The 56,206-nt window shown below is 47.6% G+C and carries 51 protein-coding genes, 2 tRNA genes and 1 other annotated feature; of the genes, 20 read left to right on the top strand and 33 right to left on the bottom strand.

Going from position 1 to position 56,206, the window contains the following annotated elements; all coding sequences use genetic code 11:
- Positions 1-104 precede the first annotated feature (104 nt).
- The 7 genes from ACI4N7_RS06955 to ACI4N7_RS06925 all read left to right on the top strand — a co-directional run bounded on the left by ACI4N7_RS06955 (position 105) and on the right by ACI4N7_RS06925 (position 5,916).
- Positions 105-180: transfer RNA gene (locus tag ACI4N7_RS06955), tRNA-Trp, on the top strand.
- A gap of 4 nt (positions 181-184) precedes the next feature.
- Positions 185-261, top strand: a tRNA-Arg gene (locus ACI4N7_RS06950).
- 341 nt (positions 262-602) lie between these two features.
- The gene (gene lpxC, locus ACI4N7_RS06945; protein WP_439732627.1) at positions 603-1,430 is read left to right on the top strand and encodes a UDP-3-O-acyl-N-acetylglucosamine deacetylase; all 828 of its coding nucleotides are present in this window, start codon (positions 603-605) and stop codon (positions 1,428-1,430) included.
- 72 nt (positions 1,431-1,502) lie between these two features.
- Positions 1,503-1,982 (top strand): 3-hydroxyacyl-ACP dehydratase FabZ, encoded by a 480-nt coding sequence (gene fabZ / locus ACI4N7_RS06940; RefSeq protein WP_439732626.1) that lies wholly within the window; start codon positions 1,503-1,505, stop codon positions 1,980-1,982.
- Between the two features lie 203 nt (positions 1,983-2,185).
- Complete coding sequence (lpxA, locus tag ACI4N7_RS06935; RefSeq protein WP_439732625.1) at positions 2,186-2,998, top strand: acyl-ACP--UDP-N-acetylglucosamine O-acyltransferase; 813 nt, start codon at positions 2,186-2,188, stop codon at positions 2,996-2,998.
- Positions 2,999-3,713: 715 nt separating this feature from the next.
- Complete coding sequence (gene brnQ, locus ACI4N7_RS06930) at positions 3,714-5,042, top strand: branched-chain amino acid transport system II carrier protein (RefSeq protein ID WP_439732624.1); 1,329 nt, start codon at positions 3,714-3,716, stop codon at positions 5,040-5,042.
- A 154-nt stretch (positions 5,043-5,196) separates the two neighbouring features.
- Positions 5,197-5,916, top strand: coding sequence for an NAD(P)H-dependent oxidoreductase (locus tag ACI4N7_RS06925; RefSeq protein ID WP_439732623.1), 720 nt, complete (start codon positions 5,197-5,199; stop codon positions 5,914-5,916).
- A 197-nt stretch (positions 5,917-6,113) separates the two neighbouring features.
- Here the strand turns inward: ACI4N7_RS06925 and ACI4N7_RS06920 are convergent, their stop codons facing one another.
- The 3 genes from ACI4N7_RS06920 to ACI4N7_RS06910 all read right to left on the bottom strand — a co-directional run bounded on the left by ACI4N7_RS06920 (position 6,114) and on the right by ACI4N7_RS06910 (position 8,018).
- On the bottom strand, positions 6,114-7,013 hold the full coding sequence (locus ACI4N7_RS06920; RefSeq protein ID WP_439732691.1) for an ROK family protein: 900 nt from the start codon (positions 7,011-7,013) through the stop codon (positions 6,114-6,116).
- Positions 7,014-7,155: 142 nt separating this feature from the next.
- Positions 7,156-7,566: a DUF523 domain-containing protein gene (locus ACI4N7_RS06915; protein ID WP_439732622.1), complete on the bottom strand. Its 411-nt coding sequence runs from the start codon at positions 7,564-7,566 to the stop codon at positions 7,156-7,158.
- The gene (locus ACI4N7_RS06910) at positions 7,563-8,018 is read right to left on the bottom strand and encodes a hypothetical protein (protein WP_439732621.1); all 456 of its coding nucleotides are present in this window, start codon (positions 8,016-8,018) and stop codon (positions 7,563-7,565) included. Before ACI4N7_RS06910 ends, ACI4N7_RS06915 begins: the two co-directional genes overlap by 4 nt.
- A 169-nt stretch (positions 8,019-8,187) precedes the next feature.
- Here ACI4N7_RS06910 and ACI4N7_RS06905 point away from each other — a divergent pair, with 169 nt between their 5' ends.
- The 3 genes from ACI4N7_RS06905 (at position 8,188) to ACI4N7_RS06895 (ending at position 10,322) form a co-directional block, all read left to right on the top strand.
- The gene (locus ACI4N7_RS06905) at positions 8,188-8,679 is read left to right on the top strand and encodes a phage holin family protein (RefSeq protein WP_439732620.1); all 492 of its coding nucleotides are present in this window, start codon (positions 8,188-8,190) and stop codon (positions 8,677-8,679) included.
- Positions 8,676-9,281, top strand: coding sequence for a GH25 family lysozyme (locus tag ACI4N7_RS06900; protein WP_439732619.1), 606 nt, complete (start codon positions 8,676-8,678; stop codon positions 9,279-9,281). Before ACI4N7_RS06905 ends, ACI4N7_RS06900 begins: the two co-directional genes overlap by 4 nt.
- A 123-nt stretch (positions 9,282-9,404) precedes the next feature.
- Positions 9,405-10,322: an alpha/beta hydrolase gene (locus tag ACI4N7_RS06895; RefSeq protein WP_439732618.1), complete on the top strand. Its 918-nt coding sequence runs from the start codon at positions 9,405-9,407 to the stop codon at positions 10,320-10,322.
- Positions 10,323-10,584: 262 nt separating this feature from the next.
- Here ACI4N7_RS06895 and ACI4N7_RS06890 read toward each other — a convergent pair whose 3' ends face one another.
- Entirely contained in the window at positions 10,585-11,943 is a 1,359-nt protein-coding gene (locus ACI4N7_RS06890) for an aminotransferase class III-fold pyridoxal phosphate-dependent enzyme (RefSeq protein WP_439732617.1), read from the bottom strand.
- Between the two features lie 1,336 nt (positions 11,944-13,279).
- Between ACI4N7_RS06890 and ACI4N7_RS06885 the strand changes: the two genes are divergently transcribed.
- Positions 13,280-13,528 (top strand): hypothetical protein, encoded by a 249-nt coding sequence (locus ACI4N7_RS06885; RefSeq protein ID WP_439732616.1) that lies wholly within the window; start codon positions 13,280-13,282, stop codon positions 13,526-13,528.
- 339 nt (positions 13,529-13,867) lie between these two features.
- Here ACI4N7_RS06885 and ACI4N7_RS06880 read toward each other — a convergent pair whose 3' ends face one another.
- Both ACI4N7_RS06880 and ACI4N7_RS06875 read right to left on the bottom strand, forming a co-directional pair.
- On the bottom strand, positions 13,868-14,008 hold the full coding sequence (locus tag ACI4N7_RS06880) for a hypothetical protein (protein ID WP_439732615.1): 141 nt from the start codon (positions 14,006-14,008) through the stop codon (positions 13,868-13,870).
- 149 nt (positions 14,009-14,157) lie between these two features.
- Entirely contained in the window at positions 14,158-16,236 is a 2,079-nt protein-coding gene (locus ACI4N7_RS06875) for a transglycosylase domain-containing protein (protein WP_439732614.1), read from the bottom strand.
- A gap of 294 nt (positions 16,237-16,530) precedes the next feature.
- Here ACI4N7_RS06875 and ACI4N7_RS06870 point away from each other — a divergent pair, with 294 nt between their 5' ends.
- From ACI4N7_RS06870 to ACI4N7_RS06860, 3 genes are read left to right on the top strand one after another with little or no spacing between them, the layout of a single operon-like run.
- Positions 16,531-17,199, top strand: coding sequence for a metal ABC transporter ATP-binding protein (locus ACI4N7_RS06870; RefSeq protein ID WP_439732613.1), 669 nt, complete (start codon positions 16,531-16,533; stop codon positions 17,197-17,199).
- On the top strand, positions 17,186-17,974 hold the full coding sequence (locus tag ACI4N7_RS06865; protein ID WP_439732612.1) for a metal ABC transporter permease: 789 nt from the start codon (positions 17,186-17,188) through the stop codon (positions 17,972-17,974). Before ACI4N7_RS06870 ends, ACI4N7_RS06865 begins: the two co-directional genes overlap by 14 nt.
- 4 nt (positions 17,975-17,978) lie before the next feature.
- Positions 17,979-18,881: a metal ABC transporter solute-binding protein, Zn/Mn family gene (locus ACI4N7_RS06860; protein ID WP_439732611.1), complete on the top strand. Its 903-nt coding sequence runs from the start codon at positions 17,979-17,981 to the stop codon at positions 18,879-18,881.
- Between the two features lie 44 nt (positions 18,882-18,925).
- On the opposite strand, the gene ACI4N7_RS06855 is transcribed toward ACI4N7_RS06860, so the two are convergent.
- Entirely contained in the window at positions 18,926-19,333 is a 408-nt protein-coding gene (locus ACI4N7_RS06855) for a hypothetical protein (protein WP_439732610.1), read from the bottom strand.
- 95 nt (positions 19,334-19,428) lie between these two features.
- Positions 19,429-20,289, bottom strand: a complete 861-nt coding sequence (locus tag ACI4N7_RS06850; RefSeq protein WP_439732609.1) for a LysR family transcriptional regulator — start codon at positions 20,287-20,289, stop codon at positions 19,429-19,431.
- Positions 20,290-20,651: 362 nt separating this feature from the next.
- On the opposite strand from ACI4N7_RS06850, the gene ttdA reads away from it, so the two are divergent.
- Both ttdA and ttdB read left to right on the top strand, forming a co-directional pair.
- Positions 20,652-21,557, top strand: coding sequence for a L(+)-tartrate dehydratase subunit alpha (ttdA, locus tag ACI4N7_RS06845; protein WP_439732608.1), 906 nt, complete (start codon positions 20,652-20,654; stop codon positions 21,555-21,557).
- 96 nt (positions 21,558-21,653) lie between these two features.
- Positions 21,654-22,280 carry a L(+)-tartrate dehydratase subunit beta gene (gene ttdB / locus ACI4N7_RS06840; RefSeq protein WP_439732607.1) on the top strand — a complete coding sequence of 209 codons (627 nt, stop codon included), beginning with the start codon at positions 21,654-21,656 and terminating at the stop codon, positions 22,278-22,280.
- Positions 22,281-22,440: 160 nt separating this feature from the next.
- Here ttdB and ACI4N7_RS06835 read toward each other — a convergent pair whose 3' ends face one another.
- A complete protein-coding gene (locus tag ACI4N7_RS06835) occupies positions 22,441-23,802 on the bottom strand; it encodes a hypothetical protein (RefSeq protein ID WP_439732606.1) in 1,362 nt (453 codons plus the stop codon).
- A 235-nt stretch (positions 23,803-24,037) separates the two neighbouring features.
- Here ACI4N7_RS06835 and ACI4N7_RS06830 point away from each other — a divergent pair, with 235 nt between their 5' ends.
- The 3 genes from ACI4N7_RS06830 to ACI4N7_RS06820 are packed head-to-tail and all read left to right on the top strand — an operon-like array spanning position 24,038 to position 26,663.
- Positions 24,038-25,042 (top strand): alpha/beta hydrolase fold domain-containing protein, encoded by a 1,005-nt coding sequence (locus ACI4N7_RS06830; protein ID WP_439732605.1) that lies wholly within the window; start codon positions 24,038-24,040, stop codon positions 25,040-25,042.
- A gap of 53 nt (positions 25,043-25,095) precedes the next feature.
- Positions 25,096-25,512 (top strand): MarR family winged helix-turn-helix transcriptional regulator, encoded by a 417-nt coding sequence (locus ACI4N7_RS06825; RefSeq protein ID WP_439732604.1) that lies wholly within the window; start codon positions 25,096-25,098, stop codon positions 25,510-25,512.
- 50 nt (positions 25,513-25,562) lie between these two features.
- Entirely contained in the window at positions 25,563-26,663 is a 1,101-nt protein-coding gene (locus tag ACI4N7_RS06820) for a lactate oxidase (protein WP_439732603.1), read from the top strand.
- An 80-nt stretch (positions 26,664-26,743) separates the two neighbouring features.
- On the opposite strand, the gene ACI4N7_RS06815 is transcribed toward ACI4N7_RS06820, so the two are convergent.
- The 8 genes from ACI4N7_RS06815 to ACI4N7_RS06780 all read right to left on the bottom strand — a co-directional run bounded on the left by ACI4N7_RS06815 (position 26,744) and on the right by ACI4N7_RS06780 (position 33,721).
- Positions 26,744-27,931 carry an MFS transporter gene (locus ACI4N7_RS06815; RefSeq protein WP_439732602.1) on the bottom strand — a complete coding sequence of 396 codons (1,188 nt, stop codon included), beginning with the start codon at positions 27,929-27,931 and terminating at the stop codon, positions 26,744-26,746.
- 82 nt (positions 27,932-28,013) lie between these two features.
- A complete protein-coding gene (locus ACI4N7_RS06810; RefSeq protein ID WP_439732601.1) occupies positions 28,014-28,703 on the bottom strand; it encodes an alpha/beta hydrolase-fold protein in 690 nt (229 codons plus the stop codon).
- A 2-nt stretch (positions 28,704-28,705) separates the two neighbouring features.
- A complete protein-coding gene (locus ACI4N7_RS06805) occupies positions 28,706-29,503 on the bottom strand; it encodes an enoyl-CoA hydratase/isomerase family protein (RefSeq protein ID WP_439732600.1) in 798 nt (265 codons plus the stop codon).
- A gap of 112 nt (positions 29,504-29,615) precedes the next feature.
- The gene (locus ACI4N7_RS06800; RefSeq protein ID WP_439732599.1) at positions 29,616-29,984 is read right to left on the bottom strand and encodes a hypothetical protein; all 369 of its coding nucleotides are present in this window, start codon (positions 29,982-29,984) and stop codon (positions 29,616-29,618) included.
- A gap of 229 nt (positions 29,985-30,213) precedes the next feature.
- The gene (locus ACI4N7_RS06795) at positions 30,214-31,371 is read right to left on the bottom strand and encodes an ABC transporter substrate-binding protein (protein ID WP_439732598.1); all 1,158 of its coding nucleotides are present in this window, start codon (positions 31,369-31,371) and stop codon (positions 30,214-30,216) included.
- Positions 31,372-31,592: 221 nt separating this feature from the next.
- Positions 31,593-31,793 (bottom strand) — a binding site (T-box leader).
- A 192-nt stretch (positions 31,794-31,985) separates the two neighbouring features.
- Positions 31,986-32,165 (bottom strand): hypothetical protein, encoded by a 180-nt coding sequence (locus tag ACI4N7_RS06790; protein WP_439732597.1) that lies wholly within the window; start codon positions 32,163-32,165, stop codon positions 31,986-31,988.
- Between the two features lie 118 nt (positions 32,166-32,283).
- On the bottom strand, positions 32,284-32,940 hold the full coding sequence (locus ACI4N7_RS06785) for a trimeric intracellular cation channel family protein (RefSeq protein ID WP_439732596.1): 657 nt from the start codon (positions 32,938-32,940) through the stop codon (positions 32,284-32,286).
- 151 nt (positions 32,941-33,091) lie between these two features.
- Complete coding sequence (locus ACI4N7_RS06780) at positions 33,092-33,721, bottom strand: site-2 protease family protein (RefSeq protein ID WP_439732595.1); 630 nt, start codon at positions 33,719-33,721, stop codon at positions 33,092-33,094.
- Between the two features lie 235 nt (positions 33,722-33,956).
- Here ACI4N7_RS06780 and gltS point away from each other — a divergent pair, with 235 nt between their 5' ends.
- A complete protein-coding gene (gltS, locus tag ACI4N7_RS06775) occupies positions 33,957-35,186 on the top strand; it encodes a sodium/glutamate symporter (protein WP_439732594.1) in 1,230 nt (409 codons plus the stop codon).
- A 74-nt stretch (positions 35,187-35,260) separates the two neighbouring features.
- On the opposite strand, the gene ACI4N7_RS06770 is transcribed toward gltS, so the two are convergent.
- The 16 genes from ACI4N7_RS06770 to ACI4N7_RS06695 all read right to left on the bottom strand — a co-directional run.
- On the bottom strand, positions 35,261-37,081 hold the full coding sequence (locus ACI4N7_RS06770) for a subtype A tannase (protein WP_439732593.1): 1,821 nt from the start codon (positions 37,079-37,081) through the stop codon (positions 35,261-35,263).
- A gap of 225 nt (positions 37,082-37,306) precedes the next feature.
- On the bottom strand, positions 37,307-38,290 hold the full coding sequence (bioB, locus tag ACI4N7_RS06765) for a biotin synthase BioB (protein WP_439732592.1): 984 nt from the start codon (positions 38,288-38,290) through the stop codon (positions 37,307-37,309).
- A 415-nt stretch (positions 38,291-38,705) separates the two neighbouring features.
- Positions 38,706-39,707 carry a biotin synthase BioB gene (gene bioB, locus ACI4N7_RS06760; RefSeq protein WP_439732591.1) on the bottom strand — a complete coding sequence of 334 codons (1,002 nt, stop codon included), beginning with the start codon at positions 39,705-39,707 and terminating at the stop codon, positions 38,706-38,708.
- 150 nt (positions 39,708-39,857) lie between these two features.
- Positions 39,858-40,856 carry a biotin synthase BioB gene (bioB, locus tag ACI4N7_RS06755; RefSeq protein WP_439732590.1) on the bottom strand — a complete coding sequence of 333 codons (999 nt, stop codon included), beginning with the start codon at positions 40,854-40,856 and terminating at the stop codon, positions 39,858-39,860.
- Between the two features lie 441 nt (positions 40,857-41,297).
- A complete protein-coding gene (locus tag ACI4N7_RS06750; protein WP_439732589.1) occupies positions 41,298-41,726 on the bottom strand; it encodes an Hsp20/alpha crystallin family protein in 429 nt (142 codons plus the stop codon).
- 255 nt (positions 41,727-41,981) lie between these two features.
- Positions 41,982-42,623 carry a YigZ family protein gene (locus ACI4N7_RS06745; protein ID WP_439732588.1) on the bottom strand — a complete coding sequence of 214 codons (642 nt, stop codon included), beginning with the start codon at positions 42,621-42,623 and terminating at the stop codon, positions 41,982-41,984.
- Positions 42,624-43,502: 879 nt separating this feature from the next.
- Entirely contained in the window at positions 43,503-44,735 is a 1,233-nt protein-coding gene (locus ACI4N7_RS06740) for a nucleotide sugar dehydrogenase (RefSeq protein ID WP_439732587.1), read from the bottom strand.
- A gap of 106 nt (positions 44,736-44,841) precedes the next feature.
- The gene (locus ACI4N7_RS06735) at positions 44,842-46,017 is read right to left on the bottom strand and encodes a glycosyltransferase (protein WP_439732586.1); all 1,176 of its coding nucleotides are present in this window, start codon (positions 46,015-46,017) and stop codon (positions 44,842-44,844) included.
- 77 nt (positions 46,018-46,094) lie between these two features.
- Positions 46,095-47,171 (bottom strand): NAD-dependent epimerase/dehydratase family protein, encoded by a 1,077-nt coding sequence (locus ACI4N7_RS06730; protein WP_439732585.1) that lies wholly within the window; start codon positions 47,169-47,171, stop codon positions 46,095-46,097.
- A 14-nt stretch (positions 47,172-47,185) separates the two neighbouring features.
- The gene (locus tag ACI4N7_RS06725; protein ID WP_439732584.1) at positions 47,186-47,908 is read right to left on the bottom strand and encodes an IspD/TarI family cytidylyltransferase; all 723 of its coding nucleotides are present in this window, start codon (positions 47,906-47,908) and stop codon (positions 47,186-47,188) included.
- Positions 47,909-47,926: 18 nt separating this feature from the next.
- Positions 47,927-49,300 (bottom strand): CDP-glycerol glycerophosphotransferase family protein, encoded by a 1,374-nt coding sequence (locus ACI4N7_RS06720; RefSeq protein ID WP_439732583.1) that lies wholly within the window; start codon positions 49,298-49,300, stop codon positions 47,927-47,929.
- Between the two features lie 54 nt (positions 49,301-49,354).
- A complete protein-coding gene (locus tag ACI4N7_RS06715) occupies positions 49,355-51,025 on the bottom strand; it encodes a PIG-L family deacetylase (protein ID WP_439732582.1) in 1,671 nt (556 codons plus the stop codon).
- Between the two features lie 80 nt (positions 51,026-51,105).
- The gene (locus ACI4N7_RS06710; protein WP_439732581.1) at positions 51,106-52,305 is read right to left on the bottom strand and encodes a glycosyltransferase; all 1,200 of its coding nucleotides are present in this window, start codon (positions 52,303-52,305) and stop codon (positions 51,106-51,108) included.
- 77 nt (positions 52,306-52,382) lie between these two features.
- On the bottom strand, positions 52,383-53,612 hold the full coding sequence (locus tag ACI4N7_RS06705; protein ID WP_439732580.1) for an O-antigen ligase family protein: 1,230 nt from the start codon (positions 53,610-53,612) through the stop codon (positions 52,383-52,385).
- 61 nt (positions 53,613-53,673) lie between these two features.
- A complete protein-coding gene (locus tag ACI4N7_RS06700; RefSeq protein ID WP_439732579.1) occupies positions 53,674-54,807 on the bottom strand; it encodes a glycosyltransferase family 2 protein in 1,134 nt (377 codons plus the stop codon).
- A 37-nt stretch (positions 54,808-54,844) separates the two neighbouring features.
- Positions 54,845-56,206, bottom strand: a 1,362-nt coding sequence (locus ACI4N7_RS06695; RefSeq protein WP_439732578.1) for a phosphoethanolamine transferase, incomplete at its 5' end; no start/stop codon positions are given.

The following is a 56,206-nucleotide window of genomic DNA, read 5'->3' as shown; positions in this document are numbered from 1 at the left end:
CCTCCTGCCATAAGTGCCATATCAGTAAAAATATTTCCAAATTTCCCCTTGCAATTTCAAGGTCTATCTGTTATGATAATACAGTCGCAAGAAACATGCGGCCTAGGGGCATAGCGCAATTGATAGAGCAACGGTCTCCAAAACCGTAGGTTGGGGGTTTGAGTCCCTCTGCCCCTGCCAATCTGGCCCAATAGCTCAGCTGGATAGAGCACTTGACTACGAATCAAGGTGTCGGGGGTTCGAATCCCTCTTGGGTCACCACAAAGAAATCCGCTAAACAGCAGTTTAGCGGATTTTTTATTGTACTAAAAAAGGGAAATACGGCTGTGCCGCTGGTTGTGAAACGTAAAAATTTTCCTGAAATCGATGAGCCCATGGCCCGAACGTTCTCAGATTTGACAGCGCCACAGCAGCATTTGCTCCTTGAACGCAGGTGAACACCCCTTTTATGCAGCCTGCGCATAAGCGTCCCTTTCTCTTTTGGGAACACAACTGCCCGCCGCTGTTGACTTAACCTGCCCATAAACCTTGTGCTATCCATAAAAAAACGATATAATAAAATAATTGTAAAGGTGTAATTTAATAACGAAAGGTGTCTCATTGTGAAAAGAAAACAGCACACAATCAGAAAACCGGTTTCTTATAAAGGCAACGGCCTCCACTCCGGCATGCCGGTCACTATGACCATCCATCCCGCCCAGCCGGGAACCGGCATTCTCTTTCGCCGCAGCGACCTTCCGGGCGCTCCGGAAGTCCCCGCCCAGAGCCGGTATATTACAAACACTATGCGCGCCACCACTCTGGAAAAAGGCGCCGCCAAGGTTTTTACCGTAGAGCATCTGCTTTCCGCTCTCTATGCGCTGAAGATTGACAACTGCATCATTGACATGGATTCTCCCGAACCGCCGGTAGGCGACGGCAGTGCCAAAACCTTTGTGGACATGGTGGAAGAAGCGGGCATTCAGGAACAGGACGAGGACATTCCCGTGCTCACCCTGGATCGCAGCGTATCCATTTATGAAGGAAAGAAATTCATCGCAGCCCTTCCCTATGACGGGCTCCGTATTACCTTTACCTCCATCAATCCCCATCCTCTTCTGGGCACCCAGATGGTAGATATCGTCATTGACCACGATTCCTACATGAAGGAAATTGCCTCTGCCAGAACCATAGGATTCACCTGGGAGCTGGAAGCCATGAGGAAAATGGGACTCGGAAAAGGCGGCACCCTGGAGAACGCCGTGGTCTATTCCGAAACCGAATGCCTTTCGGTACCCCGTTTCAAAGATGAACTGGTCCGACACAAGATTCTGGATATCCTGGGCGACATTTCCCTGGTAGGCCCACTGCAGGCCCACATTATCGCCGTCCTGGGCAGCCACAAGCTGAATGCGGAACTTTCTGAAAAACTGCAGGCCCTGAAAAAATAAAAGAAAGCCTGTCATAACCATCATAGATTACGCCTGCAGAAGGCGAAACAAATAGGACAAGGAGGAACTGTTATGGAATTAAATGTTGAAGAAATTATGGAAATCCTGCCGCACCGTTATCCGATGCTCCTGGTAGACAAAATTATTGAAATGGTCCCCATGGACTATGCAGTCGGCATTAAGTGCGTCACCATGAACGAACCCTTTTTCCAGGGCCACTTCCCCGGTCATCCCGTAATGCCCGGCGCTCTCATCTGCGAAGCCATGGCTCAGGTAGGCGGCGTAGCCCTCCAGTACCCGGAAGAAAACAGAGGCCTCATCCCCATGTTCACCGGCATGGATCACGTCCGTTTCCGTTCTCCTGTCCTTCCCGGCGACCAGCTGGTGACCAAGGCTGTAATTAAAAAAATCATCGGACGCATGGGCAAGGTACACTGCGAATGCCATGTAGGCGATGTGCACAAGGCAGAGGCAGATTTCCTCTTCTACCTCATGGATCCCAATGAAACACCGGAAAAGAAAGAAAAGGAAAAAGAAGCACAGAAAAAATAAATTTCCTTAAACTCTATAAAAACAGTTATTAAACAGAGAAAATCCAAGAAAATCGGAGAAAAAATAAGATTCCCCTTATAAACGTCCCAAAATCGCTGTTTCAAATCAATAATAAATAAAGGACTTATGTATAAAGAGAATCATAAATCAAAAAATTGGCCGTTGGTCATAAAACGGCTGCGAACATAAAGGGGAATGGGACAATGGAATTAAAAGTCATTCAATCGGCAGAACCGAAAATTCATCCGACCGCCGTCATCGACTCCACGGCAGTCATTCATAAGAACGTAGTCATCGGACCCTATGCGATTATCGGTGAAAACTGCGAAATCGGCGAAGGCTCCATCATCGGCGCCCACGCCGTAATCGCCAAAAACGTGCGCATGGGAAGAGCCAATCACATTTATCCGCATGCCGTCATCGGAGAAGATCCCCAGGATCTGAAATTCCATGACGAATACAGCACCGTAGTCATCGGCGATCACAACCTGATCCGCGAATACGTGACCATTCACCGTGCTACCGGCGAAAACTGCGAAACCCGGGTAGGCTCCTACAACATGCTGCAGGCCTACACCCACGTAGCTCATAACTGCAACTTCGGCGATCACATCGTCATGTCCAGCTTCTCCGGCGTAGCAGGCCATGTCACCGTAGAAGACCATGCTGTCATCGGAGGCATGAGCGGCATTCACCAGTTCGTTAAGATCGGTGCCTGCGCCATGGTAGGCGGCATGTCCAAAATCGTGCAGGATGTATGTCCTTTCGTTATCGTAGACGGCAATCCTTCCAGAGTGGTAGGTCTCAACAGCGTAGGCCTTTCCCGCAACAACATCTCTCCGGAAGTGAAGAGCTACCTGAAAAAGGCTTACCGCCTTATTTTCCGCTCCGGCCTCAAACTGAACGATGCTATTCTGGAAATGGAACAGGAACTTCCCTCCACACCGGAAATCGAGCACCTGCTCCGCTTCCTCCGCAACTGCGACCGCGGACTCTGCCGCACCAGAGACAGATAACAAATTCTCCCCTTTATCTATTGACTCCCCGAAAGGGGAGTTTTTCTTTTGGCTTATGCGGCATCGGCAGAGGCTGTCCCGGGTGCAAAAGGTTCAAAAGGGAAGATTGGCCGGACCTTTAGCCCTGAAGGTTATGTCCATCTTTGGCAGCACGTACTTCACCCGATTTACACATCCTACGCAGTATGTGCACAAGAACAGAAGTTATTTCCCGCGTGCCGGCACGGTCACAAAGCGTTTCCATTCCGCTTCGCAGAATAATAAAACTGCGGCATAAGCCGATGCCATCACTCTCATGCCCTTCAGGGCATATCAAACTCCAGCCCTTCCGATAAAAAGTCTGTCAATCTTAAGAACCTTTTCCCTTCTTATTGGAAATACAATCTTCTGTGGGCAATGGTTCTATTTCCCTTGACTTACTAATTAACTCATGATAGAATAAATAAAACTTATAGCAAGGCAATGACCGGAATCAGGCTGAGGAGTCTTCTCAGAGAGGCAGTGGATGGTGAAAACTGCCGGAGCGAAACAGCCGCGTCACCCGGGAGTCCTTCTCCGAGTCTCTTTTCTGACCAGGAGTAAGCGGCGGCACCGTTACAGCCTAATCGAGTACGCAAGACAAGGTGGTACCTCACAAATCTGTGCCCTGTCGGATTTTTCCGACAGGGCTTTTTGCAGTCCTGTCGGCAGTAAAAAGAACAAAGGAGTGTATGTTATGAAGAAATCAGCCAATTCGCTCATCCCCATAGGGCTCATGCTCTTCGCCCTGTTTTTCGGTGCCGGCAACCTGATTTTCCCTGTATTCATGGGACAAAGCTCCGGTGTCAATACCATTCCTGCCACCATCGGATTCCTCGTCACCGGGGTGGGCCTTCCCATTCTGGGTGTAGCCGCCATCGGCTATTCCGGCAATGACCTGCAGGTCCTGGCTTCCCGGATCCATCCGAAATATGCCGTTTTCTTCACCGTAGCCCTGTATCTCACCATCGGGCCGGCCTTTGCTATTCCCCGTACCGCCACCACTTCCTTTGAAATTGCTGTGGCCCCCTTCTTCGGCAGTGCCATGAAATCTTCCGCCCTTTATGTTTTCTGCTTCCTTTTCTTCGCCGCTTCCTGGTGGCTTTCCGTCACACCTACCAAACTGGTAGATCGTATCGGAAAAGTGATTACACCGGTGCTTCTGCTTTTCCTGGCTATTCTCTTTATCGTTTCCACCATCTCCCCCATGGGACCCTGGCAGCCTGCCGCTGACAGCTACCGGGACGGCGTAAAAGCCCTGACCCAGGGATTCCTGGACGGCTATGGCACCATGGACGCCCTGGCTGCCTTCGTTTTCGGCATTATCGTAGTCAACTCCGTCCGTCAGTACGGTGCGGAAACCAATGAAGAAATCGCCCTGTCCACACTGAAGAGCGGCCTCATTGCCGGTGCCTGCCTGGGCATTATTTATCTTTTCCTCTGCTTCCTGGGTGCCAGCTCCGTAACGGAACTGGGTATGCAGGAAAACGGCGCCGGCGTACTGGTAGGCGCTGCCCGTCATTACTTCGGCTCCTACGGCCGCATCGTCATGGGCGTCATCGTCCTCCTTGCCTGCCTCACCACCAGCGTGGGCCTGATTACCGCCTGTGCCGAATACTTCTCCCGCCTTCTTCCTGCCCTTTCCTATACCATGTGGGTGTCCGCCTTTTCCATCGCATCCTTCTTTGTAGCCCTTTTCGGACTGACCACCATTATCAAAGCAGCCATTCCGGTGCTCATGTTCCTGTATCCCCTTACCATTTCCCTGGTTATCCTTACCTTCACCGATTCCATTTTCGGCGGATACCGGAGCGTATACCGCACAGTCACCTTATGCACGCTCCTTCCTTCTCTCTATGACGGACTGCATACAGCAGGCATCCCTCTGGGTTCCCTGGATACTTTCATGGCCTCCCTGCCCCTTGCCGGCTACGGCCTTTCCTGGGTATCCTTCTGCATAGCAGGCCTTGTCATCGGCATGATTCTCTCCCGGTTCCAGCCGGCTAAAGCTGTAGAGGAAGAATAAAAAAAAGAGCCCTTCGGGGCTCTTTTTCATTGGCACGCCTGCCTATCAGCAAAAGTCTGCAGGGAATCTCGCCCATTGACTTTATATAGAAAAAATGCTATATTTAAGTCATCTCTATATAGAGAAATATAAATATGTCTGAAAGGAGATTTCCATGAATCACGAATCCATCATCATCCCCACCAAAGATACCCCCAAGCCCCATAATGACAAAAACGTGCTGCTGGAAGCCATGAAATACCGCTATGCTGTCAAGAAATTTGATCCGGAAAAAATCATTTCCGATGAAGACTTTGAAACCATTCTGGAAGCGGCCCGCCTTTCTCCTACTTCCTTCGGCATGGAGCCCTGGAAGATCCTGGTCATTCAAAATAAGGAAATCCGTGAAGAAATGATTCCCTACGGCTGGGGCGCCAAAGCCGGCCTCACCGGTGCCAGCCATTTTGTAGTCTACCTGGCCAACAGGAGGAAGGACATTACCTTCGGTTCTCCCTACGCCGACCACATGCTGAAAGACATTCACCAGGTGCCGCCGGAAGTCTATGACTTCTACAGCAGAGTCTATACCCGCTTCGGAAAAGAAGAAATGAAAATCCTGGACTCTGAAAGAACCGCCCTGGACTGGACATCCAAGCAGGCCTATATTGTCATGGCCAACATGATGACCATGGCTGCCTACATGGGCATCGACTCCTGCCCCCTGGAAGGATACAATCCGGCAGACATGACCCGCATCCTGGGTGAGGAAAGAAAACTTTTTGATACGGAGCACTACGGCATTGCCGTTATGGCCGCATTCGGCTACCGTGCAGAAACGCCTCACCGTGATAAGAGCAGAAAGCCTCTGAGCGAATCGGTGGAATGGGTAAAATAAGGCCCTTCTCTTTCAAAATTCTATCCCATCAAAAAACTTCAGCCGCAGCGCTGAAATGTTTTTGATTACAATCATTGACGGAAAAAGGAGTGCTGAGTCTGTCCTGCCTGTGTCTCTCCCGTGGAAAGAAAAAGAGCGCCCTTCCGGACGCCCCTTTTCTTGAACAGCCTGCCATTTACTGACAGCAAAACTGCCCGTTACTGTTTATTTTCACTTTCCCAGGCTCTCTTTCCCAGTTCGATGGCACCGGTAAGTCCGGCGTGGTCGCCCAGGGCAGGAGGAACAATGTAATCCTCCAGAGAATCAGTCAGTTTATCGGAATGAATGTATCCGTTGATATTCTTCTTCACTTCTTCCCGTACCATCTGGAAGAGATTTTCCTGATGCATGACGCCGCCGCCGATAATGATCTTATCCGGGGAATAAAGAAGAACCAGGTTGGATACGCCCTGTCCCAGATAATAGGCTTCCATTTCCCACACTTCCTTCCGGTTGTGCAGGGTTTCTCCCGGAGCGCCCCAGCGCTTCTGGATGGCCGGCCCGCAGGCATAGCCTTCCAGGCAGCCGCCGGGCAGGAATGTGTCCTTATGGAAAGGACAGCTTCCTTCATATGTATCCTTCGGATGACGCTGGATAAGCATATGACCGGCTTCCGGATGCACCAGACCATGGAGCAGTTTTCCTTCGCAGTAAAGACCTACGCCGATACCGGTGCCCACCGTCATGTAGGATACCACCTGGCAGCCTCGGCCTGCGCCGTATACCGATTCACCCAGCGCTGCGCCGTTCACGTCCGTATCAAACTCGATCGGAATGGAAAGCGCACGGGCAAAAGGTCCCACGAAATCCACATCCTGCCAGCCCTTCTTGGGTGTGGCCTTGATATAGCCGTAAGTAGGAGACTCTTTCTTTAAATCCAGCGGACCAAAGCTGGCAATCCCCAGGGATTCGATGGAATACTGTTTGAACCAGTTAATGATTTCCGGCAGCACCTGGGCTGCGGTGGTGGTAGGAAATCTCATTTCCGAAAGGATACGGATCGTACCGTCCCTTACTTCCCCTACGCCGCAAATGATTTTGGTACCGCCTGCTTCTATACCGCCGATTAAAATTTTGAAACGCCTCCCTGTTATCTGCCCTCAGGGCAGGATGACTACGAAATATCACTCGTACCAGTTTATAACATAATTCCTTTTCTTGCAAGCAGACACAGGGCGCCGCCGGTGCGGCCGCCCGGTCTTACAGTTCCTTCTCATCGATGACCGGAATGCCTGCCTTTGCCAGTGCTTCCGCCAGGATGCCGCGGCCTTTGATTTTCCTTCCGCTGAAAGTGCCGTCATAAATTTCATGGACACCGCAGGTCGGACTGCCGGACTTCAAAATGGCAAGATCCACCGTTCCCATCTCTGCCATGACCCTGGCCACGCCCCGGCGGTATACCGCATCCAGATCCTTCCCGTCCCGGGACACGACCCGTCCCTGCCGTATTTCCACCGGTGGACGGGGCACCGGCATGCCAGCTTCCACCTCCGGGCATACCGGAATATATTCCTTCCCCTTCAAAAAAGAAAGGACCTTCTCATTCCTGTTATTTCCTCCGCTGTACTTGCAGTTTCTGCCCAGAAGGCAGGCGCTCACCAGTATCTTCATGATTTCACACCCTTGAAATGAATCCGCTCCAGCACTTTCTCCGCTGCTTCCGGCGGCAGATGGGTTGCCGCAAAGAGCCAGGTTTTCTCTCCTACGGGATACATGTAGTAGTTTACCATGCCATCGGGGCCGGCCATGCTGTAGGAGATATAGTTTTCGTCTTCTTTATGAATTTCAAAGGGCATGGTAATGATGGAGGCCCGCTGGGCCTTTTCCTGCTCCTCGCTGATGAAGGCACAGCGCATCATCACCTTCTTTTTCTGGTAGATCAGCAGGATGCCCGACGTCTGCTCCATGGAGAAATCATCGCCCCTGTTCAGGGATACCTGGATTTCTTCACCGGTATCGGCTTTCATAGTCATTTTTTCATCAGACAGCCCGCAGCCGGAAAGGCCCCAGGCCAGTCCCAGCACCAGAAGCAGGGCTGCTGTTCTGGTTCGTATATTCTTCAAAATCTCTGTTAATCCTCCTTCCCCTCTCCCATGTTCATCAAAGCGTATTGTACCACAGGGACAAAGGAAGAGAAAGAGACACTCCGGAACTGAGACAGTTTCTTCCTTTCCCCGACTGTATAGGCAGGAAATGCCGGAAGTTCTATCGTAACGGGAAAGGAGGCAAACCATGAATCACCTGATTGAAGGCGGGAAGGAGCTGTCCTGCCGGTTTCCGCTGAAAGCGGCCGCAGGCATGCTCTTTCTGGCCCTGCTCCACCATGCTCTCATGTTTCTTTGTTTTACCCTGCTCGTCCTGCTGGATCTCATCAGCCGCTGGCTCGCCATTGCCGCCGGGCTACTCCGGTCGGAAGGGCAGGAAAATCCATCCCTGCTGTCCATGGCAGGCGCCATTCCCCGGGCACGTCGCCTGGGCCTGATCAACAGCCGCCGCATGAAGGAACAGGGACTATCCAAACTGCTCCTCTATCATCTCTGCGTGCTGGCCGCCGCCTGCGCCGACTACCTGCTCTCCTCCTCCGGCCACCCCATCGGTCTGGTGTCTCTTTCCATCAGCTACCTGGCCGCTGCGGAAGCCCTGTCTGTCATTGAAAATCTGTCGGAAGCGGGATTTCATTCCATGACCCTCCTGCTGTCACGGCTGCGGAGGATAAAGAAATGAAATGGGGCATTGACGTATCGGAACATAATCCGCCTCTTCCCTGGCCGCTTTTGAAGAAGCAGGGAATGTCCTTTGCCATTGTTCGTCTGGGCTGGGGACGGGGACATCTGGACAGCCGCTTCTACGAATCGGTAAACGGCGTTCTGGCCGCAGGGCTGGAGCTTGGCATCTACTACTACAGCTATGCCCTCACAGAGATAGAAGCGGAAGAGGAAGCCCGTTTTACATCTTTCATCCTGAAAGACTGCGGACTGACGCCGGAAAAGCTGCCCCTGGGCTGCTGGTATGACATGGAAGACGCTGACAGCTATAAGGAAAGAAACGGAGTCACAAGCCCTGAGGAAATCACAGCCCTCTGCCGGGCCTATCTGGAGGAAATGGCCGCACAGGGCCTGCCCTGCGGCCTGTACAGCTGCTACTCCTGGCTCACCAGGAAAATCCGGATCCCTTCCCTGCCCCGGAATACGCCTCTCTGGTGCGCCCAATGGGGAAATGCCTGTGACCTTCCCGGCGCCTTCCTGTGGCAGTTCACCGATTCTCTCCTCCTGGAAGGACATCGGCTGGATGGAAATATCTGCTGGGAACAGGTTCATGATGAATGACGGTCTGTAAACCGTCATTCATCATTTTTTATATTTACACTTCTTTTCTCCATGCTATAATAATGCAATTGGAAGGTATTTTTCTTCCACCTGATGATATGTTGTATGTAAGGAGATCTTATATTGGGTAAAATTGCAAAAGCACTGGCCGCGCTGGCCCTGGGTGCTGTGACTGCGTATCTGGTTCCCCGCCGGAAGGCAGAATCCCTGCCGGCAGGCGAAAGTTCCTATTTTCTGGAAGACCCCAGCGGCACCTGCCGGGATCCCATTCCCGTATACTATTACAAGCCCGCCACCTGGACCGAAGACCAGCCTGTATTCATTGCTTTTCCCGGATATACCCGAAAAGCCGAACGCTTTGAAAAGCATCTGGAGGACCTGGCCGTCCGCTTCAATATGCTCATTGCATGCCCGGAATTTTCCTTCCGCAAATTCCCCGGCGCCCGCTGGTACCAGGAAGGAAATATATCCGATGCGGAAGGCGAGAAGGGGCAGATCCAGCCCCGGCGCCAGTGGACTTTTGACGCCATCGATCATGTCACTGCCGCCGTGCGCCGCCGGACAAAAGCCAAAGGCAAGGTCATTCTCTTCGGCCACTCCGCCGGAGGCCAGCTTATGCACCGCTACTCCCTCTTTGCCAGCCATCCCATGGCCGATGCCATTATCTGCGCCAATGCAGGCTGGTTCACCATGCCTGACGACAGCATATGCTATCCCTACGGCATCAAAGGCGTTCCCCTTTCCGACCGCGACCTGGCCCGCGCTTTCAGCCGTCCCGTGATCATGCTCATGGGAGGAAATGACATTTCCCGGAAAAAGCCCTTCCGTGATACGCCGGAAGCCGACGCCCAGGGCCAGAACCGCATGGAACGGTGCAACAACTATTTCCATTTCTGCGAAGCCAGAGCCAATGCGCTGGGCGTCCCCTTCCGCTGGCAGCTGAAAGTTGTAGACGGCGCCGCCCACGAAGGCGCTAAAATGGCAGAAGGCGCCATGAAGCTCTTCTGCCAGGAACCGCTGGACGAAACAGTAGGCATGTAAAGGCCCCCTTCAGCCCGGGTTCCGGGGAAAAGGTTATCGGACCGTCAATTCCCCAAACCCTCCCCCATTCTGATCAAAGCAGATACCGCCTGCCGCAAAGAGAACCAATAAAAAGGCTGTGAAGAAGTAACGGAGCCTCTATCAGACAAGCAGACCTCATAGTCATTTCAAAAACTTACGCTGAATATGAGCGTCATAAAAAAGGGACTGTGAAAAATGAGCAACATTTTTCACAGTCCCTTTTATTGTGCCAAAAGAAATATTACCATCCGTGGCGATATTCAAATACGCCGTCCGGAATTTCTCCCTTTTCCAGTTCCGTGAGGGATTCATCCAGAATGGTGAATGCCTTATGGAGATTTTCAGAGGAAATATTAAGCGGCGGCTGTACGCGGAGCAGATTTTCTCCCAGCGTGATAATAATCAGACCTTTTTCATAGGAGCGGAAACATACCTTGAAGGTACCGTCTCCGTCAGGCACCTGGTTTCCTTTCTCATCCTTCTTCACAATGCCGATGGCCCAGGACATGCCGCGGCCCCGATAGAAAGCCACACGATCCGGATGCTTCTGCTTCAGTGCTTCCATTTCTTTCCTGATCTGTGCGCAGTTTCTCTTATAAATCGTCTGGAACTCTTCGGACTGATAGTAGTCAAAGGCTGCATTGCCTGCCGCACAGGCAATCGCATTGCCGCCCAGCGTGAAAAGATGTGCCGGCGCCGGCAGGCAGTCCATGATTTCTGCCCTGGCCATGAAAGCACCCAGCGTCAGGCCTGCACCGATGGACTTCCCCATAATGATACCATCCGGAATAATGCCGGGATAGTTTTCAATGGCAAAGAAATGGCCGGCCCGCCAGAAACCCTGCTGCACCTCTTCATCAATAAAGAGAATACCATGCTTTTTGCAGAGATCATAGAGCTTTTTCATGAACAGCGGATGAGCCGGAAGAATCCCGGCATCCCCCTGGATGGATTCAATCACCACAGCCGCCACTTCCTCTGCAGGCATGTAGGTCTTAAAAGCGGTCTCAATATCCCTGGTGCCTTCCTTTTCCACCACTTCATCGGGCACATCATCTCCATAGAAGGGGAAATGATAGATTTCCGGAAGGAAAGGTCCCATCTTCGCATGCATCCGGGTGGTGCAGGTGGTCATGGATGAAGAGCCATAGGTATTTCCATGATAGCCGTTGATAAAAGTAATGATTTTCGTGCGTCCCGTATAGGCCCGGGCAAACTTGACAGCTGCATCATTTCCGTCAGAGCCGCAGTTGCCAAAGGCAATTTTGGCCTTGACCCCGCCTGGATAAACAGACGTCAGCTTCTCCGCATAGGAAATCATAGGCTCATTGTATGAATAGGCTGCCGTATACTGGGTGCACTTTTTCAGCTGCGCCTCAATCGCTTTCGTAAGGATCGGATTGGAACTTCCCAGATTCAGGGAAGAAGCACTGGTCAGGAAATCAATATACTCATTCCCGTCAGCGTCCTTCAGGATCTCCCCCTTCCCGCTTTCCACGGCAAAAGGATAATAGGAAAGGTGCTGGCAGGGTGCCACCACCTTTTCATCCCTGGCTACAAGGTCTAAACATTTGTCAATCTTTTTCTGAATTTTATACATACGTTCCTCCTTGTCCTGAATCCGGGAGCAGAATCCCCTCCGCTCCAAAATAGTCTTTATTGACAGTGTATAAAGAGGCGGTGCCATTGTCAAGGCAGAGACTGCCGGAAAATTGATAATCAAATGGCAGATCATTTTCCAAACTGCCAATGGGGCAGTGAACCAGGCTGCCATAAACCCCTATACTAGCCCCGTGTAGTTACCTCTTTCACTACAAGGCAAGAATCTTCCAAGCTGATACTGTATAAAGGCTTCAATAATAAAATTTGCACAATCAAAAAAGCCCTCTATATTAGAGGACTTAATTACGGATATTAGGGCGCTGACCGGGCATTCGCGCTCCCCTACTCAAAAGGCTTCACCGCCGAATGCCCGGCTCCCCCTTCTAAGTAACTTTATTTTATCACGAAAAATAGTGATAGTAAAAGAAAATTCCATCCAATGGTCGGAGAACATGTAATTATGACTATAGAAGACTATCTGAAAGCTCAGTCCATAGACAAAAGAAATTTCTTCTCAAAAAACACAACCAAGTAATCATATTTTTAAATTGCCTATGCGGCAGTACTTCAAATTGCCATGAACCTTCTGTACTAGCCGTGTAGTTACCTCTTTCACTACAAGGCCAGAAGCTTCCAGTCTGATACTGTATAAGGGCTTCAATAATAAAATTGTACAATAAAAAAATCCTCTATATTTGAGGACTTGAGAGTAATATGGAAGGGCAGACCGGACATTCGCGCCCTCCTACTCAAAAGGTTTCACCGCCGAATGCCCGGCTCCCCCTTCTAAGTGACTTTATTTTATCACGAAAAATAGTGATAGTAAAAGGGAATTCCATCCAATGGTCGGAGGACACACAATCATGGCCATGGAAGATCGTCTGCAAGCTCAGTCCATAGGCAAAGAAATTTTTTCTCAAAAAATACAACTGAGTAATCATATTTTTAAACTGCCTATGCGGCAGTACCCAAAGTTGGCATGAGCCTCTATACTAGCACTAGCCGTGTAGTTATCTCTTTCACTACAGGAACAGAAGCTTCCAATCTGATATTGTATAAGAACTCCAATTGCACAATCAAAAAAGTCCTCTATATTTGAGGACTGAATAATCGTAAGGGGCTGTCCGGGCACTCGCGCCCCCCGGTCGAACAGTGGGTTTCAAAGATCAGTGCCAATCTCCGCCACATCGGCAGCTACATTATAGCACGAGATGAGGGCGAAAACAACAAGCTTAATCAGATGGCCGGCGAACATACTGCTGCAGCGATGGAAGGCCGAATCTATGAAAGAGACAGGATGGATAGGAGGGCCGGACCACAAGTGGAGATTTGGAATGCCGGATAATTTGGATAAAATCTATTTCATGAAAAGCGGGGAATCCAATACACGGGGAGAAATCTATGATAACCCTGCCCTCTCTGGAGCCTGTCTGAAACCGGCGCAGAAAATGATGCAGATGGAAGACACCAGAACCAGCCATGATACCGACCTGATTCTTGAAGTCCAGCGTTCCATTCAAGCTAGTGAAGGATCTGCCCATAATAGCTCTAGAAAATATATTCCGACATCATCGACCACCTGACCATGGGACCTGATGGACATAGAACTTAAAGACCCTAAAGCCAAAGAATTTATGGATATTTTCTAAACTACCGCTTTCCCTGCTTCAGCCACTGATCTGCGCTGTTATCAGCCTTTGCAGAAGAAAAGAGATACAGGGGAAATCTTTGTTTATTTTCCTTTTTCTATCTCCTTGCCTCTGCTGCAGATACAAAGCTCCAGTACGAAATCAGAAAAATAAAGTAATACTCTGAATTTTCGCTTATGGAAAAAGCCTGGCTGTGCAGTCACCCGCCGTTCCCGTCAGTCAGGAGATATGAAGATTTTAATCAGGATCAAATCTTAAAATCCCTTCCGTATCCTAAAGCAGGTTTCCCGCCAATGCAGCCAGGAAAAATACGAGGATGACTTTGATTTCTTCCTGAGCGCCCCAGTTATCCATGAAGACCAATATCGCTATGGCTGCCAGGCTGATCAGGAATCCAAGGGTTCTGATTTTCATGGTATAATTCCTCCCTTTATAATTCTTCCCTTTTCTGTTTCTTTCCTTTATTATATGAAATCAGCATGTCAGAAATTGTCTCGGAAAGGGTGGCCTTACTTCTAAAAAACTGCATCAAAAAAGCAGGCCCCGTGGGGTCTGCTTTTTTATCAGTTGCTCTTGCTGCTGTCTGCTTCGGAAGGCTTGGCTCCATTCTTTCCCGTAATACGGTCAAGGAGCTTATTGCCGGCATTTTTATTGTCTTTGACGGCCTTGTCGTCCTTCTTCTTGTCGTCTTCCTTCTTCTTGGCTTCCGCTTCCTTCGCTGCCTGAGCCGCTCTTGCTCTTTCATTTTCTGCCCTGACAGATTCCGGAATATCAAAGCTCTTGCTCTTGTAGGCAGATAGTGCCTGTTTCATGAAGTCTCTCCAGATGGCTGCCGGTATGGTGCCGCCGGTGTAGCCTGCGTTGCTGGAGGTATCATCGCCGATCCAGACGGCGGTGACCAGTTCAGGGGTATAGCCTACAAACCATGCATCGTGTTCATCATCGGTGGTGCCGGTCTTGCCTGCTGCGGTGCGGCCGATATAGGCATTGCCGCCGGTGCCGCGGGAAATGACTTCTTCCAGGATGCTGGTGAGCCGGTATACTGCATTTTCACTGACTACCTGTTTTCCTTCCGGTTTAGCGGAATGGTCTTCCAGTACGTTGCCGTTTCTGTCCACTACTTTCAGGATGGCGGTGGGTTCGATGAGCTTGCCGCCGTTGGCGAAGACGCTGTAGGCTTTGGCCATATCGTATACGGATACGCCGTTGGTGAGGCCGCCGATGGAAGCTGCCAGGTTGTCATCGTTCTGTTTTCCATCTTTGACCAGGGTGGAGATGCCGCAGGCTTCTGCTGTATCCAGAATTTTCTTCATGCCCACTTTATTGGCCAGGTCAATGGTCGGAATGTTCATGGAGTGTACCAGTGCTTCTTCCAGTGTCACCTGTCCGCCGGAGGTGCCGCCGTAGTTCTTCGGTGTCCATCCGCCGGCATAGGTCTTCTTTTCGTTGCTTACGGTATCGTAGGGGCTGAATTTGTTTTCAAAGGCCGTGAGATAAACAAAGGGTTTGAAGGCAGATCCCGGCTGGCGGACCATCTGGGTGGCACGGTTGAAGTGGTCTTCTCCCCGTCCTCCGACCATGGCCTTGATATGGCCGGTGCCTGTTTCAATGGTCATGAGGGCGCCCTGGGGCTGGGTCAGTCCCTTGGAGTCCTTATTACCCTGCGGAAGATCGGCTTTCAGTGCCTTTTCTGCTTCTTTCTGCATATCCAGGTCCAGGGTGGTATATACCTGGAGCCCTTCCTTATAAATAGCATCGGAATCATATTTATCGCTGATGGTTTGAATCACATAGCTGACGAAATAGGAAGCGGTGCTGTCCGTTCCCTTGGAACTCTGCGGTTTGGCCAGATGGAGGTCTGCTTTCTTGGCAGCCTGGGCATCAGCTTCGGAAATATATCCGTACTTGGCCATCTGATCCAGTACGATGCCCTGGCGGTACTTGGCTGCTTCCAGGCTCCGGAAGGGGGAGTAGTAGTTCGGGCTGTTCGGAAGCCCTGCCAGCATGGCACACTGGGGCAGGGTCAGGTCTTTGACGTCCTTTCCGAAATACACTCTGGAGGCGGTCTGTATGCCGTAGCATCCCTGGCCGAAGTAAATCTGGTTCATATACATTTCAAGGATCTGTTTCTTGGTGTACTTGTTTTCGATCTGGAGAGCCAGCACCACTTCCAGCAGTTTTCTTTTCAGTGTCTGCTCCTGGGTCAGAAATGCATTTCTGGCCAGCTGCTGGGTAATTGTGGAACCGCCCTGCCCTGTGGCATTGCGGCTCAGTACATTGGACCAGATGGCACGGAGAATGCCCCTGGGATCAATGCCGTGATGCTCATAGAAACGCACGTCTTCTGCCGCCACGAAAGCATTCTGCAGATTCTGCGGAACTTCCGTAATCGGCACAGGAATGCGGTTTTCCTCTGCATGCACTGTGGTGATAAGACGGCCTTTGTCATCATAAATGCGGGAGGAAGCATTAGGCTGGATATTAGCCGTCACATCAGGCAGATGTTTGGAAACGGACACAAAAAATCCGGCTGTTGCCCCTGCTCCGGCAATCATCACGATAACCACAAGAAATACGAAAATCCTTTTCACAAAGGATGATTTCTTCGGCGGTCTTTCGCGTCGTATATCGGAATTCTTCATATAATACGCTCCTACATAGAAATCATTTGCGCCTGCCTTCCGCCTCTTTCAAGAAAAAGGAAAAAGCAGGCATATAGCCGCTTATATTATACCACAGTCAACATAAAAAAAGCGGGGCCCGCCGCGAAGGGCCGCGGCGGGGAACGGTCAGCCTATCCCTGCGGGTCAGCGTTCCCGATTCCCAAATGGTTGAACAGCCCCTGCATAACCAGGCGCCTTTTCTCATTTATGATGTTTCTTCTCATTTATGATAAGATGAAAAGAGAATATTGATTTTTCACTGAAGGAGTTATTATGCTGCAGATCGACCATCTATATTTTTCCTATACAGGGAAACCGCCCTGGCTTTTGGAGGATATTTCCCTGAAGGTGCCCCGGGGTGCCTACATTTCTATTGTAGGAAACAACGGCAGCGGGAAAAGCACCCTGCTGAAGCTGATTCTCGGTTTCCTTCATCCGGTGAAGGGAGAAATCCTCTGCCACGCCCGCCGCATAGGCTACGTACCGCAGATGCCTTCCCGGGATCACGCTTTCCCCATTACCGTGGCGGAGGTCATTCATTCCTACGGGAAGCTGCTCCGGCTGAAGTCCTTTTCCGTCAAGGACACCCTTTCCGTCACAGGCATGGAAGACTGCGCCGAAGAGCTCATGGGAAATCTGTCCGGAGGGCAGCACCAGAAGGTGCTCATCGCCCGGGCTCTGATGGGGCATCCGGATCTTCTCATTCTGGACGAACCTTCCACCGGCGTGGATCTGTCCAGCCAGCGGGAAATTTACGGAGAGCTTTCCCGCCTGAATAAACAGCAGCAGCTCACGGTGCTGGCCGTAGAGCACAATATGGAAGAAGCCGGCCGGGTATCCACAGGTCTTTACCACATTGATGAAGGCCGGGGCCATCTCTGCAGCGTTTCTCATTATATCGAAGAATACATAAAAAAGGAGGGCGGCCATGTTCAGTTATAGCTTTATGCAGAATGCGCTTTTTATTTCTCTCTGCATAGCCATCCTGTGCCCCTGCATAGGAATTTTCATCGTGTTGAAACGGTATTCCATGATCGGCGATACGCTGGCCCATTCCTCGCTGGCCGGTGTAACGCTGGGCCTTCTTTTCCGGGAAAGTCCGGTGCTCGTGTCCTTCATCTTTACTGCCCTGGCAGGACTGTCCATTGAATTCCTGCGCCAGTATTTCAAGAAATATACGGACCTGATTCTTTCCATCGTTCTTTCCATTTCCGTAGGCATAGCCATTACCCTTATCAGTTCCGGCCATCTCCACGCCAATGCGGATGCCTACCTTTTCGGCTCCATGCTCACCGTGTCTCCCATGGATATGGCCGTCACCGCTCTGCTGAGCCTTTTCGCCGTTATCACGGTGATTCTGAATTACCACCAGCTTCTTTACATGACCTATGACGAGGATGCCGCCCGCATTGCCGGTGTGCCGGTGAAGTTCCTCAATTATCTCTTCGCCTTTCTGGTGGCTGCCGCCATTTCCGTTTCCATCCGGTCCGTGGGCATTCTGGTCATCACCTCCATGATTACCCTGCCTGTGGCCAGCGCTCTGCAGCTGGGCAAGGGATTCAAGGCCACCTTCATGGCCTCACTCCTGTACAGCTTTCTCTCCATCCTGGGCGGTTTTTTCCTTTCCTACTACATCGGAGCCGCACCGGGAGGCGTCACGGCCCTCACGGCCGCTTTCCTGCTTCTTTCTACTATTTTCGTAAAGCAGGTGCTTTAAATCTATGAAATCAATTGCAAAAACGGGAATCCTCCTGCTGGCGGCTCTCTCCTTTGCCATGGCCGGCTGCGGCAGCAAGGCACCTCCGCCGGAGGAAGGAAAAATCCCCGTAGCCGTTTCTTTCGGCGCTATGGAAAAACTCACCGAAGCCATCGGAGGAGATGCCGTTTCCATCACCGTCCTGGTGCCTGACGGTACGGAGCCCCATGATTTTGAACCCCGCACAGGGGATCTGATCACGCTGAAAAAATCCAGAGTCTTCATTTATAACGGTATGGGCATGGAACACTGGGCAGATAAGGCAATCCGAAGTGCCGGTGCGGAAAACCAGATCGTGGTCAACGCTTCGGAAAAGGTTACTCCCCTCCTCCTGGAAGATGAAGAAGAGCGGGAAGAACACGGCGACTACGATCCTCATACCTGGCTGGGTCCTCAGGAAGCCAGAGAGGAAGCCCTGGCCATCCGGGACGGATTGACCGCCGCCTCTCCGGAAAACAGAGAGCTTTTCATGGAAAACTATGAAAAGTTTGCCCGCAGCCTGGATGAGCTGCAGGAAGAATACAGAAAGAAACTGGAAAAGGCGCCCAGAAAAGAGCTGGTTACCGGCCACGCCGCCTTCGGCTATCTGGCCCGTGATCTCGGCCTGACCCAGGAAAGCGTGGAAGACGCCTTTGCTACCGGCGAACCTCCGGCGCGGAAACTGATCGAGCTCATCCAATTCTGCCGCAGCCATGGGGTAAAAGTGATCTTCACGGAAGAAATGATGGATCCTGCCCTGGCAAGAACCCTGGCCCAGGAAGCCGGTGCAGAGGCAGAAACCCTTTCCACCATGGAAGAACCGGACAGCGACAGCTATCTGGATACCATGCGGGAAAATCTGGAAAAAATCGACCGGGCCCTGAGATAAGTCTCCAGTCCATGGCCCTGCCGGGCCGCCGGCCTGCTATCCCGTCACATCAGTGTCAGCATCCTGTCCCGCTCTGCGGTAAGGATGCCTTTTTCTTTTTCCAGAGAAGCTAGGAGCGTATCCATCTCCTCATCTGTTTTATTCTTTTCCGTTTTCAGGGCATACATGGAAAAATTCCGGTACTCATACAGAATGGAAAGATCATATTTCCTGCAGATCCGTTCCATATCCTTTTTCTTCATATCCGGATCCACGGACACCAGCAGCACAGAAGGAGAATACCGGTCCATGCCGGGCCTTTCTCCGTGAGGTCCGGGCAGGGCACAGTAAATGCCTGCCGGCTTTCTTCCGGAATATCCCCAGAAATCGTAAGGCCCCCTGGCCTCCACAGAAAAGCAGACCGTTCCTGCTGCCAGAAGAACCGCCAAAGTAAAAGTCATTTTGTATTTCATGATGTTTCGCAGATATAAGCTCTGCCTCCTCCTTTCATATGGTTCCTGCCCCAGGGCCGCAGACCCCTTCAGGAAAGCCGCCCGAAGGCGGCCTTTTATTTATATTTCTTCACGAAGCGGATAAATTTTTCCAGATTTTCCTGGATGAATACCCCTTTTTTCCACAGGATGCCGATTTTACAGGTCACCCCGGGAATGGGGATTTTTACAAATTCTTCCTCATCCACCGGCATGGACTGGTACAATATGGCGGCGCAGCTGCCGTTTCTCAGATAATCCAGCACCGTCACCAGCTGGCTGCAGTACATCTTCACGTCAGGCGTCATGCCCCGGGAGCGGAACATGGACAGCACCGTTTCTGTGGACATGGAGTCCGTATTGAACAGAAGAAGGGGCTCGCCTGCCAGATCGGCAAAATCCGCTTTTTTCTTTCCTGCCAGGGGATGGTTCCTGGCTACGCAGAATACATAGGCATCCTCCCTCATCCGGTAATACTGGTAGGTTTCCAGATTGTACATATCCAGATTGCCCAGAGCCACATCCAGTTCCTCCTTCTCCACCAGCTCGCCCGCCCGGATGGAGCCATATTCAAAAAGCCGGATAGGTACATGGCAGGTCTTTTCAAAGGACTCCGTAAGCCGGGGAAGGAACAGGGTAGACAGCATGGGCGGAATGCCTATGCGGAGCGGCTTTTCCCTGTTTTCATGGGAAAACCGGTTTTTCAGAAGTTCCGTTTCCTTCAGGATCCGTCGGGCTTCCTCATAAAAATCCGCACCTTCATCAGTAAGGGAAATGCGGTTTCTCCCGTGGATAAAAAGACGGCAGTGGAATTCCTTCTCCAGATCCCTGAGGGCGGTGGAAATGGTGGGCTGGGATACATAAAGCACCTCTGCCGCCCGGGTAATGCTGTGGCAGCGGCACACTTCGCAGAAGTAAGAAAGCTGGGTCAGTGTCATGAGAGCTCCTTTCCGGAAAAGCAGTGCTGACGGGTGATTGAATTTCCCGAATTTTCATGCAGAGCAGGAAACCCATTCATGGGTGACAGCAGGGTTATGCAGGGAAACGCAGGATGCAGCATGGGATAAAAATATTTCTGTCTTCAGTATAGTTTTTACCTATACATAAATCAATAGTTTCAAATGTACATATGACTGAAACTGCACTATACTACTGACAGACCTCAGGAAATATGGGTATGCAGCTGCCGGCCCATTCCATACAAACCATTCCTGTTTATCATGCCGGCAGCGGGCTGCCCTCCCTTCCCCGGGGTAATGACCTGTTTTTATTCATTCAATACCCCATACAGGAGGAAATTATGAATCACGAAGAACAAATAGAGAAAATGAAAAATATCATGGCTGACTTCGTCGGCTACACTGCCATTAAACTTCCGGATGACGTCATTGCCAAGCTGGAAGAGCTGCGGGACAAGGAAGATACGCCCCTGGCTAAAGTCATTTACCGCACCATGTTCCGGAATCAGGCTCTGGCTGAAAAGCTTCACCGTCCATCCTGCCAGGATACCGGTGTTCCCCAGTTCTGGGTGCGCTGCGGTACCAAATTCCCGCTCATCGATGATATGGAAAAACTGCTCCGGGATGCCGTGGTAAAGACCACCTTTGAAACGCCCCTCCGTCATAATTCCGTAGAAACCTTCAGCGAATACAATACCGGCAGGAATGTAGGCAAAGGTACGCCGACCATCTGGTGGGACATGGTGCCTCATTCCGACAGCTGTGAAATCTACACCTACCTCTCCGGCGGCGGCTGCTCTCTGCCCGGCTGTGCCACCGTGCTCATGCCCGGCGAAGGCTATGAAGGCGTCACGAAATTCGTGCTTGACCGCATGACCAGCTACGGCCTCAATGCCTGCCCGCCCCTCCTCATCGGCGTAGGCATCGGCACCTCCGTAGAAACGGCAGCCCTGAATTCCAAGAAAGCACTGTTCCGCCCCATCGGAAGCCACAATGATAATCCCAATGCCGAAAAGATGGAACACCTCCTGGAAGACGGCATCAACGCCCTGGGCCTTGGTCCCCAGGGAATGGGCGGCCATTATTCCGTTATGGGCGTAAATATTGAAAACACCGCCCGCCATCCTTCCGTCATCGGCTGTGCCGTATGCGTAGGCTGCTGGAGCCATCGCCGCGGCCACATTATCTTCGACCGGGATCTGAATTTTAAAACAGACACCCACAGCGGATTCGTATATAAAGGATAATCCACGGGGCCGCTGCACGGGCCCGGTTCAGAAAGCAAAGAGAAGCGGTTTCTCCGCCCATTGCCTCATATTTCATAAATCAAAAAGGAGCATATCATGGCTGTTCAAATCATAGATGGAAATAAAGTACTGACCACCCCCATTTCCAGGGAGGATCTGAAAGATATTCATATCGGAGATATTATTTACCTGTCCGGCGATCTCACCACCTGTCGTGACGTAGCCCACCGCCGCGTGGTGGAAGAGGGGAGAGACATTCCTGTGGATGTACGGAATAAAGCCATTCTTCACGCAGGCCCTATCATCCGCCCCAGGGAAGGCGGCTATGAAATGGTTTCCGTAGGCCCTACCACCTCCATGCGCATGGAAAAATTCGAATATGAATTTGTAAAGAAAACCGGCGTCCGGGTCATTGTAGGAAAAGGCGGCATGCGTGAAAACACAGAAAGAGCCTGCCGCGAATTCGGTGCCATCCACTGCGTATTCCCCGCAGGCAATGCGGTGGTAGCCGCTTCTGAAGTAGAAGAAGTGGTAGAAGCCCAGTGGAAGGATCTGGGCATGCCGGAAACCCTGTGGCACTGCCATGTCAAGAACTTCGGCCCCCTCATTGTCTCCATCGATGCATACGGAAAGAACTATTTTGAAGAAAAGAAAGTGGAATACAATAAAAGAAAGGAAAAACAGATTGTCCTTATCAGCGCTCAGGTAGGGTTTATCAAGTAAAAGCAGAATGTAAAAAAGCAGGGCTTTTGAAAGCCCTGCTTTTTTCGTGGAAATACCGGCAGTCCCGGCGGCATAAGAACGGATGGCCCGTACGGTCCATGCAGAGTCGGCACATCCGCCTTCTTCCCTTCGGAAATCCCGCTGCCGGTGCCTCACCTCATCAGCGTTTCACCAGATTTCTGAAAGCCGGCGCCATGACATGGCCCTCGCCGTCCCAAGGAGCAAACACTTCATGGATAGGTACCCAGGGAGCCAGCTGGGCAGGCACACCTTTCCCCATAAGGCCGTCTTTCTCCAGAAAGCTCTTGTAAGGAAAGTCCGGTGCCTTTCTCCGTTCCCTCATCACTGCTGCCGCGTCAACACTGTATTCTCCGGTTTTGTCATTTTTCAGTGTCATATGGAGGATTGTCCCCGGTTCTGCATAGTCCATGGCATACTTCGCCAGATAGTTGGCAGCGGTTACGTCCACCCCATTGATGGAAAGGATCCAGTCTCCCTCCTGGACAGCAGAAAGCTCGGGATGATTTTCTCTGTCCACCGATTTCACCTTGGGATGGGATTTATAGAAGCCTCCTTCCAGCTGCATACCGTAGTCCGGATAATTTTCCAGATCATAGTAGGCCTCTTCCACTGCCTTATAGCCTTGATTTACAAATTCATCCTTTACACTGGTGGAAACGGTACTGCTGTAATAATAGCCGCCGAAGCCATTCCTGCTCTGATAGGTATGGTAGTTCCAGAAATCCAGATCCGCCCAGGTGCCGCCCCGGTCAGAGCGGAAGGAAATATAGCCGTTGTATTCACTGCCATAATAGTCATAGATGAATTCAGCAGCCCAGGGATCTTCACTCCGGTAATAGCGGTAATATCCGTCATAGGAAATGGGATTTCCCTTCTCATCCCGGTCATTCAGATGATACAGAAATGCCTGCTGCACCTGCTCCGGTGTTTCCCCGGCAAAGTACACACTGCAGGCAGGCCCGTAATTGGGTGCGGCGCCCGGTTCCTTCGCCATGAAACTGACTTTGCCCGCCACATTTTTGAAATCATGGCCAAACATTTTGCCGTCGTCTTTCCTGGCAGAAAGCTTCCAGTTTCCCGGATCTGTGCTCATGGCGGTCACCAGATCCGCCGGCATAAGATACCATTGATCCAGTCCGGAAAAGGAAGGAGGAAACGTGGTGTCCGGATTTTCCGGAAGAGGCGAAAGAACCCAGCTCTGCTCCTTATGCTTCAGGGTCACTTCCTTGAAACCGTCTTTTCCCTTGACCCGGGACAGATCCTGCAGGTGGAGATACCAGCCCTCTTCTCCCTGACCATGCTGCACCTCTGCCGTCATGCCGTGTCCCCAGATTTCCCGGCCAAAATCCACCAGCCTTTCTCCCTTCAAAACGGTTCCCCGCACCGATACCTCCGAATAGGAAGCGCCCAGCCGGTTGGCAAAATCCGCTGCCCCTGCCCCCAGGGGACAGAGTGCCAGCACCGATGCCAGGATCATGCCGGCTGCCTGTATTTTTACCATAGATTTCCCTCCTTCTGTATGGATATGTTTCATTTTCAGTATACCATAATTTCCTGTTTGCATTGAGCAAAAATGAGAAGATACTCCCTCGGCTTTCCGGCTCTTTCTTCTGTCCTGTCATGAGATTCTGGAGCGCCGGCCCACCTATTTCCCATTGACAACGCTACGTTATCGTAGTAATATGCAGAGGATGAATCAATTCTATATCGTAGTATTTTTTATAAGGAGAATCATGATGAAGAAGACGAAACTGCTTGCCCTTGCACTGGCAGGCTGCCTGTGGATGGGAGGAAACGCCATGGCTATGGATGTAAATGTAGACTCGGCTACCAGAGATATGCCCGGGAAAGTAGAAAGCACGCTGCTTTCTGTCCCGGTCAAAACGCCGCTCATTAACCAGATTTCCAATGTAGTCTATGAGCAGGTGCCCATGAGAGGATATCCGAACGCAGCCATGAAAATGGATATTCTTCAGCCGAAATCCGACAAAAAACTGCCGGCCATCGTTTATGTCACCGGCGGCGGCTTTATCAACGCCAACAAGGACAACGGCATCCAGCTCCGCATGCATCTGGCGGAAGCCGGCTACGTGGTAGCATCCATCCAGTACCGGGTGGCTCCCACCGCCCGTTTCCCCGAGCCTCTGGAGGATGTAAAAGCCTCCATCCGCTATCTGAAATCCCATGCCCAGCAGTTCGGCATTGACCCTGACCGCGTAGGCATTATCGGAGGAAGCGCCGGAGGCTACCTCACCGCCATGGCCGCTGCCTCCAACGGTACCAGGACCTTTGACAAGGGAGAAAATCTGCAGGTTACAAGCGATGTGAAGGCGGCAGTGGATCTCTACGGCCTCTCCGACCTGACCCGTATCGGCGATGACTACAGCGACAGCGTAAAGGAAGCGCATAAATCTGCCGGTGCCACCGAAGCTCTCTGGGTAAACGGCTCTCCCGTATTCGGAGGAAAGGACGGCGGCATTCTGGCCGATCCGGACAGTGCGGAGAAAGCAAATCCCATGTCCTACATTTCCAAAACCAGCGCTCCCATGCTCCTCATGCACGGCACGAAGGATACGGTAGTTTCTCCCAGCCAGACAGACCTCCTCTTCCAGGCTCTTCAAAAGAACCACATTCCTTCCCAGCGGTACCTGGTGGAAGGTGCTGCCCATGGCGGCATTTACTGGAATCAGAAGGAAGTCCTGGATATCATCACCCGGTTCTTTGATTCCTATTTGAAATAAGCCGCATTGGAATATACAACCGCTTCAGGTAATTCCTGTATAAAGGAGAAAGCATGGAACTGGACGATACATTGGGGTTCATCCTTGGCCGGGTCTCCCGAAAGGTCCACTACCGGCTGGATGAAATTTTCAAATCCCACCATATGACCATCGAACAGTGGGTGGGGCTTCGCATCATTCATGAAGAAGGACCCCTCTGTCAGAAGGAACTGGCAGACCGGATGGAAAAAAATCAGAATACGGTGAAAGCACTGGTGGATCGGCTGGAAGACAAAGGTCTGATCCGCCGGACCGTGGATCCCAGGGATAAACGCAACCTGACCCTTACCCTCACCGACCGGGGACTGGCGCTTCTCCAGTCCCTCTATCCTCTGGAAGCAGAGGTCAATCAGATCATCGAAGGCATTCTCACACCGAAGCAGACGGAAACATTAAAAAGCCTGCTTCTGAAGCTGGAAATGAAATTATAAGCCTGCTGATTTTCTCCGGCAGCAAAGCCGGAGAAATACAGGCGGTTCTTATGAAAGGAGTTATTATGGCCTATTACACAAGCAACGAAGAACATCCTATTGATATTTTAAACATAAAAGGACTGGAAGCCCGGGTAAAAGCCCGCATGGATCCCGGCGCCTTCGGCTATATCCGGGAAGGCGCTGAAGATGAATGGACAATGAGGGAAAATACCCGCGCCTTTGAAGACAAGCACATTGTCCCCCGGGTGCTCCGCGGTATTTCCCATGCCGATCTTTCCACCTCCATCTTCGGCATTCCGCTCAAGACTCCGGTCATTGAAGCCCCCTCTGCCGCCCACGGCCTGGCCCACATGAAAGGGGAAGTCGATACAGCCATCGGCGCTGCCAAAGCAGGCACCCTCTTTGCCATGAGCACCTACGGAAGCACAAGGCTGGAAGACGCCGCTGCCGCCTGCCCGGGAGCTCCCCAGTTTTTCCAGATTTACATGAGCAAAGATGACGGATTCAATGAATTTCTTATCCGTAAAGCCGTGAAAGCCGGCGTAAAAGCCATCATCATGACAGTAGACTCCACCCTGGGCGGCTATCGGGAAGAAGACATTGCCACCAGGTTCCAGTTCCCCCTTCCCATGCCTAACCTGGCCGCCTACGGCGCTGCCGACGGCAAGGGCAAGAACATTTCTGAAATCTATGCGGCAGCCAAGCAGGATTTCGTTCCCTCCGACGTGAAAAAGCTGAAAGACCTCTCCGGCCTGCCGGTCATTGTCAAAGGCATCCAGTCCCCTGAAGACGCAGTCATTGCCATTGACGCCGGCGCTGACGGCATCTGGGTATCCAACCATGGCGGCCGCCAGCTGGACGGAGGTCCTGCCTCTTTTGCCGTTCTCCCCTCCATTGCAGCCGCAGTCAACCACCGCGTACCGATCATCTTCGACAGCGGGGTCAGAAGAGGAAATCATGTATTCAAAGCTCTGGCCAGCGGCGCTGATCTGGTGGCCATCGGACGGCCTGTGATCTACGGCCTGAACCTGGGCGGAGCCGAAGGCGTCAAATCTGTATTTGACCACTTCAACAAGGAACTCTCCATCACCATGCAGCTGGCCGGTACAAAGACCATTGAAGAAGTCAAGCAGACAAAACTGATTTAACTGCATAGGAAAGCGGCAGCACTAATAAAAGTGCTGCCGTTTTTTTATGGATGGAAGGAGATGAATTCTGAATCTTCTCCTCACCACTCCTTTCTGAAATTCCACAGAATAACACAGCCTGCCAGCAGGAAGGCCAGAGCCGTGGACCAGAAAACAGAAGGATAGCCCAGCCAGCGGGCCAAAGCACCGGAGCATACCGGTCCTGCCACGTTTCCCATGAGGAAAACGCTGGATACTACGCCGAATACGATAGTCCTTGTTTCCGGCGGTACCGATTTGGCAATAATCGTATTGGTACAGGGCGCAATCAGTCCCATGCCCAGGCCGGTAATGCCCCGCCATACGCCGAGACCGGCCACCGTGCTCATCATGTACTGCAGGATAAACGTAAGCCCCACAAAGAAGGTGGCTCCCACCAGAATCCGATGAGGCCGGATATACTGTGTAATCCGTCCCACGTTCAGAGACATGACCGCACTGCACCCGCCGGAGACAAAAATAATACAGCCCACGATAGTAGCCACCAGCTCCGTGTCACTGCCCATCATCTGTTTGATATACAGGGGAAGAATGGGCCCGATGCCCGTAATTCCGAAATTGCAGAGAAACTGCATGAAGGTCATGATCCGCACCCGGGGAATCTTCAGGAAAAACAGAATCTGACTCCAGGTGGAAGCCCGCTTCTTCTCCGTCCCCTTCCGGTGAATGACAGGAAGAAATGCGCGGACAGAAAGGAAACAGCAGAATGCCAGAAAGGCAAAGAAGAAAAAGGGCATGCGATAGCCGAAAGTATCTGCGATACTGCCGCCCAGAAGCGGTCCGAACATAATGCCCATCACCATGGCCGCCTGGAAATAGCCCAGGGACCAGGAGGTTTTTTCCTCCGGTGCCACAGAAACCACAATGGAAAGGCCGATAGGAACAAAACCGCCCACCAGCCCCTGCGCCATACGCAGAAGGAGAAGCTGCCAGGGAGAAGTGGAAAATCCCTGCAGCAGAGAAGACAGCGTCACCGTAAGAAGCACCACCGACATAACCGCCTTCGGTCCCCGCCGATCCGCCTGGATAGACCAGAAGGGTGCGGAAAAAGAAATCATAAAGGGCGTGATCCCTACAATGAGTCCGGCCCAGAATGCCGCCTCCCCGGGATCCGTAATACCGATTTCCGAAAGAAAAAGAGGAAGGAAAGACATGACTCCCACCATGGAAATACCAGCCCCTACCTGGATCAGGCAGGTCAGGTAAACAATGGATTTCCAGTTTTTCATGATTTCCTCCTTTCCTTTAGATGACTATGACCCCTGATGCGGAGAAAAGGCCGGAAGACGGACAGCTCCTGTCTCTTTCATCTTACAGGCTGTGCGGCCCTTTCCACACCTTTCCTGTGGCCAGGTACCGGATGGCTTCTTCCAGCCGTTCCGCTCCGTGAACGAAGTGATTTCCCCGGTTCATCTGAAATACTGTCTCCAGACCCCTTTCTGCAAGCCTGTTCTGTATGGCCAGGGAAGCCGTTTCCACCCGGGCCATACGGGGATTCTTCGTCTTTTTCTCCCTGTCGCCCAGGGAAACATAGACCCGCTTCACTCGTTCATTGACAGAATGTTCATTCATAAAGTCTGCAAACCCGTCAAACCAGAGGGAGCCGGAAATAGACGCCACGGCATCCAGCCTGTCCGATTTCACTGCCATATACAGTGCAAAGAGACCGGACATGGAAATGCCTGCCATCATCCGCCGGCGGACAGTAAGGCCTTCCTCCGCCCGGGGAAAGAAATCCCGGACCAGTTCGTCCATAAAGCGGTCTGCGCCGCCGGAAAAATCCGATTCTCCCTGAAACACCTTTGGCGCCTTCCAGGGAGAGAGATCCCCGTTCCAGTCCATACCGCCCACCGCCACAAGGGTGAGTGACAGCTCTTCCGCCAGGAAAGAGACTTCCTCCGTCACCGGCTCCGGTTCCGGTATGTAAATCACGGTTTCACTGCCGGGAGCATGGTAAACGTCTCCATGAAGACGCCCTGCCGTAAAAGAATGGCTCTCCATGGTTATCTCCCCTGAAATGCAGGCTTCCTCTTTTCCAGGAATGCGGTAATCCCTTCCTTGAAGTCCTCACTGCCGGAGCACTGGGCCAGGTATACCGCCTCCGCTTTCATATATTCTTCAAAACCTTTATACATGCTTTCAAACATGAGCTTCTTCATATTCGCATAGGCCAGAAGAGGTCCCTGTGTCAGTTTACCTGCAAAATCCATAACCCGGGGCATCAGTTCCTCTTTGGAGGTCACTTCCTTCACCAGTCCCATGGACAGCGCCTCCTCTGCCGGCACCGGACGGCCGGTGACAAAAAGATCAAAAGCCCGGTGGCTGCCTACCATACGGGGCAGGAAATACACCCCGCCCGTATCAGGGCAGAGGCCGATGCCTACAAAGGCCTGCAGGAATTTCGCATTGTCCGCTGCAAAGACGAAATCACAGGCGAAGGCCAGATTGGCCGCACCGCCGGCAGCAGCGCCCGCCACTGCACAGATAATGATCTTGGACATCTTCTTCATGTACAGTACGATTTCCGACAGCTTTCCTGCCAGAGGCGCCATAGACTTTTTAGAAAAATCCGGTTCATCGCAGTGAGCCTTCATATACCGGATATCTCCGCCGCCGGAAAACGCCCGGCCTGCTCCTGTCAGGACCAGCACCTTCACTGCCGGATCATTTTCCGCTTCTTTGAGAGCCTCTGCCAGCTCTCCGGCCATCTCCATGTCCAGCGCATTCAGTGTCGGCGCATAATCCAGGGTAATGATTTCTATGCCCTCCGAAAGGGCGGTGTGAATTCTCTGATAAGCCATGACTGCCTCCTCATTTGGAACTCAAAAAATACCTGAAATACCTGTCTGTATTATATCATTCCTTATCCACAAAAAACGGCCCTGCGCTATTCAGCAGCAGAGCCGGTCTCTTTCATTGCCTGTGGGAAATCTGCCAGTGGCGGATCCTGACCAGCAGGACATAGGAAAAAGCGATATCGCCCATCTCTTTCCTCCTGTGCCAGTCTTCTCCCGGATTGGCCGTGCAGAAAGAAATCACCTGATCGATTCTCTCCCGCAGAAGTTCTGCCAGGCTGTCCACTGCCACCTGTGCAGAAAACCGCTCCTCCGGCCACTCTCCCGTTTCCCAGAACCCCATCATGGTCTGATACAGATCCGCGCCAAAATCCAGTCCCTTCTCCCGGCAGAACTGCTGACAATGATCCATCCAGGCCTTCACATCCCTCTCCTGAGGTCCGCTGCTCCTCGCATACCGGAGCACTTCTCTGTGAGTAGGTACCATAATCACCGCCTCCGCTTCCGTGCCGCGCCTATGTAATTATCCCAGGTATCTTTCTATTTCTATTATACACCCTGACCCAAAGTCATTTTTTAGGAAACGGACCTCAGGTGCCGGATAAAAACAGGAAAAACGCAGTCAAGCCTGCCTTCCATGACCGCTTCCACACAAAAAGAGCAGGCACCGAAGTGACTGCTCCTTTTCGTCAAAGGCTGGTCTTAATTTCCATCTATTAAGCAAAAGGAACCCATTTGCCGTCTTTAACCTGGAGTACGTCCAGATCCATCTTGGGATCTCTGTGTTCATCAAACTGGAACTTACCGGTAGCCCCTTCAAAGTCCTTGATCTGTGCCAGGGAATCGCGGAATTTCTTTCTATCCGTGGTGCTTCCGGATTTTTCAACTGCTTCGTGCATAACGTAAATGGCATCGTAAGCCTGAGCGGAGAACTGATCCGGTTCATGACCGTATTTTTCCTTGAAGGCCTTGCGGAAATGCTGTGCCTTTTCTGTCTGCCGTTCCGCATTCCACGGAGTAGCTACCAGGGTGCCTTCTGCAGCGGCGCCGGCCTGTTCAATGTAAGCCGGGCTGTTGAAGCCGTTATTGCCGATAATGGGCTGGTTCATACCCATTTCACGGGCTTTCTTTACAATAAGGGCGCCTTCCTGATAAAGACCGGCAATGCAGATAACGTCCGGGTTGGCAGCCTGAATCTTGGTCAGCTGAGCGGAGAAATCGGTATCCTTATCTGCAAAGGTTTCTGTATCAATGATGTCAATGCCCATATTCTTGAACAGTTCTTCATAAATGCCGTGTTCCCCTACCATCTGGTCGTTATTGTTGGAGTACATAATGGCTACGTTCTTGAATCCCAGCTTGTCATGGGCTTTCTTTACAGTAATCGGAATTGCCATTTTACCGGGGATAGCGTTTCTGAAGATATAGTCGCCAAGGTCTGTGATTCCCGGTGCAGTGGTGCCGGTGCCAAAGGCTACAACCTTGGACTGCTGGGCAATGGGGCCTGCTGCAAACATGGACCCGGAAAGGGTCGGGCCTTCAATGGCAAGAACCTTATCCTGTTCAATGCACTTCTTCATGGCATTGATGGCTTCTGCCTTCACGCCCTTGGTATCGTAGGTCTTGAGATCAATTTTAATCTTGGTGTTCGGATCTTTATTGATTTCTTCTACTGCCAGTTCCGTGCCGTCTTTCATAGCCTGTCCATAGGCTGCTGCCGGGCCGGTGTAAGCGCCCAGGAAGCCGAATTTTACGGTCTGTTCCCCGCTGGCACCGCCGCTTGCCTTCTTGTCACCGCCGCATCCTGCAAAAGCGCCGCAGATTGCTGCTGCCGCCATAATTGCTGCCATACCCTTTAACCATTTCTTCTGCATAATGAAAACCCCTTTCCTTTGACTGTTTTTCCTGAATGAAATATAGGACTTTTCCAGACTTCTGACGGATGCATATGGATGAAAAAAAGCCCCTGCTGACAGCTTAAGCTGCCGGCAGGGGCGGATTTCCGCGGTACCACTCTGATTTATCTCTTTCCCGCCGTATAAGGATAGAATAGGCCTGTATAATCAGAAAGCCCCTATCTCCAGCCTGCGCCGGAGATAGGGGCGAATTGATTCGCGGTACCACCCTACATTATACTTGCGGTTCCTTATTCGTAACGTGAATGGACGTTTCTGCTTACTATATTCGGCAGAAAAGCTCTCGAGTGACTAACAGCATGCCCCCGTCTACCGGTTTTCATCAGCCACCGGCTCTCTGCAAGATCAAAAGCACCCTTTTTCTCGTTCATCGCTTGTATATGTTTCGCTTTCAGAAGCTTGTAGAAATAATAACGCCGGATTTCCATTTTGTCAAGAGATTTTTTTGCCTCATGTCGGACCTGCGCCTAAGGAGTCCAACGAGTTCCAAGGCTGCAGAGTGCCTGCCCATTAGGAAGCCTTCCTGTTTGTCGGCTGACCGTATCACTCAGAATACCGGCAGGGCAGGAAGTCTATTCCGGCAGGGAAATGCCCTGTTTCCTAAACCGGATATACACTTCCGCTGTTCCGTTAAAATCATGGAAATCCTGATGAAAAGCTTCATTCAGCCGCTTCAGTGAAAGGAAAATCCATTTTTCATCCGTCCATTCCGTACCAAGTCCATGGGAGACAGAAGAAAGCAGCTTTTCCATTTCCTCCTACAGCAGAAATATTTCCATTTTCTCCCGGAGAAAAGGAAAAAGAGGTGATGTAATAAGCGCATGGTTTAAGGAAGAAGCCAGCTGATAAAGAAAAGAAAAAGACGTCTGCCTATTTTTCCCATTTCTTTCCCAGCCGCCGATGAGGATGGTAGAGCTGCCAGCCGTAATGGATGGCTGCGATCCGGAGAAGAAGCACTGCGCCGAAAGCAATCCAGGAAACCAGGGACAGGGGAAGCCGGCCGTGAAGGAGGCACATGAGGAGTCCTCCTGCCACAGAGGCAATGGCATAGACATCCATGTAAAGCACCACCGGCATGCGGCGGGCCATCATATCCCGGATTATCCCTCCGCCCACCGCCGTAATCAGCCCCAGCATGGTGGGAAGCACATAGGTATAGGAAGGCCAGGCATAGAAGGCAGTCAGCACACCGGTCACGGTGAAGGCGGAAAGGCCGATGGTATCGGAAATATGGTAAAAAATGGAAATAATGAGCTTTCCTTTTTTAGGAATACGGAAGAAGGGATAAAGGAAACTGACAAATAAAGCTGTGCCGATGGAAACAAGAAGACTTGACGGATGTGTCAGTGCGGAAGGCGGGATAATGCCGCAGAGCACGTCGCGGATCATGCCGCCGCCTACGCCGGTCATCACGGCCAGCACAGTGATGCCGAATATGTCCATCCGCCGGTAAAGGCCGACCACGGCGCCGGAAAAAGCAAAGGCAATGGTGCCCAATATTTCAAAAATCATCCAGGTAACAGACATAGGAATGCCTCACTGCAAAGAGAAAGAGACGTGCCCCCGGGGCGCGAAAGATTCTAAAATTTGACGGGACTTCACCTCAAGGTCTCTCCGGTTTGACAGCCTCTTCAAGGCTGCAGGCTGCGGCCAGCGCCCTCTGAACCTCCCCGCTGTCTTAAAATACCAGGTACACCAGGGCGGAGCAGAGGGAAATGAATGCATTGGCCAGAGGGTTGATGATTTTATTGATGAAGCCGCTGAAAACCACCACCATGAGCAGGATGAAACCGTACTGGGCGTTGAAATTCTCATATTTCCAGGACAGCTCTCCCGGCAGGAACATGGAAAGAATTTTGGAACCGTCCAGAGGCGGCACAGGAATAAGGTTGAAAAAGGCAAACCACACGTTGTATATCATAATCCAGTACAGGAAAAGACTGCTTTCCCTTGTCAGCATGCCCAGCTTCATCAGGATGGCGGAAAGAAGGATGGACAGGAAGCCCAGAAAAAGATTCATGCCCGGACCTGCAAAGGATACCTTCAGCACCCCGCTTTTATAGTCCTTATAATACCTCGGATTGATCATCACCGGCTTGGCCCAGCCGAAACCGCAGAGCACCAGCAGAATCGTGCCCAGTACATCCAGATGGGCCAGGGGATTCATGGTCAGCCTGCCGTCCATGGAAGGCGTCGGATCTCCCAGAGCGTCAGAAACGGCAGCGTGGGCATATTCATGAAAGGAAAGGGCGATAAGAAGGGCCGGCACCCGGTAGAGAAGCGTGCCTATATCAAGAAAGTCAAACATGGTCTGCTCCTTTATTGGATTCATAGATTCTGATTACATGATAACCATGATTATATTATACATGGTTTATGCAGGCTGTCATAGTACGGCATGGATTCCTCAAGTTCAAAGCACTATGCAGATTCTCTATACATTCTTGATTCTATTATAACTTTCATTTATACTTTCTACTATATGAACGGGAAAACAGAATCGCATTCCCGTAAACAGGAATCATCAAAAAATGGGGGACAGCATGGAAATCAACTTAAATATGTACCAGACTCTGGCAGCTGCGGTGGCAGTCTTTTTTCTTGGCGGCTTTCTGAAAACAAAGATCAAGCTGCTTCGTAAATACTGCATACCGGCTCCTGTCATCGGCGGTACCATTTTTTCAATTGTCAATTGTATTTTATATACGGAAGGCCTCTGGACCTACACCCAGGACACGGTCATGCAGAACTGGTGCATGATGCTCTTCTTCACCAGTATCGGCTACATGGCCAGCGTAAACCTGATAAAGAAGGGAGGCCTTCTGGTTATCAAGATGGCGGTGCTGGTGGGCATACTCATCATTATCCAGAACCTCATCGGCATTTCCCTTTCCCGCGTCTTCCAGGAAAATCCCCTCATGGGACTGGCAGACGGCTCCATTCCCCTGGTAGGAGGACATGGCACCTCCGGCTCCTTCGGCCCTGTGCTGGAGTCCATGGGCCTTTCCGATGCCACCACCATCGCCTTTGCCGCCGCCACCTTCGGCCTGGTGGCGGGATCCTTCATGGGCGGTCCTATCGGCGAACTCCTGATCCGCCGCTATCATCTCACCTCCACGGAAGGCGGCCCGGTGGACGCTTCCCTGAATGCGGGAAAAATCGGTCCTCATCCGCGGACAGAAGACGATGAGGATGCGGCTGCCAATTATCTGAACATGGACAATTTCATGTATGCCTTCGGCCAGCTTCTTCTGGCCATGGGCCTCGGCACCTTTGTGAGCCAGTTCTTCATTGATATAGGCCTCGTCTTCCCGGGCTACATCGGCGCCATGATCGTGGCCGCCGTCATCCGGAACATTGCGGAAGGCACGAAGCTCTACGGCATTTACCAGAAGGAAAGCGAAGTCCTTGGCGGCATGTGCCTCAACATCTTCCTCTCCTGCGCCCTCATGAGCCTGAAGCTCTGGCAGCTGGCAGACCTGGCGGTGCCTCTCATGGCAACCCTCCTTATCCAGACCGTAGTCATGGGTCTCTTCGCCTACTTCATTATCTTCCGTGTCATGGGAAGAAATTATGAGGCCGCTGTCATGGCCTCCGGCACCTGCGGCTTCGGTATGGGCGCCACACCGAATGCCATCGCCAATATGAATGCCATGTGCGAACGCTTCGGCCCCGCCCACACCGCCTACTTCGTCATCCCCCTTATCGGCGCCTTTGTGGTGGATTTCCTGAATGCCTCTATCCTCATGGTTTTCATGAACCTTTTGAAATAAAATTTCTCCTGTTTGGCTATAAAAAAGACTGTCCAAAGAATTCTCCTTGGGACAGTCTTTTCTTTTGCGATTTACTATTTTTCCGCTTTTGTAACTTCCTTCACCCAGTCGATGAAATTGTCGGTGCTGCTTCCTGTCCGTTCCGCCATGGTATGTTTCTTGTTCCATACGGTGGTAAATTCCACATCATCCACATCTGCTCTCTGCTTCAGGGCCAGAGCCAGGTTCATTTCCGTATTGAGCGCCGTATCCCCCTGGGAAATTCCCGTATGGATGCGCCAGTGACGGGCCAGAGTGGACGGTTTCTTTTCGCCCTCCGGCACCAGGATGAAGGTCATGGGATCATACATGAGCTGGCGTGTCAGAGACGGTATATGAAGGGCATCCTCATTGTTCATATCCCCTTCATAGGCCTGACGGATAGAGTCATCGTAGTCACTGTAATTCTTGTAGGTGTCCTTTCCTTTTTCCATGAGGAAGGTCATGTTTCCATCGAAGTGAAGGGCATTCTGCTCTCCGTTTCCAAAAAGACGGTTTTCCGCCTGGGTTCTCTGCAGGTCATCAAAGGCACCCACTGCCTTGGTGGCTTTCTTCATGTGAGTGACAAAGGCCTCTACGGAAGAAATGGTGGCAGTATTGGTCTTTTCATCATAGGAAATCCAGGGATCATCCCCGTTCAGCGCATCAATATACTCTTTTGCGCTGGCATAGGTATGAGGTTCTTCCTTTTCCATCATCATGGGTTTGCCATTGGGACTCATGGGGAAATCAGGCTTGTCCTGCTTTCCCTGACCCGGGAAGGCTCCGTCCACATGGAAATCATCCTGTCCTGTGGTCAGAGGGAATGTGGTGTCCTGCAGGAAATGGTTCAGGGATGTTTCAATGGTCTGCTTCATATAGTCATAATAGGAGCCGGCTGTATAAATTCCATCTGCAGAGGGTGCCAGAATAAGTTTTCTTCCCTTCTCATCCTTCAGTCCCATGCGGTTCAGGGAATCCGCATAGGCTCTGGCCATATCCCGGGAGAGGGAACGGGTCCAGGTGCCGTAGGCTCTTGTGCCTTCGGTGCTGTACTGTCCCATCATCCATTCATAGGCAAGATCCGCCTGGGTCAGATTGGTAATCGGGCACCAGCACATGGCGCCGTCAATGGCATCGCTGATCGCTTTCCCTTCATCATCCTTCATAAGGGCGCCAATGGAATTCAGATAGGGCGTATAAAGCTCACTGTCCCCCGTAGCCCCCATAAGGGCGCTCTGGGCACCGCCGCCGCTGTGGCCGAAGGTAAAGATCCGGTCTTTGTCTCCGGGAATCAGGCTGTCATTATAGCGCAGGTACCGCACAGCTGCTTTCAGGTCCGTTACTCCCCAGGGCGCGCCGCCGTCAAAGGCCGTGCCGTCAGGATTGACACCGTTGTCCCTTCCCCTGCAGCCGGCATAGACATACACAAATCCCTGGGAAAGATAGGTGGAAAGGCCGTCCGCCGCATAAGAGGATGGCGCCTTCTGGGCAGCGTAGCCTCCGGTATTCACCGGCATGACCACCGGTGCCGTTTTCGCTGTGTAATCGCCGACCTTCGCTTCTTCATTCACTGTGCAGGTATAGGTGCCGTCTGCATTCTTCACGCCTTTCATATAAGCGCCGGGCACATATACCGCCAGGGACTCATACTCCTCGGCTGCCGGATTTTCACAGTATACCAGGCCTATCTGGTAATAAATATCATTGGCCTCATCATAATTCCATCTGCGGTTATCCACATGAAGGGAGCTTTCCTTCTGTGAAACCACAGCGTTTTCTGTCCCCTGTGCCTGTACTGCGGAAAATGTAACGCAGAAAGCGGACGAAAGAGTCACCATAAAGGCTGTCAATACTGCTGCTTTTTTCCTGTTCATATACTCTCCTGCTTTCTATCCCTTAAAGGATAAAAAAGAAACCGCAGACTCACCGGTGGCGTCTGCGGCATTCAATTCTCCATATTACCCAAATGTTACTTAAGGTCAGCATTATTGTAGCGGATTCCAAAGAAAAAAGCAAGAGGGCCGCAAAAGGCGGCCTTTAAAAACGGCATTCACAGAACTACCCTGCCGACACAGGGCACAGCCATTTCTGCCGTTCACTCAAAGGGTTCTTCCCATATCCACTGCCATCTGCTTGTCCTTTTCCGGAGGCCTGCCGGCAATGGTCAGGTAGCCGCCGATCATGGCGCCGTTGAGGCCTGCCGCCAGCGCAAAGGCCTGCAGATCTCGGAGGGCTGTCTCCCGTCCTGCGCAGACGCGCATGATCGCATGGGGCAGGATAAACCGGTACAGGGCAAACATACGAAGCACCTCCACCGGTTTCGGCGGTTTATTTTTGCCAAAGGGCGTACCGGGAATCGGGCTGAAAATATTCAGCGGTACGCTGGTGACATGATGGCTGCGGAGAGCAAAGGCCATATCAATGCGGTCATCATCCGTTTCTCCAAGGCCCATGATGCCGCCGGAGCAGACTTCCAGACCCGCCTTCTGAATCCGGCGGATATGATCTTCCTTCTCTTCATAGGTATGGGTGGTGCAGATATTCGGGAAATAGCGCTTTGCCGTTTCCAGATTGCAGTGAATCCGCTGGCAGCCCGCTTCTTTGAGCTGTCTCAGCTGGTCATCGGTCAGAAGGCCCAGAGAGCAGCATACAGAAAGCTTTGTCTGCTCTGTAATCAGCTTTACCGCTTTGACAATGGAGGCAAACTGCACGGGGTCGCTTTGTCCTCTCCCGCTGGTGACGATGCCGAACCGTTCAGCACCGTATGCTTCCGCCTGCTTTGCTTCATGAAGCAGGTCTTCCGGGCTTCGGAGAGGATATTCCTTCACCCCGGTGTGATACCAGCCGGACTGGGCGCAGAATTTGCAGTTTTCTGTGCACCGGCCGCTCCTGGCGTTCACATCGCTGCAGAAACGCATTCTGTCTCCGCAGAACGTCTTTCTGATTTTATCCGCAGCTGCCATGAGAAAGAGCGGCTCTTTTTTCCCCGCTTCATAAAGCCTTCCCGCTTCTTCCCTGGTAATATCACTGCCGCCAAGGACTTTATCCATACAATTTTCTATATATTCCACGTTTTCATCCATATGGTATGTTTCACTTCTTCCTGTTATGGGAGCAGCGAAGCTGTTCCGGGTTCAAAGGGTTCGGCCCGCCAGAGGCGGGCTGGTTCAAAGGGTTCAAAGGGTGGTGGTGGCGCCCTGCGGGTGCATATAAAGTGGCGCCGGGGGCACCCACCCTTCCTCCATGGAGTGGGCTTTATAACTACCCTCTGAACCGGCCCGCTCTGTGGGCCGAGCCAAGACAGCCCAGGGCATCAGCCCGGTGGCTGCTTGAACCCGGGCGCCACAGGCGCCTGAACCCTCTTGCGGTCGGAAATACAGCCTTCTGACGTCCGAAAGTTTGACGTCCTTCCGCAAACAGCGGACAACCTTCCCACTGTCCCACTAACTCACTAGTCCACTAGCACACTAGTACACTAGCACAACAGCCCACTATCTCTCAGTTCAGATTCGGCGCCGTCTGGGTACGTCCCAGATCGTGAAGCATGGTGATATCATCCTGGGGATCCGAGCCCTTGCTGGTGAGGTAATTGCCGATCATTACGCCGTTCATGCCGCCGGCCAGAGCCATGGACTGCAGGCTTCTGAGGTTGATCTGCCGGCCGCCGGCTGTACGGATCTGGGCCTTCGGCAGGACGAAACGGAACATAGCAAAAGAGCGGAGGATTTCCAGGGGAGAAAGGCGCTTATTGTGCTCAAAAGGCGTACCGGGAATCGGATTCAGTACGTTCAGCGGCACTGCGTCGATGTGCATTTCCTTCAGGTGGAAAGCCATTTCCACCCGCTGATCCAGGGATTCCCCCAGACCGATGATACCGCCGCAGCACACACGGATGCCTGCCTTCTGGGCACGGGCCACATTCTCCGCCTTTTCCTCCGCTGTGTGGGTGGTGCACACTTCCTTGAAGAAGGAAGGCGCTGACTCAATATTGCAGTGCAGGCGGCTGATACCGGCTTCTTTCAGCTGATATGCCTGTTCCTGCGTGAGGAATCCGAGGGAGCAGCATACTTCGATGCCCACTTCCTTGCGGATACGACGGATTAAGTCGAGAATTTCCGCAAAGTCCTTCGGATTTCTCTGGTCACGGCCTGCAGTAACAATATCGAAACGGGCTGCTCCGGCTTTCTTTGCCCTCTTAGCCGCTTCAATGACCTCATTTTCCGGAAGGAATTTATAGGTTTTTACGCCTGTATGGTAACGGGCAGACTGTGCACAGAATTTGCAGTCTTCCTGGCAGGAACCGCTCCTGGCGTTGATAATAGCGCAGAGATCCACGCTCCGTCCGGAGAATTTCTGACGGATCTTATCAGCACAGGCCAGAAGAAGCATGGTGTCTTCATCCCTGGTACGGATGAGGGCTTTTGCCTCTTCTTCGGTCAGTTCCCCGCCGTTTAAAACCTTTTCAGTCCACTTTAAAATCTGTTCACAGCTGCTTTCCATTGCAAACCACTCCTTTTATAAAATCACCTGCCGTTATGACAGGGTCTTGCCTTGATAAAACCTTACGTGTATGCGTAATAGAAATATTCGTGTTTCACAATGGTGCGGAATATTTCTATCCTTATGAAATTGTCTGTTGAAATAGATGAATCAAAGCTGAGGCTGCGTCATGGAACGTCCCAGATCCTCGGTCATGCGGATATCCTCTTTCGGATCCCGCCCGCCGGTGGTAAGATAGCCTCCTACCATGATGCCGTTCAGACCGCCGGTCAGCGCATAGGCCTGCAGACTCCGGAGATTGACCTCACGGCCTCCGGCAGTGCGGATAAGCGCTTTTGGAAGGACAAAACGGAACATGGCAAATGTACGGAGCACTTCCAGCGGCGGCAGACGGCGGTTCGTATAGAACGGCGTCCCCTTCACCGGGTTCAGGATATTCATGGGCACGGAATCGATATGCATGGCTTTCAGTTTGAAGGCCATTTCTACCCGCTGATCCAGGGACTCTCCCAGCCCGATGATGCCGCCGGAGCATACCCGGATGCCTGCTTCCTGGGCCGTACGAATGATATCCTCCTTATCCTCCATGGTATGGGTGGAGCACACTTCCGGGAAATAGGAAGGTGCTGTTTCGATATTGCAGTGGATCCTTGTAATGCCCGCCTCTTTCAGACGAATGGCCTGTTCCCTGGTAATGAGTCCCAGGGAGCAGCAGACTTCAATGCCTACCTGCTCGCGGATTTTCTTTACAATATCGATGATTTCCTCAAACTCATTGGGGTTGTCCTGATTCCGTCCGCTGGTGACCAGGGAGAAGCGCACAGCGCCTGCTGCCTTGGCTTTCTTTGCCGCTTCCAGAATTTCATCTTCCGGAAGGAGACGATATACCTTGGCACCCGTATGGTACCAGCCCGACTGGGCACAGAACTTGCAGTTTTCCTGACAATGACCGCTCCTGGCATTGATGATTGCGCAGAAATCCACCGCATTGCCGTTGAACTTCTGACGGATCTTATCCGCCATGGCCAGAAGCAGCATGGTATCCTCATCTTTGGTACGGATTAATTTTTTTGCTTCTTCTTCTGTTATCTCACCGCCATCCATGACTTTCTCAGCCAATTTGATAATTTCTGCACAAGCACTATCCATGATGAAAACTTCCTTTCAAAAAATGGAGCACCTGCCGTTTCAAATTGTTACCTTATGGATAAGTATAAAATAAACAATGTAATCTGTCAATTGCGTTTCTACGTATAGTTAACAATAAGTTGACATTACAGATAGAATTTTCCCTTCCCCAGGCATTCTTTTGACCTAATAGAAAAAGCAGAAGCCTTCGGAAAGAGGAACTGCTCTTTCCGAAGGCTTCTGCTCAGGGGTAGTTTTGCATGAACAAATAGAATTTAGAATTGGGAGGGAGATAAATAAGTTGTAAGAAAAGCAATTGAAATAAAGGATGAACACCTGCCGCCTGACCGTGCTTCAGACGGCAGGTTTCTCACAATGGAATCATTGTCATTCACATCACCTGGAATCCACACTCACAGCGCCCTGTCCGATTTCTCAGATGGACCGGCGCCTTGGGAAGGATCAGCCGATTTCAATCCGATGAGACTGTTCTACCTGCTTTGGATCCTCTTTCGGAAGAGAAATCTTCAGCACACCGTCTTTCAGGCTGGCGGTAATCCCGTCTTCCTTAATGCCTTTCACCGTGAACTGACGCTGGAATCCAACAGCGCCTCTCTCGCGGCGGATATAATGTCTGTCTTCTTCTTTCGTTTCTTTCTGATCTTCCCGTTTAGCGGCAATCGAAAGAATGCCGTTTTCATAGTTCACATGAACCTGATCTTTTGTGAACCCGGGCATATCGCAGGTAATTTCATAGCGATCTTTCAGATCCTCAATATCAACCTTCGGTACAGCCACATAATCTTTATAAACTGTAGGAATATCATCAAAGAAATGATCCAGAACACTGTCACCAAATAAACCGTCAAATGGAATCAAGCTGCCCATCATCAAAGACCTCTTTCCTTTTATTTTATATGTTAATGTTCAGGTGTCCGGGAACCTTTCCGGTTTCCCTGTCCGGTTCCCTTTCCTCCTGACAACTATAGTATAGCACTTTTAGCACTCTTGTCAATAGAGTGCTAAAATATTTTTGACTTTTATTTTTATCATTTGACTTTTACGATTATATCTGTATTTTTTCAGCTGCTTAATTTGTTCTATTGACTATTATTTCAATAAAAAGATGAAAAAGCTCTTCTGTTTTCAGCGCTTCGGCCGTTCCATCTTCACGTACTCCTCCCCTATTTCCTCTACGGCTGCCTTTCCGCCGGTGAGATCTGTAAAGAAACGGATGTGAGCACTTCCATTTTCCGGAAGGCAGAGAAATTCCATCGTCACCCGGTCGGTAAACTGCCTGTCCTTTACAATAATGTCCTTATCCTTCACATAGTTTTCAAACCCGCCTACTGCACTGTAAGGAAGAGTCAGGCGATACCGGATATGAGGCGTATACAGCACCACAGGTGCCTCCTTCACCGCTTCTGCCAGGCACGAGCTGTACGCCCTGGTCAGTCCGCCTGCGCCCAGCTTGATCCCGCCGAAATACCGCGTCACCACCGCCAGCAGATTCGTGAGCTGCTGCATCTGCAGCACATGAAGCATGGGATGCCCCGCCGTTCCCTGGGGCTCCCCGTCATCCCCCGATTTCTCAAGCACCCTCCCGGTGCCGATCCGCCAGGCATAGCAGTTATGGGTGGCATCTTTATACTGCTTCCGGAAATCCTCCAGCACTCTGACAGCCTCCTCCTCTGAGGTAACAGGCACCAGATGGGCAATAAAAACAGACTTTTTCACTTCCGTCTCTCTGTGAAATGGCTCCGCCGGAGCCGCATAAGGAATAAGCATAGGAACCTCCTTTTTCTTTCATTGTACCATGAGCCAAAAGATACCAATGCCATGGGATACTGTCTTTTGACCGCAGAAATGCAGATTCAATCACTGTCTGATTTCATTCTTGAACTCTTATGCCATGCAGAATGGGATGATGCAAATCACGAGCTGTTTAAGAATTTCCTGCCGAAGCAGCGCATAAAAATTCTTATGAGCGCAGACCCTATGAATCAATCAGTGCTTCCTGGGACTCCCGGAAATGAATCTGTGCTTCCTAAAAAAGGCAAGGAAAAACGCCTTCGTCTGCGGGGAACGAAGGCGTTTTTGAAACCGGGAAACCCGGTTCCTTAGAATGCTGCCAGAGGAAGGAGGGGATTCATTGTCCCTGCCGCCATCACTAACGAACTCAAACTCGGTTCTACATTTCATCTGACTATGAAAAACACATGAATCGTTGAGGTTGTGATGCTAAAACGAATCTACAAACGGGGTTTATATGCAGACAGCAGCAGGATTTCCTCTGGCAAGATGGTGGAGATAAGTCCTTTCTTACCTCTGTCCTTAGTATAGCAGAAAAAGCAATCCAGTCAAATATCAAATAGTAAAGTTTCTATGTTTCTGATTTGTTATTAACTCATACATGTGCGGCGAAAGAACCAACTTCCGTCCTGGGCGCTCATCCAACGCCCTGCGCCCTGATTGCACTCTCCGAACACCTGCCCATCGACCTTACCAACCCACTTTTTTATATAGGAAAAGTGAAACAGTCAGCTCTATCATGCAAAAGCCATTTTAGGAGAGAACAGACGGTACAGTGGATTCATTCTACATCCATGCGGATGCTCCAACCGTACCGCTCTGTTTTATTTTCATTTTATGGAAAATGGCGCTTTTTCAATCCCTTTCGAAAATATCCCGGGTATACACCTTATCCTTCACATCATCCAGCACCTCATCATAGCGGTTGGCAATGATGGAACAGCTCTCCCTTTTAAATTTCGCCAGATCATTTACCACGCGGCTGCCAAAGAAAGTGCTGCCATCTTCCAGGGTCGGTTCATAAATAATGACCTCCGCCCCTTTGGCCTTGATCCGCTTCATGACTCCCTGAATGCTGCTCTGACGGAAATTATCAGAATTCGATTTCATGGTCAACCGATATACGCCGATGGTGACAGGCTTCTCCTTCGCCGCATCATAAGTGCTATTTGAATGGTAATATCCTGCCTTTTCCAGCACCCGGTCAGCGATAAAATCTTTCCTCGTACGGTTCGATTTCACAATGGCTTCAATCAGATCTTCCGGCACATCCCTGTAATTCGCCAGCAGCTGCTTCGTATCCTTGGGCAGACAGTAGCCGCCATAGCCAAAAGAAGGATTGTTATAAAATTCACCGACTCTGGGATCCAGGCATACTCCATCGATAATTTCCCGAGTATCCAGTCCCTTCATTTCCGCATAGGTATCCAGTTCATTGAAATAAGAAACCCTCATGGCCAGATAGGTATTGGCAAAAAGTTTTACTGCTTCTGCTTCCGTGAATCCCATAAAGCGGGTGGGAATATCCTTCTTAATGGCTCCCTCCTGCAGCAGATGGGCAAAGGTATGGGCCGCCTTCACCAGACGGGCATCCGCCAAATCAGTTCCTACAATAATGCGGCTGGGATAGAGATTATCATAGAGCGCCTTGCTCTCCCGCAGGAACTCCGGGCTGAAAATAATATTCTTGGATCCCATTTTCTCCCGGATTTCCTTTGTATATCCCACAGGAATGGTAGACTTAATCACCATGATGGCGTCCGGATTGCACTTCATCACCAGCCGAATCACCGCTTCCACCGAAGAAGTATCAAAGAAATTCCGCTGGCTGTCATAGTTTGTAGGCGTGGCAATAATCACGATCTCCGCATCCCGATACGCCGTCTCCCCATCCAGAGTAGCTGTCAAATCCAGATCCTTCTCCGCCAGGTATTTTTCAATATACTCATCCTGGATAGGTGACTTCCGATGATTCACCATATCCACCTTCTCCGGAATAATATCCACCGCCGTCACATGATTGTGCTGCGAAAGAAGCGTGGCTAAAGAAAGCCCCACATAACCGGTTCCTGCTACTGCTATATTCATGACTGCCTCCTCAATTTAAACATCAAATAATTTTATAATAATTAATCATTTTACGCATTTCGCAGTTTTGTAAATGGATTCATGAATAAAATGATAGCAATTAAAACTAACATACATCATGTATTAATTTTTCCCATAACGCCCACATCTTTGATGGTTCATACTGCGAGACAATTTTTCTGCTTTCTTTTCCCATAGATTGCCTTTTAGCTCCATTATTTATAAGATCTTCTAGCCTATTCGCCAAGGCATTTGCATCATCATCCACTAAATATCCTGTAATTCCATCTTGTATAAGCTCATTAGTTCCACCACACTTTTTTAAACCAATGCATGGTAATCCAGATGACATAGCCTCTGCCAATCCCTGCGGAAATCCCTCGCTTTTACTAGGAATGCAAAAAATATCGCTTCTGCTATAAACTTCCTCAATATGGTTAGTTTTTCCTTTAAGAAAAATACGGTCTTCTAGATGTTTTTTTTTGATTTCTTTTTCCATGCTTTGGGCATAAAGGGAGCTTTTCTCTCCCCAAAATTCTAAATACCAATCTGAATATTGCTTCGCAATAGAAGCAAAAGCATGCATTAAAAGCTTTTGATTTTTTCTTCCAGAAATATTTCCCACACAAGAAATCAAATATCGTTTCTTTAGTTTACCCGGTTGGGCTTGTACAACAGCAGGGAAAATCGCATTTCCAATAGCAACAACGGGAATATTGGGAAAATATTTTTTGGCTATATCAATTTTTGATGGCCACAATACCTGGATAGCTGCACTTTTCGCAACAGCAGCCCTCTCTTCCCATGAAAGAAGAGGCATTTGCACAGCTGGATCCCCTCTAAACATAGTAATTACGGGACCTTTATATTCTCCATCAGTAATCACATATTTAGTGGATGGAGCGGAGCAAGATAGGATAACATCTGCCGGATACTGATTCAAAAAATGACGAATTCGGGGACCATATTGTCTTCCTTTGAATTCTGCATTGACTCCCTGTGCTTTCTTTTGGCTAAAAATACGAATAAATTCCCGATATACTCTCAAAAGCAACGGCAATTTTTCAAAAACAATCTTATGCCCTTTTTCAAAAAGAATATTAAATTGCTTAACTTTCGGATCAATCGGAAAATATGGCATTCCTTCTTTGCCATCTCGATATAAAACAGTTATGTCATACCCTTTCTTTACTAAGTCACTAGAAAGATAGCAGGTTAACTTTTCTACTCCTCCCGGCATATCTACGTAATGTGTGCCAAAGTGAGCCACAGTGATATTCATAGATAATATCTCCAAAATTAAAATATTGACAACAACTAACAACTATTATGTTTTATTGCAATCAAATTAAATATTCTCTATTCTTTTATTAATCTTTGTAAAACTTCAATCGTCCTTTGTATTCCTGTAGAGATGTTATAATGAGCCTTCCATCCAAGTTTTTGCAATTTAGTAGAATCCATGCATGCCTTAGTTGCTTTGCTATAACCTGCTTGTTCTAAAGCATCCGGTTCTGCAAAAATAACATTTTTTCCGCAAGAGGTAGCAATTAATTCAGCAAGCTCCTTAAGATATATATTAGATCCTATATCCGCTATATTATAAGCTTCACCGCATTTACCCTTTAGCATTATTGTCAACAAACCAGAGACGGCATCTGCAACATATGAAAAAGAATAATGCTGCATGCCATTACTTTTCAGTACAATATCTTTCTTATGTATAGCTTTCATAATGAACTGGCTAATTGCCTTACTATCATTCATAAGCATCGTAGGCCCATAGGTTCTAGCAAATCGTGGAATAACAATATCCACTCCTGACTGCTTAATATAAGCCTGACATAACGCCTCACCACATCTTTTACTTTCTGGATAGCCAGCCCGCAACGAATTGCAATCAATATAACCACAATAATCTTCAGCAAATTCATCCACATCCTCACGATTTTCACCATAGACTTCAACAGATGATGCAAAGACAAATCTTGTTGCAGCATTTTTCACACAATAGTCCAGCAAATTTTTTGTACCTATAATATTAGTTATAATTGTCCCAATAGGATCTGTAGCATAAGCAATTGGATGCGTATTACTTGCTAAATGTAAAACATAATCAGCATGAGGAATATCAGCTTTTTTTAAGGATTCATTGATATCACAAGGAATAAAAGTTAAATCTTGTCTATTAAGAAAATCCCCAAATTTCCTTACGGCTTTCTCTTTGTTCCGCCCAAGTGCGTATATTTGGCAATTCATTGCATTTTCAGTATTACGCATCAGTAATACATAAATTAAAAACGTCCCAATCAAACCAGTTGCTCCTGATATCATTATTACTTTATTTTTCAGCTTATCCCATGGCAAACTTAAAGCTGCAACATTTGAAACATCTTCTTTCAGTAAGGGATCATCAAATATTCTCTTAGTGTCCATTTTTATACTATGCCTCATTTCAGCCAATTATCTTTTTCCATTTTTAAATAAGCCTTAAACATCTCTAAATTATCTTTAGTCGTAAGCTTGATATTACGTTCCGAACCGGATGCAAAATGTAAAGTAACACCTAATTCAACCATCATTGTATTGGTATATGCAGATCCATAAATACCTATTTTTCTTTCAAATGCCTCATGGTATTTCAAATCCAACAAGCTGAATCGATAGGCTTGTGGAGTAGACACACGCCTTAAAGTTTCTCTTGGTATATATTGGTTTGTCGTTCCATTATCATCTTTATTTATTACAAAAATTTGTTCATTATAAGGCATAGATGTAACTGCATTTCCATATTTATACGCCACTGCCAGCACATCAGTTAGTACCGCCTCATCAACTAACGGCCTAACACCATCGTGAATCACTATCATATCATTTGAGTTTACTTTATCTTCTAATGCATAAACTCCATTACGAATAGATTCTTGCCCTGTTTTTCCACCTGGTACTATCCACTTCAATTTTGTAATATTAAATTGTTTAGCATAGGCCCAAACAACACTTTCCCAACCTTTTAGACAAACAACTTCTATCCAATCAATTTGGGGATGTCTTTGAAATCCCTCTAAAGTGTATACAATCACAGGTTTATCATAAACATTAATAAATTGTTTAGGAATGTTTTGTCCCATCCTTTGCCCTGAACCACCTGCAATAATAATTGCTATATTCATAATTGCCCTCCATGGACTTTAATATTTACGATATTCAAACTCATTGAAAAACACATTATAAATATTCTCACTTGCCAGTTTTCCTAAATCTGTATAATAATCCAAATATTTTCTAAAGACTTGTTCACATGCATTTTTACGTGGATCTTGCCCTTTTATAACAACATTTTCAATAAAGTCCTGAATACGCCTAAAATCACTTCCATCTGCAGTATATATTGCGTTTATAATGGCCCGTCCTATTGTACTAAATTTATCTGTTTTACGAGTCAAAAACAATTCCGGCTTATGAGTATATACATATTCCGAAGTAAAAGAACCACTGTCAAGAATCATTGCATCGGATGTTTTAAAAATATCTTGATAGTATGCCCCTGTTTCTACTTTAGCATTCGGTAAAGAATTCCAGGCGTTCATATAATTACGATATTCTTCATCGTTTTTAAAAATCCCTGTTTTTACCGCTGAATTCATTAATTCCGGATGAGGTTTAACAACCCATGATGTAGTTTCTGGATGTGTTTTAGCATATTCATAAAACCATTTATAGTTTTTCTGAAAAGTTGCAAATTTTATGCCACTATCAATAGACCAATGCGGAGCCCAGATAATTTTCTTTGCAGCTGGGTTTACCGTTTTCCATTGATAACGTGTTTCTTGATCCCGGTAGAATATATCCATTCGTGGATATCCAGTATAAACTATACCATCTCCCTTTCGATATAAGAATCGAATAATATCATCCCGACGGCATTTGGTATCAACGAATTCTCTCCATTCTACATACCGGATAGAAAAATCTCCCTTAATCCCCCAATCAGATGTATATAGCCCATAATCAATGAAAGCGATTAACTTAGTGAGAGGCAAATTGCGAAGAGATAATCCCTTATTAATATCTTTAAAATATGGTGTTAAAAAAAATAAAATATCTGCGCTCGGATAAAAATCATCATTAAATCTCACAATTTTAACATTAATTCCAAATTGCTTTAATTTTTCTACGCCAGAATAAAAATTCATTTTTGCCGATGGGGCTAATGCATATTTAGGTTCGCACAGAAGCACATTCACTTCATATCTAGGATTCATGGAAAACATTTTATATAACTCATCACCACACCACATGGCTGAATCCAGCAGCACAAAAGAAATTTTAATTTTATCCTTTTTCCTCAGATATTCAGCATTTATGTTCTCTAATTGATGCATAATCCGATTATACTGATCATAATTTAAAATATAATGCAATTGGTATAAATCCTGATAATTTATCCTTGATAATTTTTCAGGTGAAAGTTTTATATTATTTTTGCGTAAGGAGGAAAAACGAGAGTATAGTTTTAAGTATGCTTTAAACTTTTTACGAATATGGAATTTATACTTAGGCATAATATATCCCTCCACATAAGCATAAAATTTATCTTATATCTGATAAAATAACTTTTATCTTTTTTTATTTTTTAAACTTCTCAATTTATGATGCGGAACTTTTTGAAATTGTTTCTCCAGATATACATATGTTTTATCTAAGGACTTTCCTATTTTCTTTCGAATTTGATAAGAGCTACTGGCTGGAATTATTTCTGCCTCTGACCATAAATTCGGATTGTCTTTTACTTCGGCTCTAATTCTTAATTTTCTTTTTGTCTGTTTCACATATTTATTAATTTCGTTAAGTGTAGTACATTGACCATCAATGAACCAATTTACCTCACTATAAATTCCATAAGTATATGCAGAGATAACGGGACTTTCATCAGGGTATACATACCAGTCATATGCAAAATTCCCATCTACACAAATTTGTATAACTTGAATACGTGCATTCATATTTTCTAGAATTTCCCATTCTGATATGCCTGCTTGATTCCCCTCGCTCTCAATTATTTCGAACTTAACCCATTTAACATTTTCCTGAGGGTTTACCTTAACAAGTGTTTCTCGACCAATCTTATTAAATTTACCAACCTCGCAACTATATCCTGTACTAAAGACAAGGCGTCCCTTTAAAATTCTATTTTCACTATCCAAATTTCCATAAAAAGCAATTGCTTCTATATGCTGAGGTCGAGAAAAATCACACCTGCACCATTTTTCGGTATCGTCCTTATCGGGAACCCATAAATATTCTTGATATATCGTTTTTTCTCTTCTGATATCTAATGTATTCATCATCTGAAAATCATGGAGATATTCAGTATTTCCGGATGATGCACTAACTTTTCCTTTATAAATTAGATTCTCGGTACGCCTATACCAAAACACTTGATCCCCATTTATAATTTTTTCCGGCTTATGCTTCCAAATTGCTTTTTGTGATACATGTGCATAGAGTGCTTTAAAAATCAAATTATGTCTCAAATCCAATCTTGTTTCAATTGGAACCGGAATCCGCACTCTTTTATCCCATTCATATACTGGATTATCCGTATCAAATTTGCTACTTTGGATTTTTTCCTTATTGACAACAGAAGATAATAGATGCCTTCCATAAAAATCAGCAACAGATTCAAACCCGGTACAATAGCAAAATCCTTTTAATACAACAGGTAAATATTTACCATTCGCATAATAATCGTTTAATATATTACCCATTACAGTATCAAAGGCAATACTTGCCATTCGATGATCAGGATGCCGATCAAAATCAGTTGCTAAAATTATTCCAGGTTTAAATTTAAGAATAACATTTTCAAGATCACATAAAAGGTTCTTCCAAGTATATGAAGAATGCCTACCATGATTAGAATATGCAAAGTCAGGATGAGTTTCTGTACCATATGTCTCTTTATGCTCTTGATTTTCTCTTGGTGCACTAATCCTAAAGATCGACTTCTCAGCCGCTGCTCCTCCATCCGGATAGCCTAAAAATATAATATTCTCTTCTGAAACCCCCATAATCTTGAGTGACTTCACAGCTTCATTAATTCGAACAAAAGCCGGATATTCCCAGTCACCATTTGTTAAAAAAACACAAATAACTCGCAAATTTTCTTGACAAGCAGTAATAATTGAAGAACCTGCTAAATTTATTTCATCATCTTCGTGGGGAACAATAATCATTAAAGAATTATCCTTGCAATACTGTCTATATGTAAAAGAAAAACTATCCATATCTATCCCTCCATTTTCATTTATACACAAATTTTTATACAATATCGCAAAAGATAACAATTAAAAATATATCCAGAATCTTATCCTAAACTTAACTTGGCATCATCTAATAATTTTTCCCATGCGCTCCAGACATGAGCAGGAGCATACTTTTCAGCTTCCAACTGTGCATTTTTCCCCAACTGAATCCTGACATCTTTATTTTTCATCAGATATTTAAGTTTATTAGCAAAAGAATCGACATCTTCGTCTACAAGAAACCCAGTTCTACCATCTTTTATTAATTCATTAACAGATGTGCATGTCTTGAAGGCCAAAGCAGGAAGCCATGCACTCATGGCTTCCACTAAAGCCAAGCCAAATCCTTCATATGCACTTGGAAATGCAAATATATCGGCTTTACGATAAACTTCTTCCACATTATTAGTAATACCGCAAAGAGTAACTTTGTTTTCCAAATGATACTTTCTTATCAACTGCATAAGACTATTTACATATGTACTGTAAGTTTTATTATCTCCCCATAATTCTAAATTCCACTCTGGAAAATATTCAGCCAAGCGAGCAAACGCTTCAATAAGAACGTGTTGTTGTTTGTTTTTATTTATTCGTGCTACATCAATAATATAATATTTATCTTTGTTTTTTGATAAATCCGCCAATGGTCTTACCTGTTTCACCGGATTAGGTATATATACAATCCTTGTTTCAGGGCAGTACTGTTTCACCAGTTGAATATAAGAAGGCGACAGAACCTGAATAGCATAACTTTTTCGAAGTGCAGCTATTTCACCAAAATAGCTGTCTTCGAAAACATGACTTGGATCAGTATGAATCATTGATATTGTAGGTATTCTTTCTATGATAGTTCCTAAGAAGCGAGTCATATCTGAGCTAAAAGAAATAATAACATCAGGTTGAAATGTATGTACAATTTCTTGAAGTTGTGGGAATAGTATTTCCTGTTTACAATGGTCATTCCACTTGCGATAAGCTTTTTTGCTAAAAAGTCTCAAAGTTTCCCGTACCGTTTTACTCATAAAAGGAACATCTTTCCCTACATCATGGTAATCCATAGCCAAAGGTATCCTGCTTGGACGAAGAGAAAAGAACATTATCTGATTTGAATAATGATAAAAAGATTTAATTTTATTACTTCCATACCAGCAAACAGCGACTCGATGTCCTCGTCCATGCATGGCATTGGCAAATTGTGCACAAATAAACTGCATTCCCCCACTTTTTTCAATTGTTCCCGGATAGCATATTAATATATTCATACCACAAAGCTCCTCTATCATCATCAGGACATGCTAAATTTATTAAATCCCTAAATCGCATTATTATGTGATTTTATTTAGCACTGTGCCTCTCTTATATGGTTTTCATCTTTTGGATTATCTATAATATTTTTTATATCATTTAATGATATTGCATATCCTAACAGCAAATAAAATATTTTAGATATATTTGTATTTATAATTGTTCCATCAACCAATCCATGTATTACAACAAACCCACAAAAAATACATATCCCTGCAGCATGGACATAATTTACATGTATATCATTTTTAACTATTTTATACATTCCAAGTAGCGTAAACAAAATATAAATACCAAAACCAGTAACTCCAATAATTCCAGTAGTAGACATATAAAAAATAATCAGATTATGAGGCATATCTAACCCCTTTTCATGCTGTCCTTCTGGTCGATACTGTCCATAATAATTTTCTTTCCAATGAGCCATACCAACTCCAGAAAATTTATGATCTTGCCACATATGATAGCTTGATTCGATCATTATTTTTCTTTCTCCGCCTGTTGCATTAGAACGATATGAATTAACGCCAATCATAGCGATGCCACCCATAATTAAAATAATTATACCAGCTACTAGTGCTAAACCCCTTTGTTTTAAATTCAGCGCACAGTTGTATTTAAATAAATAAATAATGTATGTAGCAAAAGCTCCTCCTACGAACCCAAAGACAGAGCCTCTTGATCCTGTAAGATATATACAAACTAGCGCTACTATAGAAATTAATCCCCAAAAGATTTTAAAATAATATTCTCTAGAAAGTACAACAAAAGAAATCGAAAATGGTACCATCAATTCCAATGTCATTCCTAGTGCATTGGGAGTTTCAAAAATTCCTATAATGCGAGAGTCATGTAATATATACCATTGATAAATTCCACTACCACAAAGAACAATCATAGAACATGCAATTCCAATACGAATTCCACGATTCACATCAAATCTTTCCATTAAATAAATGCAAATGAAAAAAGGCGCAGCATAAGTAATATACTTATAGGCTTTTCTTATACTTAACCAATCCTTATTTACTGCTCCAGCTAATATAATTAATATACTAAATATTATAAATCCCCATAATATATGTTTATTAATAGATAATTTTATTTTTTTATGGTTAAAATATATATCAATTAAAATAAAGGGGACAATAACTGCCAAAGCGAATTTGCTCCATAATGAAAATTTATATCCTATCGTAAGTAGTAATGTCATAATGAGAGCAATTAATTCCGGTATAGTTTTATAAATCTTATTATTATCCACTCTTTATATTTCCTTTCGCAGGTGTTATGGAAACTTTTCTATTTCATTATTTTAAGCATGGTTATTTTAATTTTAAAATTATCCCTACCAGTTTATAAATAAAACTGTTGCTATGAATAATGGCATTTTGTAACAACTTATATTCAGCATGCAAGTTATTTGTTCTATGCAATATAATTAGATGTATTAAGGCAGCTTCCTCATCGTCTGACAAAATTCGTTGAACAGAATTAACGGCATATAATTTCAAAGCACTTTTTATAGCCTTTTCTGATATTTTACCGCTGATTTTGGATACTAAAATTTCCTTCATATATCTATAATAAATTGCGGCTGCATCTCCTAAAGGAATGTCTGAATGAGTATTATAATATTTTTGAATCTCATTTTGCTGTGCCTTAGTCAAAGTTTTATCTTTCTTATTTTTTAAAAGTGCAGTAGTAGCAGACATCATAATTCGCTTATCACAAATCTCTTTGAATAAGGGAGAAGAATTTGCATCCTTACTGTGTTTCCACCCTATCCATTCATCTCTATAACTTTTGGCTTTTCTAGTTTGTACAATACTTCCATGAGGAGCTCTTTGCCAGTAATAATATCGTTTGGGCAGTGCTATTACTTTTTTTGCTTTCTCCATCAATATCCCTGTAACATAAACATTTTCACTTGTCCTTAATTCAGGATTAAAGAGCACGCCACTCCATAAATTACGACGGTATGCACGTCCCCAAAGTTCCCATCCATTTATGCAGCCAGAGATAATCTTTAATTGATCTGAACTTAAATTTACATTCCAATCCCTCCCTCCAGTGCATTTTTCGCCCTTCATTATATTAACTCCAAATAAAACCATATCTGCATTGGAATTTTTCATAGCAGATATAGTATCTTTTACTAAAGAAGAATCGACATAATCATCAGGATCTACAAAAAATATATAGTCTCCACTGCAATTTTGCAAACTAGTGTTTCTTGCGCCACAAAGGCCCTGGTTTTCCTGATGAATCACTTTAATTCTTGGATCCATCTCCTCGAACTGCTTGCAAACACTTAATGAATCGTCCGTAGAGCCATCATCTACTAAGATAATTTCAATATTTTTATATGTCTGGTTTCTTAATGATTCCAAACACTTAGGCAAGAATTCTTCCTTATTATATACCGATACAAGTATAGAGGCTAAATCGTCTTTCATTTTATAAGTTCTCCTAATCAAAATTCAATTATGTATCCTATTCATTTAGTGCTGGATCATTAGAGATATGAATCGCACCATGTTTTGTTACTGCGTCTTCCCTGGTTAATCCATATGATTTGCTCGTCAAATCATACTTCTCATTGTATCCGGTATTAGGTGCATTGAGAATACCGCAGACCGTATCAAAAATAAGATCATTCGTAAAAACATGAGTCCTGTTTTCTTCAAGATTCCTGGCAATTTCAGGATACATATGTTCATAACCAGGAGCCAGATAAACAAAGGCTGGAACATACGTCATATCCCATGTAAAACGGCTGCCTCCATGGAAATATTGCATATCTTCTCCATGATCCGAACAATACACCAAAGCCTGCAGATTCATATTATCTTTTGCATACTGATAAATTCCTTTCAGGACTTCATCAGTATACTTAATGCTGGAATCATAATCATTCACCTTAGTTGAATTACCACTTATATTTATTTTATCAAAATCGGGTGGTGTCCTGTCCTTATATCGATCATGACTTCCTTCCAAATGGATGACAATGAAATTGCTGGTTTCTTTAGGTATGTTTTTTAATAAATTTATGACCTGCTTATCATCACCTGCTGTTTTCTTTGTCCATAATACTTGTTTTGAGCTTTGCACACTGACAGCAAGCATAATATTATCTACAGACATTGCTTGGTTACTTATCCAATAAGTATCATATCCGATTTTATTTGCTACGTCAGTTATTGTTACTGTTTTATCCAATGGAAGCTGATTGTATTGGTTTGAATCTGATAAAAATAATGAAAGAGCTTGTGCAGTCAGAGGATAATTAGTATAAGCATTCGTCATAAGATAAAAACTTTTATTATTTTTTTGGCTGGAAAGCCATGGGGTAGTATCAGCTGGATAATTCTCATTAAATGCTTTTAAATGATTCCGATTTGCGCTTTCTCCAATAACCACAATAACTGTACCAGGTAATTTATCGGGCTTAGGCCCTATAAAAGAAAACTCCTCCAGATTTTTATTATGGGCATCTGCTGCCTTCCGAGAATTCATCAGATATTTGTAAGCAACATGATAAGGCCAGGCAGGGAATATACGGGGAATCCAGTGAGCAATTGTCACAAAAGATGCCAGCACCAGGACCGCCACGATAATTTTTCTTACTCGAGAAGAATATGTAATTTCTCTGGCTTCAATTTTACTGCCTCGAATGACAAGACAAACAATCAGTGCCATATAGACTGCAAATACTACCAGAATCAAAACTAAAGGCCCCAATCCCAGATGGGACTGCAGAAATTCCATGGCTTCCTTCCCATTAGTCAGAAGAACGGAAATCATATCTGTAGAAGTAAAAATCGTCCATGCTGTTTCTGTAATGATATAGAA

Origin of the sequence: Dialister sp., assembly GCF_051885895.1 — a bacterium.
GTDB lineage: Bacteria > Bacillota > Negativicutes > Veillonellales > Dialisteraceae > Dialister.
This window is presented reverse-complemented; position numbering and strand designations above follow the sequence as displayed.

Coding starts and splice junctions, on each gene's coding strand:
- ACI4N7_RS06715 (WP_439732582.1), bottom strand. CDS start 51,025: ATGGATAGTTTTTCTTTTACATATAGACAGTATTGCAAGGATAATTCT.
- fabZ (WP_439732626.1), top strand. CDS start 1,503: ATGGAATTAAATGTTGAAGAAATTATGGAAATCCTGCCGCACCGTTAT.
- ACI4N7_RS06870 (WP_439732613.1), top strand. CDS start 16,531: ATGCTGCAGATCGACCATCTATATTTTTCCTATACAGGGAAACCGCCC.
- ACI4N7_RS06740 (WP_439732587.1), bottom strand. CDS start 44,735: ATGAATATAGCAGTAGCAGGAACCGGTTATGTGGGGCTTTCTTTAGCC.
- ACI4N7_RS06885 (WP_439732616.1), top strand. CDS start 13,280: ATGCCGGATAATTTGGATAAAATCTATTTCATGAAAAGCGGGGAATCC.
- ACI4N7_RS06805 (WP_439732600.1), bottom strand. CDS start 29,503: ATGGCTTATCAGAGAATTCACACCGCCCTTTCGGAGGGCATAGAAATC.
- ACI4N7_RS06855 (WP_439732610.1), bottom strand. CDS start 19,333: ATGAAATACAAAATGACTTTTACTTTGGCGGTTCTTCTGGCAGCAGGA.
- gltS (WP_439732594.1), top strand. CDS start 33,957: ATGGAAATCAACTTAAATATGTACCAGACTCTGGCAGCTGCGGTGGCA.
- ACI4N7_RS06790 (WP_439732597.1), bottom strand. CDS start 32,165: ATGGAAAAGCTGCTTTCTTCTGTCTCCCATGGACTTGGTACGGAATGG.
- ACI4N7_RS06730 (WP_439732585.1), bottom strand. CDS start 47,171: ATGGACACTAAGAGAATATTTGATGATCCCTTACTGAAAGAAGATGTT.
- ACI4N7_RS06820 (WP_439732603.1), top strand. CDS start 25,563: ATGAAAGGAGTTATTATGGCCTATTACACAAGCAACGAAGAACATCCT.
- ACI4N7_RS06710 (WP_439732581.1), bottom strand. CDS start 52,305: ATGAATATATTAATATGCTATCCGGGAACAATTGAAAAAAGTGGGGGA.
- ACI4N7_RS06825 (WP_439732604.1), top strand. CDS start 25,096: ATGGAACTGGACGATACATTGGGGTTCATCCTTGGCCGGGTCTCCCGA.
- ACI4N7_RS06830 (WP_439732605.1), top strand. CDS start 24,038: ATGAAGAAGACGAAACTGCTTGCCCTTGCACTGGCAGGCTGCCTGTGG.
- bioB (WP_439732590.1), bottom strand. CDS start 40,856: ATGGATAGTGCTTGTGCAGAAATTATCAAATTGGCTGAGAAAGTCATG.
- ACI4N7_RS06770 (WP_439732593.1), bottom strand. CDS start 37,081: ATGAACAGGAAAAAAGCAGCAGTATTGACAGCCTTTATGGTGACTCTT.
- ACI4N7_RS06875 (WP_439732614.1), bottom strand. CDS start 16,236: ATGAAGAATTCCGATATACGACGCGAAAGACCGCCGAAGAAATCATCC.
- ACI4N7_RS06815 (WP_439732602.1), bottom strand. CDS start 27,931: ATGAAAAACTGGAAATCCATTGTTTACCTGACCTGCCTGATCCAGGTA.
- ACI4N7_RS06900 (WP_439732619.1), top strand. CDS start 8,676: ATGAAATGGGGCATTGACGTATCGGAACATAATCCGCCTCTTCCCTGG.
- ACI4N7_RS06905 (WP_439732620.1), top strand. CDS start 8,188: ATGAATCACCTGATTGAAGGCGGGAAGGAGCTGTCCTGCCGGTTTCCG.
- ACI4N7_RS06700 (WP_439732579.1), bottom strand. CDS start 54,807: ATGAAAGACGATTTAGCCTCTATACTTGTATCGGTATATAATAAGGAA.
- ACI4N7_RS06915 (WP_439732622.1), bottom strand. CDS start 7,566: ATGAAGATACTGGTGAGCGCCTGCCTTCTGGGCAGAAACTGCAAGTAC.
- ACI4N7_RS06750 (WP_439732589.1), bottom strand. CDS start 41,726: ATGATGGGCAGCTTGATTCCATTTGACGGTTTATTTGGTGACAGTGTT.
- ACI4N7_RS06890 (WP_439732617.1), bottom strand. CDS start 11,943: ATGTATAAAATTCAGAAAAAGATTGACAAATGTTTAGACCTTGTAGCC.
- ACI4N7_RS06800 (WP_439732599.1), bottom strand. CDS start 29,984: ATGGTACCTACTCACAGAGAAGTGCTCCGGTATGCGAGGAGCAGCGGA.
- ttdA (WP_439732608.1), top strand. CDS start 20,652: ATGAATCACGAAGAACAAATAGAGAAAATGAAAAATATCATGGCTGAC.
- ACI4N7_RS06735 (WP_439732586.1), bottom strand. CDS start 46,017: ATGAATATCACTGTGGCTCACTTTGGCACACATTACGTAGATATGCCG.
- ACI4N7_RS06720 (WP_439732583.1), bottom strand. CDS start 49,300: ATGCCTAAGTATAAATTCCATATTCGTAAAAAGTTTAAAGCATACTTA.
- ACI4N7_RS06925 (WP_439732623.1), top strand. CDS start 5,197: ATGAATCACGAATCCATCATCATCCCCACCAAAGATACCCCCAAGCCC.
- ACI4N7_RS06745 (WP_439732588.1), bottom strand. CDS start 42,623: ATGCTTATTCCTTATGCGGCTCCGGCGGAGCCATTTCACAGAGAGACG.
- ACI4N7_RS06785 (WP_439732596.1), bottom strand. CDS start 32,940: ATGTCTGTTACCTGGATGATTTTTGAAATATTGGGCACCATTGCCTTT.
- ACI4N7_RS06795 (WP_439732598.1), bottom strand. CDS start 31,371: ATGCAGAAGAAATGGTTAAAGGGTATGGCAGCAATTATGGCGGCAGCA.
- ACI4N7_RS06835 (WP_439732606.1), bottom strand. CDS start 23,802: ATGGTAAAAATACAGGCAGCCGGCATGATCCTGGCATCGGTGCTGGCA.
- ACI4N7_RS06850 (WP_439732609.1), bottom strand. CDS start 20,289: ATGACACTGACCCAGCTTTCTTACTTCTGCGAAGTGTGCCGCTGCCAC.
- ACI4N7_RS06725 (WP_439732584.1), bottom strand. CDS start 47,908: ATGAATATAGCAATTATTATTGCAGGTGGTTCAGGGCAAAGGATGGGA.
- ttdB (WP_439732607.1), top strand. CDS start 21,654: ATGGCTGTTCAAATCATAGATGGAAATAAAGTACTGACCACCCCCATT.
- ACI4N7_RS06780 (WP_439732595.1), bottom strand. CDS start 33,721: ATGTTTGACTTTCTTGATATAGGCACGCTTCTCTACCGGGTGCCGGCC.
- ACI4N7_RS06880 (WP_439732615.1), bottom strand. CDS start 14,008: ATGAAAATCAGAACCCTTGGATTCCTGATCAGCCTGGCAGCCATAGCG.
- bioB (WP_439732591.1), bottom strand. CDS start 39,707: ATGGAAAGCAGCTGTGAACAGATTTTAAAGTGGACTGAAAAGGTTTTA.
- ACI4N7_RS06865 (WP_439732612.1), top strand. CDS start 17,186: ATGTTCAGTTATAGCTTTATGCAGAATGCGCTTTTTATTTCTCTCTGC.
- ACI4N7_RS06810 (WP_439732601.1), bottom strand. CDS start 28,703: ATGGAGAGCCATTCTTTTACGGCAGGGCGTCTTCATGGAGACGTTTAC.
- brnQ (WP_439732624.1), top strand. CDS start 3,714: ATGAAGAAATCAGCCAATTCGCTCATCCCCATAGGGCTCATGCTCTTC.
- bioB (WP_439732592.1), bottom strand. CDS start 38,290: ATGGATGAAAACGTGGAATATATAGAAAATTGTATGGATAAAGTCCTT.
- lpxA (WP_439732625.1), top strand. CDS start 2,186: ATGGAATTAAAAGTCATTCAATCGGCAGAACCGAAAATTCATCCGACC.
- ACI4N7_RS06860 (WP_439732611.1), top strand. CDS start 17,979: ATGAAATCAATTGCAAAAACGGGAATCCTCCTGCTGGCGGCTCTCTCC.